This window comes from Pseudomonas sp. GV071 (assembly GCF_003050835.1).
Taxonomy (GTDB): Bacteria; Pseudomonadota; Gammaproteobacteria; order Pseudomonadales; family Pseudomonadaceae; genus Aquipseudomonas.
The window spans coordinates 337,599-388,879 of sequence record NZ_QAOJ01000005.1 but is presented as its reverse complement, the minus strand read 5'-3'; the positions used below and the strand labels follow the sequence as shown (position 1 = coordinate 388,879).

Below are 51,281 nucleotides of genomic sequence, written 5' to 3'. Positions count from 1 at the left end.
CGAATTGCTTGACGACCATAGAGCGTTGGAACCACCTGATCCCATCCCGAACTCAGTAGTGAAACGACGCATCGCCGATGGTAGTGTGGGGTTTCCCCATGTGAGAGTAGGTCATCGTCAAGCTTAAATTCCAAACCCCTCATTCGCGAAAGCGAGTGGGGGGTTTGTTTTTGTGCCGAGAAAAGTTTCTAGACAGGTACGCCTTCCGGATGCGGATCGACATCCCTGATAACGGCTAATAGCCCTGTTTCTTGTCGGAGATGCTTTCTATGAAATGGTCCAGTGCGCCGCTATGATGCGTGCCTCTTGATTTGGCGATCTCAAATGCTGAAGTTACTGGCGCTTTTACAAGATGGACGATTTCATTCGGGCGAGGCGCTAGGTGCGTCCCTTGGGGTTAGTCGTGCGGCTGTTTGGAAGCAGTTGCAGGAGTTGGAGCTGGCTTCTGGTTTGTCGGTTCATAAGGTGCGTGGGCGAGGTTACTGCCTAGAGACCCCGCTTGTTCTACTTGATGCTGAAAAGCTGCTGAGTAATCCGGGTGGCTGGCGACCACAGGTGCTCGAGAGTGTTGACTCTACTAATGCTGCGGCCTTCCGTTATCTGGAGTCCGGCGAAAAGCCGCCTTTTTTTGTTGTAGCTGAAAGGCAAACGGCGGGCCGCGGCCGCCGCGGGAGGCAGTGGATAAGTCCTTTCGCCGAAAATATCTATTACAGCCTGCTGCTACGTGTCGAAGGTGGAGCGGGCCAGTTGGACGGTCTTAGTTTGGTTGTTGGGCTCGCAGTATTAGCGGCTATACGTGAGGCGGGCGTTGCGGGTGTTGGGCTGAAGTGGCCGAACGACCTCCTGGTTGCTGGACGGAAGGTAGCAGGAATATTGTTGGAAATATCCGGCGATCCTGCAGATGTTTGTCATGTAGTGGTAGGCGTCGGTATCAACGTTAATATGCGTCGCGAGGATTCAATCGATCAGCCGTGGACGTCCCTACGCAACGAGGTTGGCGAAGTGATTGATCGAAATGCGCTTATTAATAGCTTGAGTGCCCATCTGGATCATTATCTCGCGCTGCACCGACAGCAGGGTTTTCAGGCGCTTTGTGCGGACTGGGAGGCTGCTCATCTCTGGCAGGGAAAAGAGGTTCGCCTTTCTGCGGGCGCCCAATTCATTGATGGGCGTGTGCTAGGGGTCGATTTCCGGGGAGCGCTAAGGCTCCTGGTGGATGGCGAGGAGCGTCAGTACAGTGGTGGAGAGCTTAGTTTGAGGTTGCGTGATGATTCTTGAGCTCGACTGCGGAAATAGCTTTATCAAGTGGCGGGTGTTGGATGCACAATCGATCGTCGTGGGTGGCGGTGTAGTCGGCTCGTCTGAGGAGTTGCTTACAGATCTTTTCGCGTTGCCCGGGCTCGCCTTGCGCGCGGCCCGCTTGGTAAGTGTGCGTAGCGATGAAGAAACCTCGGCGCTTACAGAGCTTTTGCTTGAGCGCTTTGGTATCGCTTCTCTGTGCGCTCGCTCAGCTGAGGTTTTGGCTGGCGTCCGTAATGGTTACAGCGATTACCAGCGTCTTGGGCTGGATCGTTGGCTGGCTATACTGGCGGCGTACAAGCTGGCCGGCAAAGCGTGTTTGGTCCTTGATCTGGGTACGGCTGTGACGTCGGATTTTGTCGGTGCAGATGGTGGTCATCTTGGAGGTTTTATCTGTCCAGGTGTGCCGCTGATGCGTAACCAGTTGCGTACCCATACTCGGCGGATTCGATACGATGATGATGCGGCAGAGAGAGCGCTGCAAAAGCTTTCCCCGGGACGCTCTACCGTTGAAGCTGTTGAGCGCGGGTGTTCGTTAATGCTTCGTGGCTTTGTGCAGACTCAGCTTGAACTTGCTCGAGAGTATTGGGGCGACTCCTTCGAAGTGTTTCTCACGGGAGGGGATGCCGGCTCCGTGGAAGAAATCCTGCCCGTCGCGCGTGTGATGCCGGACCTGATTTTTATTGGTTTGGCGATCGCATGTCCCCTGCCTTGAGGTCTTTATGCGTTGGTTGTTTCTCCTTTTTCTTGTCCTGAACCTCTTCTATTACGTCTGGCATCAGCAGCAGGCACCCTTGCGGGCTAAAGAAGTGGCGCCGTTATCCTTACATCAGGAGGTTCGGCAAGATATTCGTTTACTGAGTGAGTCCGGTGGTGCGCAAAGTCGCCGCGAGCATCCTGTTGAGGCTGCCGCGGGCTCCTCTGAAGTGTGTATGTTTTTGGGTGGTTTCGATCAAGAAGACGCCGCCAAATTAGTAGAGCAGCGTTTGATTACCCTCGATATCCAGTCCCAGGTCAGGGTTGTGGATGCGCCGGCCGGTCTGGATTACTGGGTTTATCTACCGCCTCTTGCTTCTCGCCAGGCTTCGTTGCGGCAACTTAAGGAGCTGCAAGCGCGAAAAATCGACAGTTACATCATTACGACAGGAGATCTTTCCAACGGAATCTCCCTGGGGATGTTTCCGCGCAGTGAGTCGGCCGACAGTGTTATGCAGCGTCTGCGCGAGGTGGGCTACGAGCCGCAGATGCGCGAATTGCCGAGGGCTCATCGCAATTTCTGGGTGCGGATTTCTCCTGAAAGTCGCCGCCTAGCTGATGATTCGCTTCTGCAGTCACTCGCTCGAGACTTCAATGGCTTACAACATCAATTAATGCCATGCGAAAGCGTTGCATCGTCGAATTAGTTTGAATAGAATGGCGCCCGCTTTGCAGGGTTGCTCTCTGGGTGAATCTGAAAAGTTGTTGTCGATTGCGCTAACCTCAAGTTTTTTATGAGGAATTGCTTGACAGCAGGGTGGCATACGAAGAGAATGCCGCCTCACTTTGGAGGGGTTCCCGAGTGGCCAAAGGGATCAGACTGTAAATCTGACACGCGAGTTTCGAAGGTTCGAATCCTTCCCCCTCCACCATATTTAGCGTGAGCCGCAAGCTCCGCGGGTATAGTTCAACGGTAGAACCTCAGCCTTCCAAGCTGATGGTGCGGGTTCGATTCCCGCTACCCGCTCCACGTTTGCGGTTTATGTAAAAAGAGTTCGCTCTTGTAGCTCAGTTGGTAGAGCACACCCTTGGTAAGGGTGAGGTCAGCGGTTCGAATCCGCTCAAGAGCTCCATTATTAAGAAGGCAGATATGCAGATATCTGCCTTTGTTTTAATGGTCGCGTGGTTCGCGCACTTAATCGATGGGAGACGCTCTGATGGCTAAAGAAAAGTTTGAACGGAACAAACCGCACGTCAACGTTGGCACCATCGGTCACGTTGACCACGGTAAAACCACTCTGACCGCTGCTCTGACCCGTGTTTGCTCCGAGGTTTTCGGTTCGGCTCGTGTTGACTTCGACAAGATCGACAGCGCTCCAGAAGAAAAAGCTCGTGGTATCACCATCAACACCGCTCACGTTGAATACGATTCGGCCGTGCGTCACTACGCACACGTTGACTGCCCAGGTCACGCCGACTACGTAAAAAACATGATCACCGGTGCTGCTCAGATGGACGGCGCTATCCTGGTTTGCTCGGCCGCTGATGGTCCGATGCCGCAAACCCGTGAGCACATCCTGCTGTCCCGTCAGGTTGGCGTTCCTTACATCGTTGTCTTCCTGAACAAGGCTGACATGGTGGATGACGCTGAGCTGCTGGAACTGGTTGAGATGGAAGTTCGCGACCTGCTGAGCACTTACGAGTTCCCGGGCGACGACACCCCGATCATCATCGGTTCGGCTCTGATGGCTCTGAACGGCCAAGACGACAACGAAATGGGCACTACCGCTGTTAAGAAGCTGGTAGAGACTCTGGATAGCTACATTCCTGAGCCGGTCCGCGTTATCGACAAGCCATTCCTGATGCCAATCGAGGACGTATTCTCGATCTCCGGTCGCGGTACCGTAGTTACCGGTCGTATCGAGCGCGGTATCGTCAAGGTTCAAGAAGCTCTGGAAATCGTTGGTCTGCGTGACACCACTCAGACTACCTGCACCGGCGTTGAAATGTTCCGCAAACTGCTCGACGAAGGTCGTGCTGGCGAGAACTGCGGCGTTCTGCTGCGTGGTACCAAGCGTGAAGACGTTGAGCGTGGTCAAGTACTGGCCAAGCCGGGTTCGGTTAAGCCGCACACCAAGTTCGAAGCTGAGGTTTACATCCTGAGCAAAGACGAAGGTGGTCGTCACACCCCGTTCTTCAAAGGATACCGTCCTCAGTTCTACTTCCGTACTACCGACGTAACTGGTAGCTGCGAACTGCCGGAAGGCGTTGAGATGGTAATGCCAGGCGACAACATCAAGATGGTTGTTACCTTGATCAAGTCGATCGCCATGGAAGATGGTCTGCGTTTCGCGATTCGCGAAGGCGGCCGTACCGTTGGCGCTGGCGTTGTTGCCAAAATCATCGAGTAATCGTTGATAAGTCCCCATCAGGCCGGCATAATGGTCGGCCTGATTTTGTTTTAGGTCAGTAGCTCAATTGGCAGAGCGACGGTCTCCAAAACCGTAGGTTGGGGGTTCGATTCCCTCCTGACCTGCCAGTTTTACCAAGAAGTTAAAACTGGCACGTCTTTCACAGGATCCTCGTAAATGACTGTTAAGGCTGAAGCCAAAGATTCGCGCTTTGATCTGCTTAAGTGGCTTGTTGTTGCTGCTTTGGTGGTTGTTGGCGTGGTTGGCAATCAGTTCTTCTCTGGTGAGCCGATTCTGTACCGTGTCCTCGGTCTGCTGGCGCTTGCGGCTGTTGCTGCATTTGTTGGCCTGCAAACCGCTAAAGGGCAGGCATTTTTCGGGCTCGCTAAAGAAGCTCGGGTTGAAATTCGTAAGGTCGTTTGGCCAACCCGCCAGGAAACCACGCAAACCACGCTTATCGTTGTGGCTGTTGTGTTGGTGATGGCGCTGTTGTTGTGGGGGCTTGACTCCCTGCTAGGCTGGCTTGTTTCCATGATTGTTGGTTGAAGGTGTCCCGTGGCTAAGCGTTGGTACGTTGTGCATGCTTACTCGGGTTACGAGAAGCATGTAATGCGCTCTTTGATTGAGCGCGTCAAGCTGGCCGGCATGGAAGATGGGTTCGGCGAGATTCTGGTTCCCACTGAAGAAGTGGTTGAGATGCGTAATGGCCAGAAGCGCAAAAGTGAACGCAAGTTCTTCCCCGGTTATGTTCTGGTGCAGATGGACATGAACGAAGGCACTTGGCACTTGGTCAAGGACACGCCTCGGGTCATGGGTTTCATTGGCGGTACCGCTGATAAGCCTGCGCCAATCACTGATAAAGAGGCTGATGCAATTCTGCGTCGTGTTGCTGATGGTAGCGACAAGCCGAAGCCGAAAACCCTGTTTGAACCAGGTGAGATGGTCCGCGTAATTGACGGTCCTTTCGCTGACTTCAGCGGTGTTGTCGAAGAAGTGAACTATGAGAAAAGCCGGATTCAGGTGGCTGTGACCATTTTTGGTCGCTCCACGCCGGTTGAGCTGGAGTTTAGTCAGGTCGAAAAGGCATAACTGACAAAGCATCCCGTACCCCGCAGCCTCAGGCTGCGGGGTTTTGTCGTCACTGGGATAAACACGTAAGTAACCCGGGGAGCCGCAAGGCGTTAGAACCCGAATTGGAGTAGCTAATGGCTAAGAAAATCACGGCTTATATCAAGCTGCAAGTAAAGGCTGCACAAGCTAACCCGAGCCCGCCCGTTGGTCCGGCTCTTGGTCAGCATGGCGTGAACATCATGGAATTCTGCAAGGCGTTCAACGCCAAGACTCAGGGCATGGAACCTGGTCTGCCGACTCCAGTGATCATCACTGTTTATAGCGACCGTAGCTTCACCTTTGAAACCAAAAGCACCCCTGCTTCGGTTCTGCTGAAGAAAGCTGCTGGTCTGACTAGCGGTTCGGCTCGTCCGAACAGCGTCAAGGTTGGCACCGTTACCCGTGCTCAGCTCGAAGAGATCGCCAAAACCAAACAGGCTGATCTGACCGCTGCTGATATGGATGCAGCCGTGCGTACTATCGCCGGTTCTGCTCGCAGCATGGGCCTCAACGTGGAGGGTGTGTAATGGCTAAGTTGACCAAACGCCAAAAGGCTATCGCCGAGAAAATCGTCGCTGGTAAGTCTTACGGTTTTGAAGAAGCGGCCACCCTGCTGGGCGAGCTGTCGAAAGTTAAGTTCACCGAGTCGTTCGACATCGCTGTGAACCTGGGCGTTGACCCACGTAAATCCGACCAGGTTGTACGTAGCGCTACCGTTCTGCCGCACGGCACCGGTAAAACCGTACGCGTTGCTGTGTTCACCCAGGGCCCGGCTGCTGAAGCTGCTCTGGCTGCCGGTGCTGATCGCGTTGGTATGGACGAACTGGCTGCTGAAATGAAAGCGGGCGAGCTGAACTACGACGTAGTGATCGCTTCCCCGGACGCCATGCGCGTTGTCGGCCAGCTGGGTCAGATCCTCGGTCCACGTGGTCTGATGCCTAACCCGAAAGTTGGTACCGTAACTCCAGACGTAGCCACTGCCGTGAAAAACGCCAAGGCTGGTCAGGTTCGTTATCGCACCGACAAAAACGGCATCATCCACACTTCCGTCGGCAAAGTTGGCTTTGACGCCATCAAGCTGAAGGAAAACGTTGAAGCTCTGATCGCTGATCTCAAGCGCATCAAGCCAGCTTCTTCGAAAGGTATCTATGTTAAGCGCGTAACCCTGAGCACCACTATGGGCCCAGGTCTGATTATCGATCAGGGCTCGCTGAACGCGTAAGACATATCAGTCGGAGCGAGCGATCGCTCCGGTTGTTGAAAGATTGGGGTCCCTGCCTGGCGGGGGCTATCCAAGACCGTAGGCGACGTAAGTCTTAAACCTCAAGCCTACGCAGATGGTGCTCCCGGTTCCTTACGGAATCTGACACCAAACGACATCCGGCCTCGGTTGGATGAAACGTAACAAGCAGGAGTTAACCCGTGGCAATTAAACTCGAAGACAAGAAGGCCATCGTCGCTGAAGTCAACGAGGCTGCCAAAGTCGCTCTGTCCGCTGTCGTGGCTGATGCCCGTGGTGTGACAGTAGGCGCAATGACCGGACTCCGTAAAGAGGCTCGTGAAGCTGGCGTTTACGTACGTGTTGTACGTAACACCTTGCTCAAGCGCGCTGTTGCCGGCACTCAATATGACGTGCTCAACGACGTGTTCACTGGCCCGACCCTGGTTGCATTCTCGAACGAACATCCTGGCGCTGCTGCCCGTTTGTTCAAAGAGTTCGCCAAAGGTCAGGATAAGTTCGAGATCAAGGCAGCTGCGTTCGAGGGCAAGTTCCTCGCAGCTAATCAGATCGACGTACTGGCAAGCCTGCCGACCCGTGACGAAGCAATTTCTCAGCTGATGAGCGTGATTCAAGGCGCTACCAGCAAATTGGCTCGTACTCTGGCGGCCCTTCGCGACCAGAAAGAAGCTGCCGCAGCCTAAGGCTGAGCAACTCCTTTCGCGTTTATTGTTTATTTCGATGGCCGCGTAGGCTGTCACCCCAATACAGGAATTAGAGTCATGGCTCTGTCTAATCAAGAAATCATCGACGCAATCGGCGAGAAATCCGTTCTGGAAATCGTTGAGCTGATCAAAGCAATGGAAGAGAAGTTCGGCGTTAGCGCTGCAGCTGCTTCCGCTGGCCCAGCTGCTGGCCCGGCTGCTGTTGTTGAAGAACAAACCGAATTCAACGTAATGCTGCTTGAATCCGGCGAGAAGAAAGTAAACGTGATCAAGGTCGTTCGTGAACTGACCGGTCTGGGTCTGAAAGAAGCTAAAGCCGTTGTTGACAGCGCTCCTGGCATTGTCAAAGAAGGCGTGTCGAAAGACGAAGCTGAAGCTGCTAAGAAAGCCCTGGAAGAAGCAGGCGCCAAAGTCGAGCTCAAGTAAGCGACGACCTTGCGTCTACAGCCCAAGCGTTAAGCGAAAGGCTGATGGCTGGTGGCTTTTGCCACCGGCCTTTTTCCGTTATAGGCCGACCTTCGAGGGTTGGCCTGTAGCTGAAGCAGTAACCGCCCTGAGGGGTGGCGCAAACTGAGAGTTTGCAAGATTTTCTGGCTGCTCCCGTCGGGAGGAGCCAAATAAGCAGGTGACCAAGCTGGGGAACGCTGATGGCTTACTCATATACTGAGAAAAAACGTATCCGCAAGGACTTTAGCAAGTTGCCGGATGTCATGGATGTGCCTTATCTCCTGGCCATCCAGCTGGATTCGTATCGCGAATTCCTGCAGGCGGGAGCTACAAAGGATCAGTTCCGCGACATCGGCCTGCATGCGGCCTTCAAGTCCGTTTTCCCGATTATCAGCTATTCCGGCAATGCTGCTCTGGAATATGTCGGTTATCGCCTGGGCGAACCGGCATTTGACGTGAAAGAGTGCGTGCTGCGTGGCGTGACATTCGCCGTGCCGCTGCGGGTAAAAGTCCGTCTGATCATTTTCGATAAGGAATCGTCGAACAAAGCGATCAAGGACATCAAAGAGCAAGAAGTTTACATGGGGGAAATCCCCCTGATGACCGAGAACGGTACCTTCGTTATCAACGGTACCGAGCGCGTCATCGTGTCCCAGCTGCACCGTTCCCCAGGTGTGTTCTTCGACCACGACCGTGGCAAGACTCACAGCTCGGGCAAGCTGCTGTACTCCGCGCGCATCATTCCTTACCGCGGTTCGTGGTTGGACTTCGAGTTCGATCCGAAAGACGCTGTATTCGTACGTATTGACCGTCGTCGCAAACTGCCGGCGTCCGTACTGCTGCGCGCGCTGGGTTACACCACTGAGCAAGTGCTCGATGCGTTCTACGCGACCAACGTGTTCCACGTACAGGGTGAGAATCTCAGCCTGGAACTGGTACCGCAGCGTCTGCGTGGCGAAATTGCTGTTCTCGACATCAAGGACGAGAAGGGCAAGGTTATCGTTGAGCAAGGTCGCCGTATTACTGCGCGCCACATCAACCAGTTGGACAAATCCGGGATCAAGACCCTGGAAGTGCCGCTGGACTACGTGATCGGTCGCACCACTGCGAAAGCTATCGTGCACCCGGCCACCGGCGAAATCATCGCCGAATGCAACACCGAGCTGAACACCGAGATCCTGGCCAAGATTGCCAAGGCTCAGGTCGTACGTATCGAAACGTTGTACACCAACGACATCGACTGCGGTCCGTTCATCTCCGACACCCTGAAAATCGACGGCACTACCAATCAACTGGAAGCGCTGGTCGAGATCTATCGCATGATGCGTCCAGGCGAGCCACCTACCAAGGATGCCGCCGAGACCCTGTTCAACAACCTGTTCTTCAGCGCCGAGCGCTACGACCTGTCTGCTGTAGGTCGCATGAAGTTCAACCGTCGTATCGGTCGTACCGAAATCGAAGGTTCGGGCGTGTTGAGCAAGGAAGACATCGTCGAAGTTCTCAAGACCCTGGTCGACATCCGTAACGGCAAAGGCATCGTCGATGACATCGACCACCTGGGCAACCGTCGCGTGCGTTGTGTTGGCGAGATGGCCGAGAACCAGTTCCGCGTTGGCCTGGTGCGTGTAGAGCGTGCGGTCAAAGAGCGTCTGTCGATGGCTGAAAGCGAAGGCCTGATGCCGCAAGACCTGATCAACGCCAAGCCAGTTGCTGCGGCGGTGAAAGAGTTCTTCGGTTCCAGCCAGCTCTCGCAGTTCATGGACCAGAACAACCCGCTGTCCGAGATCACCCACAAGCGCCGCGTCTCTGCTCTCGGCCCAGGTGGTTTGACTCGTGAGCGTGCTGGCTTCGAAGTTCGTGACGTACACCCGACGCACTACGGTCGCGTATGCCCGATCGAAACGCCGGAAGGTCCGAACATCGGTCTGATCAACTCCTTGGCAGCCTATGCCCGCACCAACCAGTACGGCTTCCTGGAAAGCCCGTACCGTGTGGTGAAGGACACCCTGGTTACTGACGAAATCGTGTTCCTCTCGGCTATCGAAGAGGCAGATCACGTGATCGCTCAGGCGTCGGCAACGATGAACCAGAAAGGTCAGTTGGTTGATGAGCTGGTAGCTGTTCGTCACTTGAACGAGTTCACCGTCAAAGTGCCGGAAGACGTCACGCTGATGGACGTTTCGCCGAAGCAGGTTGTGTCTGTCGCCGCTTCGCTGATCCCGTTCCTCGAGCACGACGACGCCAACCGTGCGTTGATGGGTTCGAACATGCAGCGTCAGGCTGTTCCGACTCTGCGTTCGGACAAGCCGCTGGTTGGTACCGGCATGGAGCGCAACGTTGCGCGCGACTCCGGCGTTTGCGTCGTGGCTCGTCGTGGTGGTGTGATCGACTCCGTCGACGCCAGCCGTATCGTGGTTCGTGTTGCTGATGACGAAGTTGAAACTGGCGAAGCCGGTGTCGACATCTACAACCTGACCAAATACACCCGTTCGAACCAGAACACCTGCATCAACCAGCGTCCGCTGGTGAGCAAAGGTGACAAGGTTGAGCGCAGCGACATCCTGGCTGACGGTCCGTCCACCGATATGGGTGAGCTGGCACTGGGTCAGAACATGCGCATCGCGTTCATGGCCTGGAACGGTTACAACTTCGAAGACTCCATCCTCCTCTCGGAGCGTGTGGTGCAAGAAGACCGTTTCACCACGATCCACATCCAGGAACTGACCTGTGTGGCACGTGATACCAAGCTTGGGCCAGAAGAGATCACTTCGGACATTCCGAACGTGGGCGAAGCTGCGCTGAACAAGCTGGACGAGGCCGGTATCGTTTACGTGGGTGCTGAAGTTGGCGCTGGCGACATTCTGGTGGGCAAGGTCACTCCGAAAGGCGAGACCCAACTGACCCCGGAAGAGAAGCTGCTGCGCGCGATCTTCGGTGAGAAGGCTTCCGACGTTAAAGACACGTCCCTGCGCGTACCGACTGGTACCAAAGGCACTGTCATTGACGTACAGGTCTTCACCCGTGATGGCGTAGAGCGTGATGCTCGTGCGCTGTCGATCGAGAAGATGCAGCTCGACGAGATCCGTAAGGACCTCAACGAGGAGTTCCGCATTGTTGAAGGTGCAACCTTCGAGCGTCTGCGTTCCGCCCTGGTTGGCAAGAAAGCCGAAGGCGGTGCCGGTCTGAAGAAAGGCGCCGAGATCACCGACGAGTTCCTCGACGGCCTCGAGCGTGGTCAGTGGTTCAAGCTGCGTATGGCTGAAGATGCTCTGAACGAGCAGCTTGAGAAAGCGCAGGCTTACATCGTTGATCGCCGTCAGCTGCTGGACGACAAGTTCGAAGACAAGAAGCGCAAACTGCAGCAAGGCGATGACCTGGCTCCGGGCGTGCTGAAGATCGTCAAGGTTTACCTGGCAATCCGTCGTCGCATCCAACCGGGCGACAAGATGGCCGGTCGTCACGGTAACAAGGGTGTGGTCTCCGTGATCATGCCGGTTGAAGACATGCCGCACGATGCCTATGGCACCCCGGTCGACATCGTTCTCAACCCGCTGGGCGTACCTTCGCGTATGAACGTTGGTCAGATTCTTGAAACCCACCTGGGCCTCGCGGCCAAAGGTCTGGGCGAGAAGATCAACCGCATGCTCGAAGAGCAGCGCAAGGTTGCTGAGCTGCGTAAGTTCCTGCACCAGATCTACAACGAGATCGGTGGCCGTCAAGAAACTCTGGCAGACCTGTCTGACCAAGAGATTCTGGACCTGGCGAAGAACCTGCGTGGCGGCGTGCCGATGGCAACTCCGGTGTTCGACGGTGCCAAGGAAAGCGAAATCAAGGCCATGCTGAAACTGGCAGACCTGCCAGAAAGCGGCCAGATGCAGCTGTTCGACGGCCGTACCGGCAACCAGTTCGAGCGTCGTGTGACCGTTGGCTACATGTACATGCTGAAACTGAACCACCTGGTGGACGACAAGATGCACGCTCGTTCTACCGGTTCCTACAGCCTGGTTACCCAGCAGCCGCTGGGTGGTAAGGCGCAGTTCGGTGGTCAGCGCTTCGGGGAAATGGAAGTTTGGGCGTTGGAAGCATACGGCGCTGCGTACACCCTGCAGGAAATGCTGACCGTTAAGTCGGATGACGTGAACGGCCGTACCAAGATGTACAAAAACATCGTGGACGGTGATCACCGTATGGAGCCGGGCATGCCCGAGTCCTTCAACGTGTTGATCAAAGAAATCCGTTCGCTCGGTATCGATATCGATCTGGAAACCGAATAACACGAAGCGCAATGGGAGCGGGGCTGTAGAGCCCGCTCCTTGCTCCGCCAGGAGGAAAGGCCTTGAAAGACCTACTGAATTTGCTGAAAAACCAGGGTCAAGTCGAAGAGTTCGATGCCATCCGTATTGGGTTGGCCTCGCCAGAGATGATCCGTTCGTGGTCCTTCGGTGAAGTTAAAAAGCCGGAAACCATCAACTACCGTACGTTCAAACCTGAGCGTGACGGCCTGTTCTGCGCCAAGATCTTTGGCCCAGTAAAGGACTACGAGTGCCTGTGCGGTAAGTACAAGCGCCTGAAGCACCGCGGTGTGATCTGCGAGAAGTGCGGCGTTGAAGTCGCCCTGGCCAAGGTTCGTCGTGAGCGCATGGCGCACATCGAACTGGCTTCGCCGGTTGCCCACATCTGGTTCCTGAAATCGCTGCCGTCCCGTATCGGCCTGCTGCTGGACATGACCCTGCGTGATATCGAGCGCGTTCTCTACTTCGAGAGCTACGTCGTTATCGATCCGGGCATGACCACCCTGGAAAAGGGTCAGCTGCTGAACGACGAGCAGTACTTCGAAGCCATCGAAGAGTTCGGTGACGACTTCGACGCCCGCATGGGTGCCGAGGCTGTCCGCGAGCTGCTGACTGCTATCGACCTGGAGCACGAGATCGGCCGCCTGCGCGAAGAGATTCCGCAGACCAACTCGGAAACCAAGATCAAGAAACTGTCCAAGCGTCTGAAGTTGATGGAAGCCTTCCAGGGCTCCGGCAACCACCCAGAATGGATGGTGCTGACCGTTCTGCCGGTTCTGCCGCCAGATCTGCGTCCGTTGGTACCGTTGGATGGCGGTCGTTTCGCGACTTCCGACCTCAACGATTTGTATCGTCGAGTGATCAACCGCAACAACCGTCTGAAGCGCCTGCTCGATCTGTCCGCGCCGGACATCATCGTGCGCAACGAAAAGCGCATGCTGCAGGAAGCGGTTGACGCCTTGCTCGACAACGGCCGTCGCGGTCGCGCCATCACTGGCTCGAACAAGCGTCCGCTGAAATCCTTGGCCGACATGATCAAGGGTAAGCAAGGTCGTTTCCGTCAGAACTTGCTCGGTAAGCGCGTGGACTACTCCGGTCGTTCGGTTATTACCGTAGGCCCGACTCTGCGTCTGCATCAGTGCGGTCTGCCGAAGAAGATGGCCCTCGAGCTGTTCAAACCGTTCATTTTCGGCAAGTTGGAAATGCGTGGCCTGGCCACCACCATCAAAGCCGCTAAGAAAATGGTTGAGCGCGAGCTGCCGGAAGTTTGGGACGTTCTCGCTGAAGTGATTCGCGAACACCCCGTACTCCTCAACCGTGCACCGACCCTTCACCGTCTGGGTATCCAGGCGTTTGAACCGGTTCTGATCGAAGGTAAAGCTATTCAGCTGCACCCGCTGGTCTGCGCCGCGTACAACGCCGACTTCGACGGCGACCAAATGGCCGTGCACGTACCGCTGACACTGGAAGCCCAGTTGGAAGCGCGCGCGTTGATGATGTCGACCAACAACATTCTGTCGCCAGCCAACGGTGAGCCAATCATCGTTCCGTCGCAGGACGTTGTACTGGGTCTGTATTACATGACCCGTGAAGCGATCAACGCCAAAGGCGAAGGTCGTGTGTTTGCTGACCTGCAGGAAGTCGACCGCGTGTTCCGCGCCGGCGAAGCAGCGCTGCACGCCAAAGTCAAGGTGCGTATCAACGAGGTCATCAAAGACCGCGATGGCAGCATCACCAAGAACACCCGCATCGTCGACACCACTGTCGGCCGCGCGCTGCTGTTCCAAGTTGTTCCGGCCGGCCTGGCGTATGACGTGGTCAACCAGCCGATGAAGAAGAAGGCGATCTCCAAGCTGATCAACCAGTGCTACCGCACCGTTGGCTTGAAAGACACCGTGATCTTCGCTGACCAACTGATGTACACCGGTTTCGCCTACTCGACTATCTCCGGCGTTTCCATCGGCGTGAATGACTTCGTCATCCCTGATGAAAAAGCTCGCATCATTGATGCCGCTACCGAAGAAGTTAAGGAAATCGAAAGCCAGTACGCCTCCGGCCTGGTAACCCAGGGCGAGAAGTACAACAAGGTGATCGACCTCTGGTCCAAGGCCAACGACGAAGTGTCGAAGGCGATGATGGCGAACCTCTCGAAAGAGAAAGTGATCGACCGTCACGGCAAGGAAGTGGATCAGGAGTCCTTCAACTCCATGTACATGATGGCTGACTCCGGTGCCCGGGGTTCGGCAGCTCAGATTCGTCAGTTGGCCGGTATGCGTGGTCTGATGGCCAAGCCGGACGGCTCGATCATCGAGACGCCGATCACCGCGAACTTCCGTGAAGGCCTGAGCGTACTGCAGTACTTCATCTCCACTCACGGTGCTCGTAAAGGTCTCGCGGATACCGCGTTGAAAACTGCGAACTCCGGTTACCTGACTCGCCGTCTGGTAGACGTGGCGCAAGACTTGGTGGTTACCGAGATCGATTGCGGCACCGAACACGGCCTGCTGATGACTCCGCACATTGAAGGCGGTGACGTGGTTGAGCCGCTGGGTGAGCGCGTGCTGGGTCGAGTAATCGCCCGTGACGTATTCAAGCCAGGCACCGAAGACATCATCGTGCCGGCTGGCACCCTGGTCGACGAGCAGTGGGTTGAATTCATCGAGCTGAACAGCATCGACGAAGTGATCGTGCGCTCGCCAATCAGCTGCGAAACTCGCTACGGCATCTGCGCCAAGTGCTACGGCCGCGATCTGGCCCGTGGTCACCAGGTGAACATCGGTGAAGCTGTCGGCGTAATCGCTGCTCAGTCGATCGGTGAGCCGGGTACCCAGCTGACGATGCGTACGTTCCACATCGGTGGTGCGGCAAGTCGGACCTCGGCTGCTGACAGCGTTCAGGTTAAGAACGGCGGCACTATCCGCCTGCACAACCTGAAACACGTTGAGCGTGCTGACGGCAATCTGGTTGCAGTATCGCGTTCCGGTGAGTTGGCTGTAGCCGACGAGTTCGGTCGTGAGCGTGAGCGTTACAAGCTGCCTTACGGTGCTGTTATTTCCGTCAAGGAAGGCGACAAAGTGGATGCCGGCGCTATCGTCGCCAAGTGGGATCCGCACACCCACCCGATCGTTACCGAAATGAAAGGTACCGTGACGTACGTGGGCATGGAAGAAGGCATCACCATCAAGCGTCAGACTGACGAATTGACGGGTTTGACCAACATCGAAGTACTGGATCCGAAAGATCGTCCAGCTGCCGGCAAAGACATCCGTCCTGCTGTGAAGATGGTTGGCGTAGATGGCAAAGACTTGCTGCTGCCAGGTACCGACGTACCGGCTCAGTACTTCCTGCCAGCGAACGCTCTGGTCGGTGTGGCGGATGGTGCGCAAGTGGGCGTGGGTGATGTTATCGCTCGTATCCCGCAAGAAACTTCGAAAACTCGCGACATCACCGGTGGTCTGCCGCGTGTTGCCGACCTGTTCGAAGCGCGTCGTCCGAAAGAAGCGTCGATCCTGGCTGAAGTCAGCGGCACCATTGCGTTCGGTAAAGAAACCAAAGGCAAGCGCCGTCTGGTCATCACCCCGAACGACGGTAGCGATCCGTACGAGGAGCTGATTCCGAAGTGGCGTCACCTGAACGTCTTCGAAGGCGAACAAGTGAACCGCGGCGAAGTTATCTCCGATGGTCCAAGCGATCCGCACGACATCTTGCGTCTGTTGGGTGTGAGCGCGCTGGCCAAGTACATCGTCAACGAGATCCAGGACGTTTACCGCCTGCAGGGCGTGAAGATCAACGACAAGCACATCGAGACCATCCTGCGTCAGATGCTGCGTAAAGTTGAGATCACCGAATCCGGCGACTCCAGCTTCATCAAGGGCGACCAGATGGAACTGACCCACGTCCTGGGCGAGAACGAGCGTCTGAGCACGGAAGATAAGTTCATCTCCAAGTTCGATCGCGTTCTGCTGGGTATCACCAAGGCATCGCTGTCCACCGAATCGTTCATCTCCGCGGCTTCCTTCCAGGAAACCACCCGCGTCCTCACTGAGGCGGCGGTTACCGGCAAGCGTGACTTCCTGCGCGGCCTGAAAGAGAACGTGGTGGTCGGTCGTCTGATTCCGGCCGGTACTGGTCTGGCTTATCACAGCGAGCGTAAGCGTCGTCGTGATGCCGGCAAGCCGGTTCAAGTGAGCGCCAGCGAAGCTGAAGCTCAACTGTCGGAAGCATTGAACAACCTGTAATTACTACGGGTTGCCAATCGAGTCGGGGCCCGGTGAAGCGTAAAGCGTCACCGGGCCTTGTCTTGACGGGGTGTCAGAAGCTCTTTAGACTCTTGTACCCCTAAATTTGGCGGGACTGTTGTCCTGCCATTTTGTTTTTCCTGTAAGACAATAGCGTCGAAAGACAACAGTGGAGCTAGTAGATGGCAACTATCAACCAGCTGGTACGTCAGCCGCGTAAGCGTATCGTCGAGAAATCCGACGTTCCTGCGCTGCAGAACTGCCCGCAACGTCGTGGCGTATGCACCCGTGTGTATACCACCACGCCGAAAAAACCTAACTCGGCACTGCGTAAAGTATGCCGTGTGCGTCTGACCAACGGTTTCGAGGTTTCCTCGTACATCGGCGGTGAAGGCCACAACCTGCAAGAGCACAGCGTGGTACTGATCCGCGGCGGTCGTGTAAAAGACTTGCCAGGTGTTCGTTACCACACCGTTCGCGGTTCCCTGGATACTTCCGGTGTTAAAGGTCGTAACCAAGGCCGTTCGAAGTACGGTACCAAGCGTCCGAAGTAAGTGTGGCGTCCGAGTGATCGGTCGTTTCACCCAAAATAGATTTTCATTTTTCTGAGTCGATAAGAGTAAGGTCGGGCGTTCAACCCAGGATTGTCATCCAGAGGTTTTATTGTTCCCGGGCTAACCTGAAGACCGTTTGAGGGCTTATCCATGCCAAGAAGACGTGTAGCAGCCAAGCGCGAAGTGCTTGACGATCCAAAATACGGTAGCCAGATCCTGGCCAAGTTCATGAACCACGTAATGGAAAGCGGCAAGAAAGCCGTTGCCGAGCGTATCGTTTATGGCGCCCTGGAAAAGGTTAAAGAGCGTAAGAACAGCGATCCCCTGGAAATCTTCGAGAAAGCTCTCGACGCCATCGCTCCGCTGGTCGAAGTGAAGTCGCGCCGTGTAGGCGGTGCTACTTACCAGGTTCCGGTCGAAGTTCGTCCGTCCCGTCGTAACGCCCTGGCCATGCGCTGGCTGGTGGATTTCGCCCGTAAGCGTGGCGAGAAATCCATGGCCCTGCGTTTGGCTGGCGAGCTGTTGGATGCTGCTGAAGGCAAAGGTGCTGCAGTTAAGAAGCGTGAAGACGTGCACCGTATGGCTGAAGCCAACAAAGCGTTTTCGCACTACCGCTTCTAAATTCAGCGCTTCTAATATTGCGAGGGCTTTATGGCTCGTCTTACACCGATTTCCCGCTACCGTAACATCGGTATCGTCGCGCACGTGGATGCTGGCAAAACCACTACCACTGAGCGCGTGCTTTTTTACACTGGCGTGAACCACAAAATGGGCGAGGTGCATGATGGCGCCGCGACCATGGACTGGATGGTTCAGGAGCAGGAGCGCGGTATTACCATTACCTCCGCTGCTACTACTGCGTTCTGGTCTGGCTCCGTCAAGCAGCACAAAGACAGCTACCGCTTCAACATCATCGATACCCCCGGGCACGTTGACTTCACCATCGAAGTAGAGCGCTCGCTGCGCGTACTCGACGGCGCGGTCGTGGTGTTCTGTGGTACTTCGGGTGTTGAGCCGCAGTCGGAAACCGTATGGCGTCAAGCCAACAAATACGGCGTTCCGCGTCTTGTGTACGTGAACAAGATGGACCGTGCTGGCGCAAACTTCCTGCGCGTAGTTGGTCAGATCAAGCAGCGTCTGGGTCACACTCCGGTGCCAATCCAATTGGCTATCGGTGCTGAAGACAACTTCCAGGGTCAGATCGATCTGATGACCATGGAAGCTGTTTACTGGGATGACGCCGACAAGGGCATGGCCCCTCGTCGCGAAGCAATCCCGGCCGAGCTGCAAGAGTTGGCTAACGAGTGGCGCAGCAACATGATTGAAGCTGCCGCTGAAGCCAACGAAGAGCTGATGAACAAGTACCTCGAAGGTGAAGAGCTCACCAACGAGGAAATCAAGGCCGCTCTGCGTCAGCGTACCATCGCTGGCGAAATCGTCCTGGCTGTTTGCGGTTCTTCGTTCAAGAACAAGGGTGTTCCCCTGGTTCTCGACGCCGTTGTTGATTACCTGCCGGCCCCGGTCGACATTCCTGCCATCAAGGGTTCCGACCCGGATGACGAGACTGTTGAGATGGAGCGTCACGCAGACGACAGCGAGCCGTTCTCGGCTCTGGCGTTCAAGATCGCTACCGACCCATTCGTGGGTACTTTGACCTTTGCTCGCGTTTACTCGGGTGTGTTGAGCTCCGGCGACGGTGTGATCAACTCGGTTAAAGGCAAGAAAGAGCGCGTGGGCCGTATGGTGCAAATGCACGCAAACACCCGCGAAGAGATCAAAGAAGTACGCGCTGGCGACATCGCTGCTCTGATCGGTATGAAGGACGTCACCACTGGTGACACCCTCTGCTCTGCTGACAAGCCGATCATCCTGGTTCGCATGGACTTCCCGGAGCCGGTTATTTCGGTTGCCGTTGAGCCTAAGACTAAGGATGACCAGGAAAAAATGGGTATCGCTCTGGGCAAGCTTGCTCAGGAAGACCCATCGTTCCGCGTCAAGACCGACGAAGAGACTGGCCAGACCATCATCTCCGGTATGGGCGAGTTGCACCTGGATATTCTCGTCGACCGCATGAAGCGCGAGTTCGGTGTAGAAGCCAACATCGGTAAGCCGCAGGTTTCCTACCGCGAGAAGATCTCCAAGAGCTGTGAGATCGAAGGCAAGTTCGTTCGCCAGTCCGGCGGTCGTGGCCAGTTTGGTCACTGCTGGATTCGCTTCGCACCGGCTGACGAAGGTCAGGAAGGTCTGGAGTTCGTCAACGAAGTTGTGGGTGGTGTGGTTCCGAAGGAGTACATCCCGGCGATCCAGAAGGGTATCGAAGAGCAGATGAAGAACGGCGTTGTTGCCGGCTATCCGCTGATCGGCCTGAAGGCTACCGTGTTTGATGGTTCCTACCACGACGTCGACTCCAACGAGATGGCGTTCAAAATCGCAGCTTCCATGGCGACCAAGCAGCTGGCCCAGAAGGGCGGCGGTGTTGTGCTTGAGCCGATCATGAAAGTTGAAGTGGTAACCCCGGAAGATTACATGGGTGACGTGATGGGTGACCTGAACCGTCGTCGTGGTCTGATCCAGGGTATGGAAGATACGGTTTCGGGCAAGGTTATCCGCGCCGAAGTGCCGTTGGGTGAGATGTTCGGTTATGCGACCGACGTCCGTTCCATGTCTCAGGGTCGCGCAAGCTACTCCATGGAATTCTCCAAATACTCCGAAGCTCCGTCGAACATCGTCGAAGCTCTGATCAAAAAACAAGGCTGATATCAGCCCCTTTAGGCAAGGAGTTTATTGTCGTGGCTAAAGAAAAATTTGAACGTAACAAACCGCACGTCAACGTTGGCACCATCGGTCACGTTGACCACGGTAAAACCACTCTGACCGCTGCTCTGACCCGTGTTTGCTCCGAGGTTTTCGGTTCGGCTCGTGTTGACTTCGACAAGATCGACAGCGCTCCAGAAGAAAAAGCTCGTGGTATCACCATCAACACCGCTCACGTTGAATACGATTCGGCCGTGCGTCACTACGCACACGTTGACTGCCCAGGTCACGCCGACTACGTAAAAAACATGATCACCGGTGCTGCTCAGATGGACGGCGCTATCCTGGTTTGCTCGGCCGCTGATGGTCCGATGCCGCAAACCCGTGAGCACATCCTGCTGTCCCGTCAGGTTGGCGTTCCTTACATCGTTGTCTTCCTGAACAAGGCTGACATGGTGGATGACGCTGAGCTGCTGGAACTGGTTGAGATGGAAGTTCGCGACCTGCTGAGCACTTACGAGTTCCCGGGCGACGACACCCCGATCATCATCGGTTCGGCTCTGATGGCTCTGAACGGCCAAGACGACAACGAAATGGGCACTACCGCTGTTAAGAAGCTGGTAGAGACTCTGGATAGCTACATTCCTGAGCCGGTCCGCGTTATCGACAAGCCATTCCTGATGCCAATCGAGGACGTATTCTCGATCTCCGGTCGCGGTACCGTAGTTACCGGTCGTATCGAGCGCGGTATCGTCAAGGTTCAAGAAGCTCTGGAAATCGTTGGTCTGCGTGACACCACTCAGACTACCTGCACCGGCGTTGAAATGTTCCGTAAACTGCTCGACGAAGGTCGTGCTGGCGAGAACTGCGGCGTTCTGCTGCGTGGTACCAAGCGTGAAGACGTTGAGCGTGGTCAAGTACTGGCCAAGCCGGGTTCGGTTAAGCCGCACACCAAGTTCGAAGCTGAGGTTTACATCCTGAGCAAAGACGAAGGTGGTCGTCACACCCCGTTCTTCAAAGGCTACCGTCCTCAGTTCTACTTCCGTACTACCGACGTAACTGGTAGCTGCGAACTGCCGGAAGGCGTTGAGATGGTAATGCCAGGCGACAACATCAAGATGGTTGTTACCTTGATCAAGTCGATCGCCATGGAAGATGGTCTGCGTTTCGCGATTCGCGAAGGCGGCCGTACCGTTGGTGCTGGCGTTGTTGCCAAAATCATCGAGTAATCGTTGATTTGTGAAAAAACCCCCGCTTGCGGGGGTTTTTTTATTGGGTTGACACCTGTAGGGGGCGTCTATAGAATTGCGCCTCCTTTTAACGGGCGTATTGCGTCCGTTGGGAATAGCAACTGGGAGTCTGTGGACAATGCAAAATCAACAAATCCGGATTCGGTTGAAGGCTTTTGATCATCGCCTGATTGACCAGTCCACCCAGGAAATCGTGGAAACCGCGAAACGTACTGGTGCTCAAGTGCGTGGTCCGATTCCTCTGCCCACTCGCAAAGAGCGTTTCACTGTTCTGGTTTCTCCGCACGTCAACAAAGACGCGCGTGACCAGTACGAGATTCGCACTCACAAGCGCGTTCTGGACATCGTCCAGCCAACGGATAAAACCGTTGACGCTCTTATGAAGCTCGATCTTGCAGCTGGCGTAGAAGTTCAGATCAGCCTCGGCTAAAACCGTCTGGTTTTAGTCGTGTAACGCTCTGAAATGGGCGGCCATAGCGGGTGAAAGCCCCGTACACTCATGAGGTTTACAACATGACTATTGGTGTAGTCGGTCGTAAATGCGGTATGACCCGTATTTTCACCGAAGAAGGTGTCTCCATTCCGGTTACGGTCATTGAGATCGAGCCGAATCGCGTCACCCAGTTTAAAACTGAAGAAAGCGATGGCTATCGTGCAGTGCAAGTCACTGTCGGTGAGCGTCGTGCTTCGCGCGTGACTGCTGCTCAAGCAGGCCACTTCGCTAAAGCTAACGTAGCTGCCGGTCGCGGCGTCTGGGAATTCCGTCTTGAAGAAGGCGACTACCAGGCTGGCGATCTGATCAATGCAGAAATTTTCCAAGCAGGTCAGCTGGTGGATGTCACCGGTCAGTCCAAGGGTAAAGGCTTCGCCGGTACCATCAAGCGCTGGAACTTCCGCGGTCAAGATAACACCCACGGTAACTCCGTCTCCCACCGCGTCCCTGGCTCTATCGGCCAGTGCCAGACTCCTGGTCGTGTATTCAAGGGCAAAAAAATGTCCGGTCATATGGGCGCTGAGCGCGTGACCGTGCAGTCCCTCGAAGTTGTGCGCGTCGACGCTGAACGCAATCTGCTGCTGGTTAAGGGCGCTGTTCCTGGCGCTACCGGTGGCAACCTGGTTGTGCGTCCGGCAGCCAAGGCTCGCGGTTAAGGGGAAGCTGACATGCAATTAAATGTAAATGGCGCTCAGGCGATCGAAGTTTCCGAACTGACCTTCGGCGGCGAATTCAACGAGACTCTGGTTCACCAGGCAGTCGTGGCCTACATGGCTGGCGGTCGTCAGGGTACCAAGCAGCAAAAGACCCGTTCTGACGTGTCCGGTGGCGGTAAGCGCCCATGGCGTCAAAAGGGTACTGGTCGCGCTCGTGCCGGTACTATCCGTAGCCCAATCTGGCGTGGCGGCGGTACCACTTTCGCAGCTCGTCCTCAGGATCACAGCCAAAAGCTGAACAAGAAGATGTACCGCGCAGCTCTGCGCTCCATCCTTGCTGAGCTGGTACGTAGTGATCGTCTGGTTGTGGTTGAAGACTTCGCAGTCGACGCACCAAAAACCAAAACTCTGCTGAACAAGCTGAATGGCATGGGTCTGACTGATGTTCTGATCGTGTCTGATGCTGTTGATCAGAATCTGTACCTGGCTGCTCGCAACCTGCCGCACGTTGATGTTCGTGACGTACAGGGTTCCGATCCGGTCAGTCTGATCGCATACGACAAAGTGTTGATCACTGTGTCGGCCGTGAAGAAATTCGAGGAGCTGCTGGGATGAACCAGGAACGCGTATTTAAAGTGCTACTTGGCCCGCACGTCTCTGAGAAAGCCACGGTTTTGGCTGACAAAAAAGGCCAGTTCGTTTTCAAGGTTGCTACCGATGCAACCAAGCTGGAAATCAAAAAGGCCGTCGAAAGCCTGTTCAGCGTGAAAGTTGAGCGTGTTACTACCCTGAACGTTCTGGGTAAGAGCAAGCGCACCGCTCGCGGTCTGGGCAAGCGTAACGACTGGAAGAAGGCAGTTATCTCCCTTCAGCCGGGTCAAGATCTCGACTTCAGCAGCAGTGCTGAGTAAGGAAGGGGAGCATCATGGCAATCGTTAAATGCAAACCGACCTCCGCTGGCCGCCGTTTTGTGGTCAAGGTGGTCAACCAGGAGCTGCATAAAGGCGCTCCTTACGCACCGCTGCTCGAGAAGAAGTCGAAGACTGGTGGTCGTAACAACAATGGCCGTATTACCACTCGTCACATCGGTGGTGGTCATAAGCAGCATTACCGTCTGGTCGATTTCCGTCGCAATGACAAAGATGGCATCGCTGCCACTGTCGAGCGTATTGAATACGATCCAAACCGTACCGCTCACATCGCACTGTTGCTTTACGCAGACGGCGAACGCCGTTACATCATCGCCCCTAAAGGCGTGAGTGCTGGCGACCAGCTGATCTCGGGCGCTCTCGCTCCGATCAAGCCGGGCAACTCGCTGCAACTGCGTAACATCCCCGTCGGTAGCACCATTCATGGTGTTGAGTTGAAGCCGGGTAAAGGTGCTCAGATCGCTCGTTCCGCTGGTGCTTCGGCTCAGCTGATCGCTCGTGAAGGCGCTTACGTGACCCTGCGTCTGCGTTCCGGTGAAATGCGTAAAGTACTGGCCGAATGCCGTGCGACCCTGGGCGAAGTCTCGAACTCCGAGCACAGCCTGCGTTCGCTGGGTAAAGCTGGTGCCAAACGCTGGCGTGGCGTTCGCCCAACCGTTCGTGGTGTTGCCATGAACCCGGTTGACCACCCACATGGTGGTGGTGAAGGTCGTACCTCTGGTGGTCGTCATCCGGTGTCTCCATGGGGCTTCCCGACTAAGGGCGCGAAGACTCGTGGTAACAAACGCACCGATAACATGATCGTCCGTCGTCGCAAGTAAATAGAGGGATACGACAGTGCCACGTTCTCTGAAAAAAGGTCCTTTTATTGATCTTCACCTACTGAAGAAGGTCGAAGTGGCGGTGGAAAAGAACGATCGCAAGCCGGTGAAAACCTGGTCGCGTCGTTCGATGATCCTGCCACAAATGGTCGGTCTGACCATCGCTGTGCATAACGGTCGTCAACATGTTCCAGTTCTCGTGAACGAAGACATGGTCGGTCACAAACTGGGCGAGTTCGCCGGTACCCGTACATATCGCGGGCACGTGGCTGACAAGAAAGCCAAGCGTTAAGGGGTAAGGAAATGGAAGTAGCCGCTAAGTTGTCGGGCGCTCGAATCTCCGCCCAGAAAGCCCGCTTGGTCGCCGACCAAATCCGCGGGAAGAAGGTGGGCGAAGCGCTCAACCTGCTGGCTTTTAGCAGTAAGAAAGCCGCGGAAATCATGAAAAAAGTGCTGGAGTCGGCTGTAGCCAACGCCGAGCACAACGAAGGCGCTGACGTAGATGACCTCAAAGTCTCTACTGTTTTCGTCAACGAAGGGCGTTCGCTGAAGCGCATCATGCCACGTGCCAAAGGCCGTGCTGATCGCATCGTCAAGCGGTCTTGCCATATCACTGTCAAGGTTGCTGACAAGTAACGGAGTCGAAGAGATGGGTCAGAAAGTACATCCCATTGGCATTCGCCTGGGAATCGTCAAGGAGCACACCTCCGTCTGGTACGCCGACGGTCGGACTTATGCGGACTATTTGTTCGCAGATCTGAAGGTGCGTGAATACCTCCAAGACAAACTAAAAAGCGCGTCCGTAAGCCGTATCGACATCCATCGTCCGGCTCAGACTGCACGCATCACCATTCACACCGCTCGTCCAGGTATCGTTATCGGGAAGAAAGGTGAAGATGTTGAGAAGCTGCGTCAGGACCTGACCAAGCAAATGGGTGTGCCTGTGCACATCAATATCGAAGAGATCCGTAAGCCGGAGCTCGACGGTATGCTGGTTGCGCAGAGCGTAGCTCAGCAGCTGGAGCGTCGTGTGATGTTCCGTCGCGCTATGAAGCGCGCTGTACAGAACGCCATGCGTATTGGTGCCAAGGGCATCAAAATCCAAGTGAGCGGTCGTTTGGGCGGTGCAGAAATTGCCCGTACCGAGTGGTATCGCGAAGGTCGTGTGCCGTTGCACACCCTGCGTGCCGATATCGACTATGCCACGTACGAAGCGCACACCACTTACGGTGTGATCGGTGTGAAGGTTTGGATCTTCAAAGGCGAAGTAATTGGTGGTCGCCAAGAAGAACTGAAACCACAAGCACCAGCGCCTCGTAAAAAAGCTGCTAAGTAAGGGGTACGCCAAATGTTGCAACCAAAGCGTACGAAGTTCCGCAAGATGATGACAGGCCACAACCGTGGTCTGGCCCAGCGCGGTAGCAAAGTCAGCTTCGGCGAGTTCGCGCTGAAGTCTGTTGCCCGCGGTCGTCTCACCGCCCGTCAGATTGAGTCCGCTCGTCGTGCTCTGACTCGTCACGTAAAACGTGGCGGGAAAATCTGGATTCGCGTGTTCCCGGACAAGCCTGTAACCAAGAAGCCTCTCGAAGTGCGGATGGGTAAAGGGAAGGGTAGCGTTGAATATTGGGTAGCCCAGATCCAGCCAGGCAAAGTCCTGTATGAGATCGAAGGCGTTTCCGAAGAGCTGGCGCGTGAGGCTTTCGCCCTGGCTGCTGCAAAGCTGCCGCTCGCCACCTCCTTTGTTAAGCGGACGGTGATGTGATGAAAGCGAATGAACTTCGTGAAAAATCAGCACAGCAGCTGAACGAGCAACTGCTCGGCCTGCTGCGCGACCAGTTCAATCTGCGTATGCAGAAAGCAACTGGCCAGTTGGGGCAGTCTCACCTGCTCTCGCAAGTTAAGCGCGACATCGCTCGCGTGAAGACTGTGCTTAACCAGCAGGCAGGTAAGTAATCATGGCTGAAGCTGAAAAAACTGTCCGTACGCTGACTGGCCGTGTCGTCAGCGACAAGATGGACAAGACCATCACCGTACTGATCGAGCGTCGCGTTAAGCACCCGATCTACGGTAAATACGTGAAGCGTTCGACCAAATTGCACGCCCACGACGAAACCAACCAGTGCCACATCGGCGACAAAGTCACTATTCGTGAAACTCGTCCGATGGCCAAGACCAAAAATTGGGCACTGGTTGAAGTCGTTGAACGCGCAGTGGAAGTCTAAGGACTAGGGGTCGGAGAAATTATATGATTCAGACTCAATCCATGCTCGATGTAGCTGATAACAGCGGCGCTCGTCGTGTTATGTGCATCAAGGTGTTGGGCGGTTCGCATCGTCGTTATGCCGGCATCGGCGACATCATCAAAGTTACCGTCAAGGAAGCAATTCCGCGCGGTAAGGTGAAAAAAGGCCAAGTGATGACTGCAGTAGTAGTCCGCACTCGTCACGGCGTTCGTCGCCCTGATGGCTCGATTATCCGCTTTGATGGCAACGCTGCTGTTCTGCTGAACAACAAGCAAGAGCCGATCGGCACCCGTATCTTTGGGCCCGTGACCCGTGAACTTCGCTCTGAGAAGTTCATGAAGATCGTCTCGCTCGCCCCTGAAGTGCTGTAAGGAGATCCGACATGCAAAAGATTCGTCGTGACGACGAGATCATCGTGATCGCCGGCAAAGACAAAGGTAAGCGTGGCAAGGTGCTCAAGGTTCTCGCTGACGACCGTTTGGTCGTTGGTGGGATCAACCTGGTGAAGCGCCATACCAAGCCGAACCCGATGTCGGGCGTTCAAGGCGGTATCGTCGAGAAAGAAGCGCCTCTGCACGCTTCCAACGTCGCCATTTTCAACTCTGAAACCAGCAAGGCTGATCGCGTTGGTTTCAAAGTAGAAGACGGCAAAAAAATTCGTGTCTTCAAGTCGACCCAAAAAGCGGTTGATGCTTGAACACTGCTAGGTAGAAGACCATGGCACGACTAAAAGAGATTTATCGGAAAGAAATCGCTCCGAAGCTTAAGGAAGAACTTAAGCTGTCGAACGTGATGGAAGTTCCGCGCGTTACCAAAATCACCCTGAACATGGGTCTCGGCGAAGCGATCGGTGATAAGAAAATCATCGAGCACGCGGTAGCGGATTTGGAAAAAATCACCGGTCAGAAAGTCGTTGTGACTTACGCTCGGAAATCCATCGCAGGCTTTAAAGTCCGTGAAGGTTGGCCGATCGGCGTTAAAGTTACTCTGCGTCGCGATCGTATGTACGAATTCCTGGATCGTCTGCTTTCGATCTCCCTGCCGCGCGTGCGTGACTTCCGCGGCCTGAATGCCAAGTCCTTCGATGGTCGTGGCAACTACAGCATGGGCGTCAAAGAGCAGATCATTTTCCCGGAAATCGATTACGACAAGATCGATGCTCTGCGCGGTCTGGACATCACCCTGACCACCACTGCTCGTACGGATGACGAAGGTCGCGCACTGCTGCGCGCTTTCAAATTCCCGTTCCGCAACTGATCGGAGTAGGAACATGGCCAAGACAAGCATGAAAAACCGCGAGCTGAAGCGTCAGCAAACGGTTGCCAAGTACGCCAAAAAGCGTGCTGAGCTGAAAGCTACCATCGCTAATCCGAACACCAGTCCGGAAGCCCGTTGGGAAGCGCAGATCGCCCTGCAAAAGCAACCACGTGACGCCAGCGCTTCGCGCCTGCGTAACCGTTGCCGCATCACCGGTCGTCCGCACGGCGTGTACCGCAAGTTCGGCCTCGGCCGTAACAAGCTGCGCGAAGCTGCAATGCGCGGTGATGTACCAGGTCTGGTGAAAGCCAGCTGGTAAGTCAAAGTCTCGACATGCCAAGGCTGAGCCTTTAACCGTTCAGCCCTGGCAGTGAGCAAAAATGAATCAAGCCCCTTTTGGGGCTTGATTCATTTTTAATCAGTCTCTAGAATGCTCGGCTCGCCTGAGCCTGGCTTTTATATGCCCGGCATATTTCTAGCGATATGCAGTAGCCGTATGGCTAATTCTTTTGTTTCAGGAGCACCTAGCCCATGAGTATGCAGGACCCGTTAGCGGACATGCTAACTCGTATCCGTAATGCCCAGATGGCTGAAAAGTCCGTCGTAAGCATGCCGTCTTCCACGTTGAAGGTGGCTGTAGCCAAAGTCCTGAAGGACGAAGGTTACATCGCGGGTTTTCAGATCAGCAGCGATGTTAAGCCGCAGCTGTCCATCGAGCTGAAATACTTCGAAGGCCGTCCAGTCATCGAAGAAGTGAAGCGCGTCAGCCGTCCAGGCCTGCGCCAGTACAAGTCCGTTGATGATCTGCCGAAAGTTCGTGGCGGTCTCGGCGTTTCCATCGTCTCCACCAACAAAGGTGTGATGACGGATCGTGCTGCGCGCGCTGCCGGTGTCGGTGGCGAAGTGCTCTGCACCGTGTTCTAAGGGGGGATAAGCATGTCTCGCGTTGCTAAGAACCCCGTTAAGCTGCCAGCTGGTGTAGAGATCAAACTCGCCGGTCAACAGCTCTCGGTGAAGGGTGCCAAAGGCGCTCTCGAACTAAACGTTCATTCGTCCGTTGAAATTGTTGAGGAAGCTGGTGAGCTGCGTTTCGCTGCTCGCAATGGCGACCAACAAACTCGTGCAATGGCCGGTACCACCCGTGCGTTGGTGAACAACATGGTGATCGGCGTCAGCCAAGGCTTCGAGCGCAAGCTGCAGCTGGTTGGTGTTGGTTACAAGGCTCAGGCCAAAGGCGAAATCCTTTCCCTGGCGCTTGGCTTCTCGCACCCGGTGGACTACGAACTGCCACAAGGCGTTACCGCAGAAACTCCTAGCCAAACCGATATCCTGATCAAGGGCATCGACAAGCAGCTGGTAGGTCAAGTGGCCGCTGAGATCCGTGACTTCCGTCCGCCAGAGCCTTACAAAGGTAAAGGTGTGCGTTACGCAGACGAAGTCGTCCGCCGTAAAGAAGCGAAGAAGAAGTAGGGCATAGCAAATGACCGACAAAAAAGTTACTCGACTGCGTCGCGCTCGCAAAGCACGCCTGAAAATGCACGAGCTAGAAGCCGTGCGTCTCTGCGTGTACCGCTCTTCGCAGCACATTTACGCCCAGGTCATCTCGGCCGACGGCAGCAAAGTCCTGGCAAGCGCTTCGACTTTGGACAAGGATCTGCGTGCTGGTGCCACTGGCAACATCGACGCGGCCACGAAAGTTGGCCAACTGGTTGCTGAGCGTGCGAAAGCCGCTGGCGTCACTCAGGTGGCATTCGACCGTTCTGGCTTCAAGTACCACGGCCGCGTTAAGGCGCTGGCTGATGCTGCTCGTGAAGGCGGGCTGGAGTTCTAAGTTATGGCAAATAACGATCAAAGACGCGACAGCCGCGACAACGGCAACGACGAAGGCTACATCGAGAAACTGGTACAAGTTAATCGCGTAGCCAAGACCGTAAAAGGCGGCCGTATCTTCACTTTCACCGCGTTGACCGTGGTAGGTGATGGCAAGGGCCGTGTTGGTTTCGGTCGCGGTAAGTCCCGCGAAGTGCCAGCCGCTATCCAGAAAGCTATGGAAGCTGCTCGTCGCAATATGATTCAAGTGGACCTGAACGGCACCACTCTGCAGTACGCAATGAAGTCTGCTCATGGCGCCTCCAAGGTGTACATGCAGCCTGCTTCTGAAGGTACCGGTATCATCGCTGGCGGCGCTATGCGTGCTGTCCTCGAAGTTGCTGGCGTGCAGAACGTGTTGGCCAAGTGCTACGGCTCTACTAACCCGGTAAACGTGGTTCACGCCACTTTCAAGGGTTTGAAGGCTATGCAATCCCCAGGTTCTATTGCTGCCAAGCGCGGCAAGAGCGTTGAGGAGATCCGCTGATCATGGCTACCGTAAAAGTAACGCTGATCAAGAGCACTGCCGGCCGCATCCCTAACCACATTCTGTGCGTTAAGGGTCTGGGTCTGCGTCGCATCGGTCACACTGTAGAAGTCCTGGATACTCCGGCTAACCGCGGGATGATCAACAAGGCTTACTACATGCTGCGAGTTGAGGGTTAACACATGTACCTGAACGATCTGAGTCCTGCGCCGGGTTCCCGTCGCGAGAAGCACCGTCCGGGCCGTGGTATCGGTAGCGGTTTGGGTAAGACTGGTGGCCGCGGCCACAAAGGTCAGACCTCCCGCTCCGGTGGCACCATCGCTCCGGGCTTTGAAGGCGGTCAACAGCCGCTGCATCGTCGTCTGCCGAAGTTCGGCTTCGTCTCCCTGAAGGCTATGGATCGTGCTGAAGTTCGCACCTCCGAGCTGAATAAAGTGGAAGGCGATGTTGTAACTCTGCAGTCCCTGAAGGATGCCAACCTGATTAATCAAAACGTACAGCGCGTGAAGGTAATGCTGTCCGGTGAGATTACTCGTGCGGTGACCCTCAAAGGTATCGCGGCCACCAAAGGTGCGCGCGCGGCTATCGAAGCAGCTGGCGGCAAATTCGAGGAATAAATGGCTAAGCAAGGTGCTCTCTCAGCGCTCAGCAATGGCGGGTTATCCGAGCTCTGGGCTCGTCTGCGCTTTCTCCTTATGGCGATCATCGTCTATCGAGTAGGTGCGCACATCCCAGTTCCTGGTATCAACCCGGACCGGTTGGCGGATCTGTTTCGGCAGAACGAGGGGACCATTCTTAGCTTGTTCAACATGTTTTCCGGCGGCGCGCTGGAGCGTATGAGTATTTTTGCACTGGGGATCATGCCGTACATCTCGGCGTCGATCATCATGCAGCTCATGACCGCTGTTAGCCCGCAGCTGGAGCAGTTGAAGAAGGAAGGTGAATCTGGCCGTCGCAAGATCAGCCAGTACACCCGCTACGGCACCTTGATTCTGGCGTTTGTGCAGGCAACCGGCATGTCCGTTGGCCTGGCAGGTCAAGGTGTAGCGTTCTCGGGCGATTTCGGCTTTCACTTCGTGGCAGTCAGCACGTTTGTTGCTGGTGCCATGTTCATGATGTGGCTGGGTGAGCAGATCACTGAGCGCGGTGTCGGTAACGGCATCTCGATGTTGATCTTCTCAGGTATTGTCGCTGGTTTGCCGCGTGCAATTGGGCAGTCTTTCGAGTCTGCGCGTCAGGGTGATATCAATATCTTCGCCCTGGTTGCAATCGGCTTGCTCGCGGTAGCGATCATCGGTTTTGTGGTGTTCATTGAGCGTGGTCAGCGTCGTATCGCTGTTCACTACGCCAAGCGTCAGCAGGGCCGCAAGGTCTTCGCTGCGCAGACTAGCCACCTGCCGTTGAAGGTGAACATGGCCGGCGTTATCCCGGCTATTTTCGCCAGTAGCCTTCTGTTGTTCCCGGCTTCGCTGGGCGCCTGGTTTGGCCAGTCTGCAGGTTTGGGCTGGCTTCAGGATGTTTCACAGGCTATCGCTCCTGGTCAGCCGTTGAATATCTTGCTGTTTAGTGCAGGGATCGTTTTCTTCTGCTTCTTCTACACAGCGTTGATGTTCAACCCGAAAGACGTAGCGGAAAACCTGAAGAAGTCTGGTGCCTTTATTCCTGGCATCCGTCCAGGTGAGCAATCGGCTCGCTATATCGATGGCGTGTTGACTCGCTTAACCATGTTCGGTGCTTTGTACATGATGGCTGTTTGCTTGCTGCCCCAGTTCCTGGTGGTTGCCGCAAACGTGCCGTTCTACCTTGGCGGGACCTCGTTGCTGATCGTGGTAGTGGTTGTGATGGACTTTATGTCCCAAGTACAATCGCACCTCGTTTCACACCAGTACGAATCCCTGATGAAGAAAGCCAACCTGAAGGGCTACGGCAGCGGCATGCTCCGTTAATGTGTCCATAAGGTTCGAGGAGTTGGTGATGAAAGTTCGTGCATCGGTGAAAAAGCTGTGCCGCAACTGCAAGATTATTCGCCGTGAAGGTGTCGTGCGAGTCATCTGCAGTGCAGAACCGCGTCACAAGCAGCGCCAAGGCTGAGTGTGATCAAAAGCTATAAGCCCGGCAGCTAGTGCGCTGTCGGGTTGCTTATTTGTTATTACAGCGTTAATATCTCGCGCCCTTTTCTTGGCTTCCGGGGCGTAGGTAGCTGTCAATTGGAGTTTCATTGAATGGCCCGTATTGCAGGCGTCAACATTCCAGATAACAAGCATACTGTTATCTCGCTGACCTACATCTTCGGTGTTGGTCGCACAACTGCGCAGAAAATTTGCGCAACCACCGGGGTTAACCCGGCGGCAAAGATCAAAGATCTGAGCGATGAGCAGATTGAGCTTCTGCGTGGCGAAGTGGCAAAGGTAAACACCGAAGGTGACCTGCGCCGTGAAGTCAACATGAAAATCAAGCGCTTGATGGACCTGGGTTGCTACCGCGGCCTGCGTCACCGTCGCGGCCTTCCGGTCCGTGGCCAGCGTACCAAGACCAACGCACGTACCCGTAAGGGTCCGCGTAAGCCGATCCGCAAGTAATCGCGCCCGCGAATCGACAGGAATCTAGTCATGGCAAAACCTGCTGCTCGTCCTCGTAAAAAAGTCAAAAAGACAGTGGTTGATGGCATCGCCCACATCCACGCGTCTTTCAATAACACCATTGTGACCATTACCGATCGTCAAGGTAACGCCCTGTCCTGGGCTACCTCTGGTGGTTCGGGTTTCCGCGGTTCACGCAAGTCCACCCCGTTCGCTGCTCAAGTAGCTGCTGAACGTGCTGGTCAAGCTGCGCTGGAATATGGCCTGAAAAACCTCGACGTTAACGTCAAGGGCCCAGGTCCAGGTCGTGAGTCCGCTGTCCGTGCTTTGAACGGCTGCGGTTACAAGATCGCCAGCATCACCGACGTGACGCCAATCCCGCATAACGGGTGCCGTCCGCCGAAGAAGCGCCGCGTGTAATCAGGAGACGATAGATAATGGCTCGTTACATTGGTCCGAAATGCAAACTGGCGCGTCGTGAAGGCACTGATCTGTTTCTGAAAAGCGGCGTTCGCGCCCTGGAATCGAAGTGCAACATTGAAGCAGCCCCTGGTATCCACGGTCAGCGCCGCGGTCGCCAATCCGACTACGGTACCCAACTGCGTGAAAAGCAGAAGGTCCGTCGTATCTATGGCGTGCTTGAGCGTCAATTCAGCGGTTACTACAAAGAAGCTGCCGGCAAGAAAGGCGCTACTGGTGAGAACCTGCTGCAACTGCTCGAATGCCGTCTGGATAACGTTGTATACCGTATGGGCTTCGGCGCTACCCGCGCAGAATCCCGTCAGCTGGTTTCGCACAAAGCGATCAGCATCAACGGTAAAACTGTAAACATCCCGTCCTACCAGGTTCGTGCTGGTGACGTGGTTGCAGTTCGCGAGAAATCGAAGAATCAGCTGCGCATTGTTCAAGCTCTTGAGCTGTGTGCCCAGCGTGGCCGCGTTGAGTGGGTCGAAGTTGACACTGAGAAGAAATCGGGCGTTTTCAAAAGCGTTCCAGCTCGCAGTGACCTCTCCGCCGACATCAACGAAAGCCTGATTGTCGAGCTCTACTCCAAGTAAGGGCTAGAAAATAGGTGCATCCATGCAGATTTCGGTAAATGAGTTCCTGACCCCCCGCCACATTGATGTGCAGGTGGTCAGTCCGACCCGCGCTAAGATCACTCTCGAGCCTCTCGAGCGTGGTTTTGGCCACACGTTGGGCAACGCGCTGCGTCGCATTTTGTTGTCCTCAATGCCTGGCTGTGCAGTAGTCGAGGCCGAGATTGACGGTGTACTCCACGAGTACAGCGCCATCGAAGGTGTACAGGAAGACGTAATTGAAATCCTGCTCAACCTGAAAGGTCTGGCTATTAAGTTGCACGGTCGTGACGAAGTGACTCTGACACTGGCGAAGAAGGGCTCGGGCGTTGTTACCGCTGCCGATATTCAGCTGGATCATGATGTCGAGATCGTCAATGGTGATCACGTTATTGCCAACCTGGCTTCTAACGGCGCACTGAACATGAAGCTCACTGTGGCTCGTGGTCGCGGCTATGAGCCTGCTGATTCGCGTCAGAGTGATGAAGACGAAAGCCGCAGCATCGGTCGCTTGCAGCTGGACTCTTCTTTCAGCCCTGTGCGCCGTGTTGCGTACGTAGTTGAAAACGCCCGTGTTGAGCAGCGTACTAACCTTGACAAGCTGGTTATTGACCTGGAAACCAACGGTACCCTGGATCCTGAAGAGGCTATCCGCCGTGCTGCAACCATTCTGCAACAGCAGTTGGCTGCGTTCGTCGACCTCAAAGGTGACAGTGAGCCAGTGGTAATCGAGCAGGAAGACGAGATCGATCCGATCCTGCTGCGTCCGGTTGATGATCTGGAACTGACCGTTCGTTCGGCCAACTGCCTGAAGGCGGAAAACATTTACTACATCGGCGACCTGATTCAGCGCACCGAAGTAGAACTGTTGAAAACTCCGAACTTGGGCAAGAAGTCCCTGACTGAGATCAAGGACGTGCTGGCCTCTCGTGGTCTTTCTCTCGGTATGCGCCTGGACAACTGGCCACCGGCAAGTCTTAAGAAGGACGACAAGGCGACTGCCTGATCGTCGTAATCACCGAACGTAAGTTTGGTAAGGAATTGAACCATGCGTCATCGTAAGAGTGGTCGTCACCTGAGCCGCACTAGCGCTCACCGCAAGGCCATGTTTCAAAACATGGCGGTGTCGCTGTTTGAGCACGAGCTGATCAAAACGACCCTGCCTAAGGCCAAGGAACTGCGTCGCGTAGCCGAGCCGCTGATCACCCTGGCTAAAGAAGATAGTTTGGCAAACCGCCGTCTGGCCTTCGACCGTACTCGTTCGAAAGCCATCGTTGGTAAGCTGTTCAACGACCTGGGCAAGCGCTACGCCACCCGTCAGGGCGGTTACCTGCGTATCCTCAAGTGCGGTTTCCGCGCTGGCGACAATGCTCCAATGGCTTATGTTGAGCTGGTTGACCGTCCGGTCGGCGGCGCAGCTGTAGACGCTGAGTAAGTCGTAGGTTGTAAGAAAAAACCGGGCCTTGGCCCGGTTTTTTTGTGCCCGAAGAAAAGACGGCTATAGATAACGCCAGGCTAAAAGTATTTGACTATCGATAGTCTGTATTTAATGAATTGTCTATAAGCGATAGTGAACCTTAATCTCTCCACCAACGCCGGGCCACACCGGTTGAATATGACCAGGAGAGTGAAATGAGCCAGTCCCCAATCCTCACGACCGCAAGCGGTGCGCCGGTTGCAGACAATCAGAATTCCCGTTCGGCTGGGCCGCGTGGCCCGCTGCTGTTAGACGACTTCCACCTGGTAGAGAAGTTGGCCCACTTCAACCGCGAAGTGATCCCGGAACGCCGCGTGCACGCCAAGGGTTCAGGCGCCTACGGCACCTTCACCGTTACTCGCGATATCACGGCGTACAGTCACGCCAAGCTGTTTGAGGCGGTCGGTAAGCAAACCCCGATGTTCCTGCGCTTCTCTACCGTAGGCGGCGAGCGCGGCTCAGCTGACACCGAGCGCGACCCGCGTGGGTTTGCGGTGAAGTTCTATACCGAAGAAGGCAACTGGGACATCGTCGGCAACAACACCCCCGTGTTCTTTATTCGCGACCCGCTGAAATTCCCCGATTTCATTCATACGCAAAAGCGCCTGCCGCAAAGCAATCTGAAAAGCCCGCAGATGATGTGGGACTTCTGGTCGCTGTCGCCGGAGTCGCTGCACCAGGTCACCATTCTCTTTTCTGATCGCGGCATTCCGGATGGCTACCGGTTTATGCACGGCTTCGGTAGCCACACCTTCAGCCTGATCAACGCTGACGGCGAGCGGCATTGGGTGAAGTGGCACTACAAGAGCGAGCAAGGCATTAAAAACCTCTCGCCGACTGTGGCTGCACACCTTGCCGGTACCGACCCGGATTACGCCCAGCGCGATCTCTTTGGTGCCATCGAGCGTGGCGACTTCCCGAAATGGAAGGTGTGCATTCAAGTGATGTCGGAGGCTCAGGCGGCGGCTCATCGGGAAAATCCCTTCGACGTGACCAAGACCTGGTCGCAGAAGGAGTTCCCGTTGATCGAGGTCGGTGTAATCGAGCTCAATCGTAACCCGTTGAACTACTTCGCCGAGGTGGAGCAAGCAGCCTTTGCCCCGAGCAACGTGGTGCCAGGTGTAGGTCTGTCGCCGGACCGAATGCTGCAGGGACGGGTTTTTGCCTATGCCGACGCCCAGCGCCACCGCATCGGTACTAACCACCAGCAGTTGCCGGTCAATGCACCGAGATCACCGGTGCAGAACTATCAGCGAGACGGTGCCATGCGCTTTGACGGCAACGGCGGCGCTGCGCCGCACTATGAGCCGAACAGCTACGCCAACGCGCCGAAACAAGCGCCGCAGTACCGCGAGCCCGCCCTGGCGCTTGAGGGGGCAGCAGATCGTTACGATCACCGCACCGACAGCGATTACTACAGCCAGGCCGGTGCGTTGTTTCGCTTGATGAGTGCTGAGCAACAAGTGTTGCTGATCAGCAATATCGCCGGTGCCATGCAGGGCGTCAGTGAAGACGTTCAGCGCCGCCAATTGGCTCATTTCAGTCAGGCCGATGCGGCCTATGGTCGTGGCGTTGCCAAGGCCCTGGGTTTCAATCTGGAGTAACGGCTAAGCAACAAAAAGGCGCCCTTCGGGGCGCCTTTTTTATTGGGGCCAGAACTACTCCAAAGCGAAGCCAAGCTGACGCCAGCCTTCATACACAGCAACGGCTACCGTATTGGACAGGTTCAAGCTGCGACAGCCTGGGCGCATCGGCAGGCGCAGCCGTTGTTCGGCGGGCAGGGCGTCCAGCACATCGGCAGGCAAACCGCGGCTTTCCGGGCCAAACAGTAACGCGTCGCCCTTGGCGAAGGTCGCTTCATGGAAGGGCCGTGACGCCTTGGTGGTGAACGCAAACAGGCGTGGTTGGCCAAGGCTCACCAGGCAGCTGGCGAGATCAGTGTGGCGGGTCAGGGTGGCGTATTCGTGGTAATCAAGGCCGGCACGGCGCAAGCGTTTGTCGTCGAGCTCGAAGCCGATCGGTTCGATCAGGTGCAGACTGCATCCGCTATTGGCGCAGAGCCTGATAATGTTGCCGGTATTGGGGGGGATTTCCGGTTGAAACAGAATCACGTGAAACATGCACGACTCCGACTTGAGGGCGTCGAGGAGTTTACCCTCGAAGCGCCGGATCCGCGGCCAAAATTATTGCTCCGCGTGGTGGCGTCTTTGGCGCTGTTCGGCTTTCTGGTGGGGATGATGATCGGTCGCCTGCAGGACCCCGAGCCGGTGATGTTGGACGATATGCAGATAACTGCCGATGGTATGCAACTCTGGTTCGATGCTGAGCCAAAAGTGCACGCTGAGCACGTCCATGGTGCGGTGGTGATGCGATTCGATGCGGAAGGTAGTTCGCGCCAGGGCCAGCTGCAATTGGACGGTAGAAACGTCAATTGGCGGCTTTTGCGCAGCAAGGGTGGGTTGTTGCTGAATCTGGTCGCGGCCCGCCCGCTGCGTGCCGAGTGGCAAGGCGCAGCGGAAGGTGGACGGTGGCGGCTGGTGATCAGCCTGGCTCCTGAATAGGAGCGCGGAATAAAAAAGGGGAATCCCCGGCCTGCCTGTACCAAGGTCCCCGAAAACTGGGGGTGTTTCTTTTCTACACTTAACACTATGCAGGTGGTGTGCCAGTTTTATTGCAGGGCACAAAAAAGCGAGCTCTAGGCTCGCTTTTTTGTTGGGGGAAGAGGCGCTGGCTTAGCCTTCGTCTTCCTCGTCGTCGCCGCCGTCGATCTTCATGCCAAGCTCTTTTATCTTACGAGTCAAGGTGTTACGGCCCCAGCCTAGCAGCACGGCGGCGTCGCGACGGCGGCCGGCGGTGTGCTTGAGGGCGGTTTCAATCATGATCCGTTCGAAGGTCGGAACCGCGCTATCCAGCAAACTGGACTGGCCACGAGCGAGTGCCTGATCCGCCCATTGGCGCAAAGCCTGCTCCCAATTGGTCGCGGGAGCACTGTCTTGGGGCTGAGTGAGCAATTCTGGGGGCAGGTCGTCGATATGCACTTCGCGACCGGAGGCCATCACCGTGATCCAGCGGCAGGTGTTTTCCAGCTGGCGCACGTTGCCTGGCCACGGCAGGTTCTTCAGGTAGTCCTCAGTCTCGGTTTTCAGCAGCTTTGGCTCGACGGCCAACTCTTGAGCGGCGCGAGCGAGGAAGTGGCGGGCGAGGGTGGGGATATCTTCGCGGCGATCGGACATGCGCGGAATGTGAATGCGTATAACGTTCAGGCGGTGGAACAAGTCCTCACGGAACTTGCCGGCCTGTACCAGGTTTTCCAGGTTCTGGTGTGTGGCGGCGATGATGCGCACGTCGACCTTTACCGGAGTGTGGCCTCCGACACGGTAGAACTCGCCATCGGCCAGCACGCGCAGCAGGCGGGTTTGAGTGTCCGCCGGCATATCGCCGATTTCGTCGAGAAACAGGGTGCCGCCGTCGGCTTGTTCGAAGCGGCCGCGGCGCTGGTTGGCAGCGCCGGTGAACGCGCCTTTTTCGTGGCCGAACAGCTCGGACTCCATCAAGTCTTTCGGAATCGCCGCCATGTTCAGCGCGATAAATGGGGATGCCGCGCGCGGGCTGTGCCGATGAAGGGCATGGGCAACCAACTCTTTACCGGTGCCCGACTCACCATTGATAAGCACGGTGATGTTGGAGTGGCTCAAACGGCCGATGGCGCGAAACACTTCCTGCATCGCCGGCGCTTCGCCGATGATTTCCGGAGTGCGGGTCTGCTCCACAGGTACATGCAGGCCTTGTTGTTCCTGAGCATGCTGGAAGGCGCGTTTGACCAGCGACACCGCTTCGTCGACGTCAAACGGCTTGGGCAGGTATTCAAAGGCGCCGCCCTGGTAGGAGGCCACCGCGCTTTCCAGGTCGGAATGGGCGGTCATGATGATCACCGGCAGGCGCGGGTACAGCTCGCGGATGCGCGCCAGCAAGTCCAGGCCACTGGCGCCGGGCATGCGGATGTCGGAAATGATCACGTCCGGCTGCTGACGGCTGAGGCGGCTGAGCACGCCATCGGCACTGTCGAAGCTGGTGGTGGTCATGCCTTCTTGCTGCAGGGCTTTTTCCAAAACCCAGCGGATGGAACGATCGTCGTCGACAATCCAGACGGTTTCGCTGCGGCTCATGACGAAGTAGCTCCTTGTTCCAACGGCAGGAAGATCGAAAACACGGTGTGGCCAGGGTGGCTTTCGCATTCGATCAGTCCCTGATGCTGACTGATGATGTTCTGGGTGATAGCCAAGCCCAGTCCGGTACCGTCCGGACGACCACTGACCATGGGATAGAAGATGGTTTCTTGAAGTTCAGCCGGAATGCCCGGGCCGTTGTCGATGATTTCCACCTTGGTCACCAGGCGATGCCGGGTGTGGGCGATGGTGAACTGCCGCAAAGTGCGCGTGCGCAGCATGATGCGGCCCTGGCGGAATTCGTTCTGGCCGCCAATGGCCTGCATGGCATTGCGCACAATGTTTAGCACCGCCTGAATCATCTGTTCGCGGTCGATCATCACGTCCGGAATGCTGGGGTCGTAGTCGCGTACCAGGGTGATGCCGCCTTGGCTCTCTGCTTCTACCAGACTGCTGACCCGCTCCAGCACTTCGTGCACGTTGGTCATCGCCAGCGACGGGAGTTTGTTCGAGCCGAGCATGCGGTCGACCAGGTTACGCAGGCGGTCGGCCTCTTCGATGATGACGTTGGTGTAGTCCTTGAGGTTCTCGTCCGGCAGTTCGCGCGCCAGTAGTTGCGCTGCGCCGCGAATGCCGCCTAGCGGGTTCTTTATTTCATGGGCCAGGCCACGCACCAGCATCTTGGTGGTTTCCTGCTTGGACAGCTGGGCTTCTTCCTTGGTGATGCGCAGCAGGCGATCACGCGGATGAACCTCCAGCAGCAGCAGGGTGGCGCCGCGGTTGAGAATGGGGGTGACGGCATAGTCCACCGTCAGCGTTTGCCCGGTCAGGGCAATCAGCACCGCTTCGCGCTTATTGAACGGGTGGGCTTCTTCGACAGCCTGACGCAACGAAGCCAGCGCTTCGGGTGACTCGGTAAACAATTCGCTGATGAATTGGCCGTGGCTGCGCTGGCCACTGACGGCCAGAAGCATCTCCGCGGCGGGGTTCATGTACTCAAGGCGCAGTTCGGCATTGAGCAGCAGAGTCGCAGTGGTCAAGTTGTCCAACAGCAGGCGGTGCAGTGCGTCGTTGATGGTCATCTATGGGATCCCGAGAATGGGACTGAAAATGCAAAAAGCAAACCAAAGCCCCGAAAAGACGCGCGATCCGGGTCCGAACGGTGAAATTGGGTCGTTTTTCTGCACCGCTGTCCGATGGCGACGAACCAAAACAGGGAGAGCATAGAATTTGGTGCGCTACAAAGCACCATATTGGTGCCTTGTCTGTGAGGTCTAGAAGAAAGGCAGAATTGAAATGTCGTCGTCTTCTTCGGGTTTATCACCAATCGGGCATTCCGGGCGCACGCCGTAGTCGTCTTTCTTGCACGGATTCGCCCGACGCTTGCTCTCCAGCGAGGTGCGCACGATATGCACCGGTTGGCTCGGGGTGCGCTCGATAATGCGGCCAGTGGCATCGACGATTTCCGCGGCCAATTGGTGAGTGCCACGGTCCAGGTTGGTCAGCGGGAATACCGGGCTGCGGCTGAGTGCGGCGGCTTCTTTGCCATCCAGCAGCAGGCGATAGCTGTGGCCGGGCATCAAGACCGGGTCGCTGGTCAGGGTGACGATCAGATCGCCGGAAGAGCCTTCGCGGATGGTCGCATCCGGTTCGGGCACCAGAATGCGCAGCAAGTCGTAGGCCGGTAACTCGGCCGCCGGCGCCACTGGGGCGGGGGCGCGCACGGCGGCCGGATTTTTCTGGTTCATGCCATTGGTGGGGGCAATCTCCACCTTTTTGGCATTGCCCCTGGGTTGGTCGGTAAAGACCCGGTTACCTTCACTGTCGATGTAGGTGTACACATCGGCCATGGCTGGCAGACCCAGCAACAGCAGGCAGAACAGAGCGAATCGCATGTTTTAGTTGGCTGGCCTTGGGGTCGGTTTGGGCGGGGTGACGCGCGCCGGGCTGTTGGTGCTGACGCGTTGAATGGCGAAGGTGACAGTTGGGCTCTGCTGGATCAAGCGATCACCGCTGAAGGCCTGCACCGATACGCTGTGTTCGCCGCGTTCGATGTTGCTCAGGGGGAATTGCTGGCTATTGGTCAAGCCGCCATAGGGCTGGCCATCGAGCAGCAATTGGAGGCTGTCGCCAATACGCAGTTGCGGTTCGATGCGTACGTCGATCGTGAGGTTGCCGTCGTTGCTGCGTAGCGCTTCGGCGTCTGGCAGGTTGGCGATTTCCAGTACTTCATACACCTGAGTGGCGGCGGCATTGCCTTGGCCGTTACCGGGCATAGTGGGTGGCGGAGGAGATTTCACCGTATTCACTGGCGGCAAGCTTACCGCTTCGGCATTGGTACCTAGGGGCGGCTGGTTGGTAAAGACGGTGTTGCCGTTTGCATCGGTGTATTTGTAGATCTCGGCGCTGGCTGGCAGGGTCAGGGCCGCTAATAGGCAGGTAACGATCAGGCGCATGGCAAGAGGTCCCGTGGGGTGTGTGCTTAGCCTTGCACCGCAACGCTGCGCTGGCAAGTTTGTACGGCATTGTGTGCGTTCTTAGTCACATCAAAAAAAACCGCGAGGATCGTCGTTTGCAGGAATCGCGGCTAAAGCCCCTCCCACAAGAAACTGCGATTCTTGTGGGAGGGGCTTTAGCGGCGATGCTTTTGATCTTTTTCACGCTAATAAAAAAGGCCTCCCTAGGGAGGCCTTCTCAATCACGCCGCTAAGAAAGCGAGCGTGTCTGGCTTAACGCCGCTGTACTTAAACGCTGTAGTACAGGTCGTATTCCAGAGGGTGCACGAAGGTGCGCACTTTGATTTCTTCTTCGCTCTTCAGCTCGATGTAGGCATCGATGAAGTCGTCGCTGAACACGCCGCCTTTGGTCAAGAACGCGCGGCCCTTGTCCAGTTCTTCCAGGGCTTCTTTCAGGCTGCCGCACACTTGTGGGATCAGCTTGCCTTCTTCTGGAGGCAGGTCGTACAGGTTCTTGTCCGCTGCGTCGCCAGGGTGGATCTTGTTCTGGATACCGTCCAGACCAGCCATCAGCAGTGCTGCGAAGGCCAGGTACGGGTTGGCAGCCGGATCCGGGAAGCGCGCTTCGATGCGGCGAGCTTTCGGGCTGGAAACGTACGGGATACGGATGGACGCGGAACGGTTACGAGCCGAGTAGGCCAGCATTACCGGAGCTTCGAAACCTGGGACCAGACGCTTGTAGGAGTTGGTCGACGGGTTGGTGAAGCCGTTCAGAGCCTTACCGTGCTTGATGATGCCGCCGATGAAGTACAGAGCGGTATCGGACAGGCCGGCATAGCCTTCGCCAGCGAAGGTGTTCTTGCCATCTTTGCCGATCGACAGGTGAACGTGCATACCCGAACCGTTGTCGCCGTACAGTGGCTTCGGCATGAAGGTAGCGGTTTTGCCGTAGGCATCAGCCACGTTGTGTACGCAGTATTTCAGGGTCTGAACTTCGTCAGCCTTGGCAACCAAGGTGTTGAACTTCACGCCGATTTCGTTCTGGCCGGCAGTCGCCACTTCGTGGTGGTGAACTTCGATGACCAGACCCATCTCTTCCATGGCATTACACATGGCAGTACGGATTTCGTGGTCGTGGTCGCACGGCGGAACTGGGAAGTAACCACCTTTAACGCCCGGACGGTGGCCTTTGTTGCCAGTTTCGATGTCAGCGTCGGACATCCAGGAGCCTTGTTCGGAGTAGATCTTGAACATGGAGCCGGAGATGTCGGATTTGAATTTCACTTCGTCGAAGATGAAGAATTCTGGTTCCGGACCTACGAATACGGTGTCACCGATACCGGTGGTCTTCAGGTATTCCTCGGCACGCGAAGCGATGGAGCGCGGGTCGCGGTCGTAGCCTTGCATGGTCGACGGTTCGATGATGTTGCAGACCAGAATCAGGGTCGGCTCTTCGGTGAACGGGTCGAGAACGGCAGTGCTGTCTACTGGCAGCAGGATCATGTCGGAGGCTTCGATGCCTTTCCAGCCATGGATGGACGAGCCATCGAACATCTTGCCGACTTCGAAGAATTCGTCGTCAAGGGCGTCACGGGCCGGCATGGTCACGTGGTGCTGCTTGCCTTTGGTATCGGTGAAGCGCAGGTCAACCCACTTCACGTCGTGTTCTTTGATTAGTTGAAGCGCCTTCGACATGGTGTCCTCCAGATGGTGGGGCGTTGTGATTTTTTAGCCCCAAATAAAACGGTGAAGCCGGGCGGCATAGTCCGCCAGGGCAACCTGCCTCACAAGGGAGCAAATTGCATGCCAGTGCCCCGAAGTGGGTTTGATGCACGAAAGGCAGGCGCTGCGGGGGCTGCGCTCAAGATTTGCGCGCCTCGGTGCACCAAAATGACACTCAGGCTAAATGGCGTGATGCATTTTGGTGCGCTCGCGATCTTTGTATGCATTGCCTGGTTAAACCTTGAGCAATTTCCGCTATAATCCGCGCCCCTTAATTTTGGCCGGGCTCGCACGCACTGTTTTCATGAAACTTATCGTTAAAGTCTTCCCCGAGATCACCATTAAAAGCCGGCCGGTGCGCACGCGTTTCATCCGCCAGCTTGCGAAGAATATTCGCGCGGTGATGCGTGACCTGGATCCAGAGCTCGTGGTGGACGGCGTGTGGGACAACATCGACGTTGAAACCCAGCTGACCGAGCCGAAAGTTCTCACGGAAATAAAAGAGCGCCTGACCCGCATCCCGGGCATCGGCCAGTTCCTCGAAGTGAACGAATACCCGCTGGGCGACTTCGACGACATGGTCGAGAAGTGCAAAGCGCACTTCGGCGAGCAGCTTGCCGGCAAAGTATTCGCTGTGCGCTGCAAGCGTGCCGGCAAACATAGCTTCAGCTCCATGGATGTCGAGCGTTACGTCGGCAGCCAATTGCGTCGCCAATGCGGCGCCGCCGGCATCTCGCTGAAAGAGCCAGAGCTGCTGGTGCGCATGGAAATCCGCAATCAGCTTCTCTATGTCATCCACAGTCAGCACGAAGGCCTGGGCGGCTACCCGCTCGGTGCTATCGAGCAGACGCTGGTGCTGATGTCCGGTGGTTTCGACTCCACCGTGGCGGCGTACCAGATGATCCGTCGCGGGCTGATCAGTCACTTCTGTTTCTTCAACCTCGGCGGCCGCGCCCACGAGCTGGGGGTGATGGAAGTCGCTCACTATCTGTGGAGCCAGTACGGCAGCTCGCACCGCGTGCTGTTCGTCAGTGTGCCGTTCGAAGAAGTGCTCGGCGAAATTCTCGGCAAGGTCGACAACGCGCACATGGGCGTGGTGCTTAAACGCATGATGCTGCGCGCCGCTACCCGTGTGGCCGATGGCCTGGACATCGATGCGCTGGTCACCGGCGAGGCGATCTCCCAGGTGTCCAGCCAGACCCTGCCGAATCTATCGGTGATCGACCGCGCTACCGACAAGCTGGTGATGCGCCCGCTGATCGCCAGCCACAAACAAGACATCATCAACATGGCTGAGCACATCGGTACCGCCGAATTTGCCAAGCACATGCCCGAATATTGCGGTGTGATTTCGGTAAACCCGACCACCCGCGCCAAGCCTGACCGCGTCGTGTATGAAGAAGCCCAGATCGATATGAGCGTGTTCGAGCGAGCGCTGGAGCGCGCCCGTTCCGTGCCGATCGACCGGGTCATCGACGAGTTAAGCCAAGACATCCAGGTTGAGGAATTGAGTGAAGCCTTGCCTGGGCAGATCGTGCTGGACATCCGTCACCCGGATGCTCAGGAAGATCTGCCGCTGGAGTTGGACGGCATTGAAGTAAGAGCCTTGCCGTTCTTCGCGCTCAACAGTCGCTACAAGGAACTGGACCCCACCCGTCAGTACCTTTTGTATTGCGACAAAGGCGTGATGAGCCGCCTGCATGCCCACCACTTGCTCAGCGAGGGGCATGCCAATGTGCGCGTTTATCGTCCGGCATAAAACGCCGGGGCTGAATGGCGGCAGTATCCGCCACCGCCCCCCCGACCGACGGGGCAGTTGAGCCACTCATTCTTCATACTGGCCGCCTAGACTTAGCGGCGAACCGAATCCTCTGATCGAGATTTAAAAGTGATCGAAAATCTACGCAACATCGCCATCATCGCCCACGTTGACCATGGTAAGACCACCCTGGTTGATAAACTCCTGCGTCAATCCGGCACCCTGGAGCGCAACGAGCTCAACGACGAGCGCGTGATGGACTCCAACGACCAGGAAAAAGAGCGCGGCATTACCATTCTCGCGAAGAACACCGCGATCAACTGGAACGGCTACCACATCAACATCGTGGACACCCCCGGTCACGCCGACTTCGGCGGCGAAGTTGAGCGCGTAATGTCGATGGTGGACTCGGTTCTGCTGCTGGTCGACGCCCAAGACGGCCCGATGCCGCAAACCCGCTTCGTAACCAAGAAAGCCTTCGAAGCCGGCCTGCGCCCAATCGTGGTCATCAACAAGGTTGACCGTCCAGGCGCGCGTCCGGACTGGGTTCTGGACCAGATCTTCGACCTGTTCGACAACCTCGGTGCTACCGAAGAACAGCTGGACTTCAAAGTCGTGTACGCCTCCGCCCTGAACGGTATTGCTGGTCTCGACCACACCGACATGGCTGAAGACATGACCCCGCTGTACCAGTCCATCGTCGACAACGTTCCGGCTCCGGCCGTAGACCGCGACGGTCCGTTCCAGATGCAAATCTCGGCACTGGACTACAACAGCTTCCTCGGCATTATCGGCGTTGGCCGTATCGCCCGTGGTCGCGTCAAGCCGAACACCCCGGTGGTTGCCATCGACGCCGACGGCAAGCGCCGCACTGGCCGTATCCTGAAGCTGATGGGTCACCACGGTCTGCACCGCGTAGACGTGGAAGAAGCTGCTGCCGGCGACATCGTCTGCATCAGCGGTATGGACCAGCTGTTCATCTCCGACACCCTGTGCGACATCAACAACGTCGAAGCCATGAAGCCGCTGACCGTTGACGAGCCGACCGTATCGATGACCTTCCAGGTTAACGATTCGCCGTTCTGCGGTAAGGAAGGCAAGTTCGTCACCAGCCGCAACATCAAAGAGCGTCTGGACAAAGAGCTGCTGTACAACGTGGCACTGCGCGTTGAAGAAGGCGACTCGGCTGACCGTTTCAAAGTATCCGGCCGTGGTGAGCTGCACTTGTCCGTACTGATCGAAACCATGCGTCGCGAAGGCTTCGAAATGGGTGTAGGTCGTCCTGAAGTAATCATCCGTGTAGTTGATGGCGTGAAGAACGAGCCGTTCGAAAACGTCACCATCGACATCCCGGAAGAGTCGCAGGGCAAGGTCATGGAAGAGATGGGTCTGCGTAAAGGCGACCTGACCAACATGTCCCCGGATGGCAAGGGCCGTGTACGTCTGGAATACAACATTCCAGCCCGTGGTCTGATCGGTTTCCGTAACCAGTTCCTGACCCTCACCAACGGCGCCGGCATCCTGACCTCGATCTTCGACCGTTACGACGTGATGAAGTCGGGCCACATGTCTGGCCGTCAGAACGGCGTACTGGTTTCGGTTGAAACCGGTAAGGCACTGACCTACTCCCTGGAAACCCTGCAAGCGCGCGGCAAGCTGTTCGTTGAGCACGGTCAGGACATCTACAACGGTCAGATCGTTGGTCTGAACAGCCGTGATAACGACCTGGGCGTGAACCCAACCAAAGGCAAGAAGCTCGACAACATGCGTGCTTCGGGCAAGGACGAAACCATCGCCCTGGTTCCGCCGGTTCGTTTCACCCTGGAACAGGCTCTGGAATTCATCCAGGACGATGAATTGTGCGAAGTGACGCCGAAATCCATCCGTCTTCGTAAGAAGATTCTGGACGAAGGCGAGCGCACCCGCGCTGCCAAGAAAGCGGCCAAGTAATTGGTTTAGCTTCGGCTAAATAAAAACGCCCCCGGTCGCGAGACCGGGGGCGTTTTTGTTTGTGCGCCAGAAAGATTAAAAGCCCCTCTCCCCAGCCCTCTCCCGCAGGCGGGAGAGGGGGCCGAGCGGTGATCGGCGGGGAGAAGTCACCCCTCGCCCGCTAGGTCGGCCGGACAGGCGAGAGGGGCTGGGGGAGAGGGCTGGCTGTTACGCGATTAAACCTTGGCAGCCGCCTTCGGCTTATACGCGCAATACCCCGGCCGTGGCCCGATCTTGGGGTGGTTGCGGCAGGTATCCGGGCGCTGTTCGTAGATGGTGCACAGGCGGGTTTTGCGGTCGAGGTACAGGCAGTCGTTGTTGCCCATGCGGGTCAGCGTATAGATGCCGTACTTCTGGTTGAAGCGCTCGACCACGCCATCTTTCATCAGGCGCTTGGCGATCTGCTTGGGCGGTTCGCTGCGTTCGAATTCCTGCACCAGGCCGATGCGCAGCAGGTCGGCGAATTTCACTTCCACCGGCATCGTGCAGCAACTGGAAACGCAGCTGCTGCACATGCTGCGTTCGTATTTGATCCAGGTGTCGGTGCGATCAAGTTCCGCACCCACCACCAATAGCTTTGTCATGACACTCACACCTGTAAAAACGCTGGCCTGCCACAGTCTGGCAGGGCTCAAGGCAAGCGCTACGCGGTGTGGGGGCGGCATGATAGCGAGATTGGTGAAATTGTGAACAACCATCCGCCGATTCATTGCAAAGCGTGCGCTGGTAGTGGCGGTGTTGCGGGGCCGGGCGGATATACTCTGCGCCATTGCAGGCCCCGGCCTGCGCGCGCTGGACAGGGATGCCCGGGTGCCCGATGTGACGTCGGCACAACGGTGGCAGTCATTGGCCTGGCACCTCGGATGACTAGGAAGCACTGCATGCAATGGATTTTCATGCTGGTCGGTCTGCTTATCGGCGTTTCGCTGGATGAGTCGATCGCGGATGGTTTGCTCGGCGCCCTGCTGGGCTTTGCGCTCGGCCAATGGCTACAACTGCGCAACCTGCAGCACCGCAACGAGGAGCTGAGCACCAAGCTCACCGGCTTTGCCGAACGCTTCGAGCGCGGCAACAACGCCGTCACCGCGCGCCTCGCGCAACTGGAACAACGCCTGGCCAGCGGCGCCACGCCTGGCCCAGTCGCCGAGCCGGCAGCGACCACTGCCGCAGAAGTTCCTGCCGCCAGCATTGCGGTCGATGAGCTGGACTTCACCCTGGAACTCGAACCCGAAGCCCTCACCGTGCCAACGGATGATCCGGGCCTGGTGTTCGAGTTGCCGCCGGAGCTGCTTTCCTCGCCGCCAACGCCTGTAGCAGCGGCCCCTTTCCAGGTCGTCGATGACTGGAGCCGCGAACCCGTCGCACCGCCACCTCCACGCCAGCCACCTAGCCCGCCGACACCGCGCGAGCCAAACCTGTTCGAGCGTGGTTTCAGCGCGGCGAAGAACTGGTTGTTTGGTGGCAACACGGTGCTGCGCATCGGTGTAGTGCTGCTGTTCCTCGGTCTGGCTTTCCTGCTGCGCTACGCCACCGAAGGCATGGTGGTACCGGTGCAGGTGCGGTATGCCGGGGTGGCGGCGAGCGCCGTGGCCCTGCTGGCGCTGGGCTGGTGGTTACGTCTGCGCAACCCCAACTACGCCTTGATGCTGCAGGGCACCGGTATCGCGGTGCTGTACCTGACGACGTTTGCCGCGTTCCGATTGCACCCGCTGCTCGATCCGAAAATGGCCCTGAGCCTGTTGGTGGTGGTGACCATTTGCTCGGCCATTCTTGCCGTCACCCAGAACGCCATGGCCCTGGCGGCGGTGGCCGCCCTGGGCGGTTTTGCCGCGCCGATTCTGACCTCCACCGGCAGCGGCAACCATGTCGCGCTGTTCTCTTATTTCGTCCTGCTCAACGCCGGCATCTTTGCCATCGCCTGGTTCAAGGCCTGGCGCCTGCTCAACCTGATCGGCTTTGTCGGCACCTTCGGCATTGGCTTCGCCTGGGGCGCCCGCTCCTATGTGCCGGAGTTGCTGTGGAGCACGGAGCCGTTCCTGGTGCTGTTCTTCCTGATGTACGTGGCCATCGGCTTGTTGTTTGCCCGGCGCAAATTGCGCGAGCACAGCGACGGCCCCGATGACGACAGCCGCGACGCGCTGCTGCGCTGGTCGCGCCGCCAGGGCGACTACGTCGACGGCACCATGCTGTTCGGCCCGCCTCTGGTGGGCTTTGGTTTGCAGTTCGCGCTGGTGCAGCACATCGAATTCGCTGCCGCCTTCAGTGCGTTGGCCATGGGCCTGCTGTACATGTTGATCGCCCGGGTACTGGTCGGCCGTGCGCCGGGCCGGGCCTTGCTGCTGGTGGAAACCTGCATGGCGCTGGGCGTTATCTTCGGTTCGCTGGCCATCCCGCTGGGCCTGGACGCGCGTTGGACCTCCGCCGCCTGGGCCGTGGAGGGCGCCGGGATCTTCTGGCTGGGCCTGCGTCAGCAGCGGCCATTGGCGCGCGCCTTTGCCATGCTCCTGCAGTTCGGCGCGGCGATGGCGTTCCTGGTCGACCTGCACAGCGGCGAACACTCCCTGCTCGACGGTTCCTGGCTCGGCGCGTTGATGCTGGGCCTGGCCCTGCTGTTCAGTCACTACCACTTGCGCAAGGCCGCGCCAGAACAGGCCAAAGAGTGGGAGCGTCGCGGTCTGCCGGTATTGGCTGTGCTGGGCCTGAGTTTCCTGTACCTGCTGGCGCCGCTCAACCTGCAGGCCGAAGCCACTGCGATCAGCTGGGCGTTGGCCGGGCTGGCGACCTTGTTTGTTGGCCTGCGCATCCATTCTCGTAGCTTCCTGTTCACCGCGTTCGGCGTGCAGCTGGTGGGCGGTGCGCTGTTCCTGCTGCAACTGCGTGGCGCGGGTGCTGACGACAGCGGCGTGTTCAGCGCCGGCTGGCGCGGCCTGGTGGTGGCCTCGCTGATTGGCTTGGCGCTGATCGGCGGCATGCTGGTGGCGGCGCGCGACAGCCAGGTACGCAGCGATGCGCGGCTGATGCGTGGGTTGTCGCTGGTGCTGCTGGTGGGCTTGGTATTTATCAACCTGGCGGTGCTGTTTGTGCTGCCGTGGCAGACCGCCAGTGCGGTGTGGGCGGGCAGTGGCCTGCTGATCGTGTGGCTGAGCCTGCACCTGCAGCAGCGCGCCAGTTTTGTCTTCGGTCTGTTGCTGCAGGCCTTGGGTGGCATTGCCTTCCTTGCCGCTAGTCCGTTGTTGCTTGGCCCGCTGAGCAGCGAAGGACTGCGGCCATTGGCCCATGCCGGTTTCTGGACGCCGGCGACCTTGGCGATTGCCGCCATGATTGGCGCCTGGCGCCTGATGCGCGCCGCGCGCAACGACGCCGATGTCATGGGTTCGTTGAGCCTGGAGCGGCTGTCGCAATTGCTGTTGGTGTGGGGCGCCGGTTGGTGGGTGCTGGCGGCGGTCAGCGAAGTGCTGCGTTTTGCCGACCCGCTGCTGCAAGTGCCGTTGTTGTTGATCGTCGCGGCCGCCAGTGTGGCGTTGTGGGCCTGGCTGGCGGCGCGGGAAAACTGGCAGGCGCTGGCCTTGCTGAGTCCGCTACTGGTGCCGGCGGCGGGCGTCGCCCTGCTGTACGCCTGGCAAGAGGCGTATCACCCGGCCGCGCATTACGGTTGGCTGGGTTGGGCGCTGGTGTTCGCCGTGCACCTGTGGTCGCTGCGTCGTCTGGCGGTCTTGCTGCCGGCCAATGCCCTGAGCGCGGCCCATGTGTTGGGCTGCTGGCTGATCATCGGCGTGCTGGCGCTGGAGTTGCGCTATTTGCTGTACGTGCTGTCGGACCACTACAACGCCTGGCGTTGGCTGGGTTGGGCGGTGCTGCCCAGCGTGTACCTGCTGGCCATGGCCTCGCCACGCAACTGGCCGTGGCCGGTGCGCACCTATTCCCGCGAATACCGCGTGTACGCCGCCTTGCCACTGGCGGTGCTGATGCTCGGTTGGTTCTGGCTCGCCAACATCGCCAGCGACGGCAATGCCGAGCCGCTGCCCTATGTGCCGCTGATCAACCCGCTGGAGCTGGGCATGCTGTTCGCACTGTTCGGCGTGTGCCGCTGGCTGCATAACGCCTTGCCGCACCTGCCTGAGGGCGAGCGCCTCGGCTGGTTGCCGCAGGTGGTGGCCGGGGCCTCGTTGTTTGCCCTGTTCACCGCGCTGGTATTCCGCGCCGCGCACCATTGGGGCGGCGTGCCGTACCAGGTGGACCTGCTGCTTGAGTCGATGCTGGTGCAGGCCGGGTTGTCGATTGTCTGGACCCTGATCGCCCTGGCGCTG

General features: G+C 57.0%; 56 protein-coding genes, 4 tRNA genes and 1 rRNA gene (1 of these 61 only partly in view). 54 read left to right on the top strand and 7 right to left on the bottom strand.

Features of this window, described 5'->3' with window-relative positions:
* The first annotated feature begins 7 nt into the window (after positions 1 to 7).
* From rrf to C8K61_RS12125, 50 genes are all read left to right on the top strand, one after another.
* A 5S ribosomal RNA gene (gene rrf, locus C8K61_RS12370) occupies positions 8 to 123 on the top strand.
* Between the two features lie 201 nt (positions 124 to 324).
* Complete coding sequence (birA, locus tag C8K61_RS12365) at positions 325 to 1,278, top strand: bifunctional biotin--[acetyl-CoA-carboxylase] ligase/biotin operon repressor BirA (protein ID WP_108096547.1); 954 nt, start codon at positions 325 to 327, stop codon at positions 1,276 to 1,278.
* Positions 1,268 to 2,014: a pantothenate kinase gene (locus tag C8K61_RS12360; protein WP_108096546.1), complete on the top strand. Its 747-nt coding sequence runs from the start codon at positions 1,268 to 1,270 to the stop codon at positions 2,012 to 2,014. The genes birA and C8K61_RS12360 overlap by 11 nt, the downstream gene beginning before the upstream one ends.
* 7 nt (positions 2,015 to 2,021) lie before the next feature.
* On the top strand, positions 2,022 to 2,702 hold the full coding sequence (locus tag C8K61_RS12355) for an SPOR domain-containing protein (protein WP_108096545.1): 681 nt from the start codon (positions 2,022 to 2,024) through the stop codon (positions 2,700 to 2,702).
* A 141-nt stretch (positions 2,703 to 2,843) separates the two neighbouring features.
* Positions 2,844 to 2,927: transfer RNA gene (locus C8K61_RS12350), tRNA-Tyr, on the top strand.
* Between the two features lie 24 nt (positions 2,928 to 2,951).
* Positions 2,952 to 3,025, top strand: a tRNA-Gly gene (locus tag C8K61_RS12345).
* 27 nt (positions 3,026 to 3,052) lie between these two features.
* Positions 3,053 to 3,128: transfer RNA gene (locus C8K61_RS12340), tRNA-Thr, on the top strand.
* A gap of 84 nt (positions 3,129 to 3,212) precedes the next feature.
* A complete protein-coding gene (tuf, locus tag C8K61_RS12335) occupies positions 3,213 to 4,406 on the top strand; it encodes an elongation factor Tu (RefSeq protein WP_108096535.1) in 1,194 nt (397 codons plus the stop codon).
* A gap of 52 nt (positions 4,407 to 4,458) precedes the next feature.
* Positions 4,459 to 4,534: transfer RNA gene (locus C8K61_RS12330), tRNA-Trp, on the top strand.
* A gap of 49 nt (positions 4,535 to 4,583) precedes the next feature.
* Positions 4,584 to 4,952, top strand: coding sequence for a preprotein translocase subunit SecE (gene secE, locus C8K61_RS12325; protein ID WP_108096544.1), 369 nt, complete (start codon positions 4,584 to 4,586; stop codon positions 4,950 to 4,952).
* Positions 4,953 to 4,961: 9 nt separating this feature from the next.
* Entirely contained in the window at positions 4,962 to 5,495 is a 534-nt protein-coding gene (gene nusG / locus C8K61_RS12320; protein ID WP_108096543.1) for a transcription termination/antitermination protein NusG, read from the top strand.
* A gap of 116 nt (positions 5,496 to 5,611) precedes the next feature.
* Positions 5,612 to 6,043, top strand: coding sequence for a 50S ribosomal protein L11 (rplK, locus tag C8K61_RS12315; protein WP_108096542.1), 432 nt, complete (start codon positions 5,612 to 5,614; stop codon positions 6,041 to 6,043).
* Complete coding sequence (gene rplA, locus C8K61_RS12310; protein ID WP_108096541.1) at positions 6,043 to 6,738, top strand: 50S ribosomal protein L1; 696 nt, start codon at positions 6,043 to 6,045, stop codon at positions 6,736 to 6,738. The genes rplK and rplA overlap by 1 nt, the downstream gene beginning before the upstream one ends.
* Before the next feature lie 200 nt (positions 6,739 to 6,938).
* A complete protein-coding gene (rplJ, locus tag C8K61_RS12305) occupies positions 6,939 to 7,439 on the top strand; it encodes a 50S ribosomal protein L10 (RefSeq protein ID WP_108096540.1) in 501 nt (166 codons plus the stop codon).
* 78 nt (positions 7,440 to 7,517) lie between these two features.
* Positions 7,518 to 7,886 carry a 50S ribosomal protein L7/L12 gene (gene rplL / locus C8K61_RS12300; protein WP_108096539.1) on the top strand — a complete coding sequence of 123 codons (369 nt, stop codon included), beginning with the start codon at positions 7,518 to 7,520 and terminating at the stop codon, positions 7,884 to 7,886.
* Between the two features lie 221 nt (positions 7,887 to 8,107).
* Positions 8,108 to 12,181, top strand: coding sequence for a DNA-directed RNA polymerase subunit beta (gene rpoB / locus C8K61_RS12295; RefSeq protein WP_108096538.1), 4,074 nt, complete (start codon positions 8,108 to 8,110; stop codon positions 12,179 to 12,181).
* A 62-nt stretch (positions 12,182 to 12,243) separates the two neighbouring features.
* Positions 12,244 to 16,437: a DNA-directed RNA polymerase subunit beta' gene (gene rpoC / locus C8K61_RS12290; protein ID WP_108096537.1), complete on the top strand. Its 4,194-nt coding sequence runs from the start codon at positions 12,244 to 12,246 to the stop codon at positions 16,435 to 16,437.
* A gap of 182 nt (positions 16,438 to 16,619) precedes the next feature.
* Positions 16,620 to 16,991, top strand: a complete 372-nt coding sequence (gene rpsL, locus C8K61_RS12285) for a 30S ribosomal protein S12 (RefSeq protein WP_003186084.1) — start codon at positions 16,620 to 16,622, stop codon at positions 16,989 to 16,991.
* Positions 16,992 to 17,141: 150 nt separating this feature from the next.
* Complete coding sequence (gene rpsG, locus C8K61_RS12280; protein ID WP_002555493.1) at positions 17,142 to 17,612, top strand: 30S ribosomal protein S7; 471 nt, start codon at positions 17,142 to 17,144, stop codon at positions 17,610 to 17,612.
* A gap of 30 nt (positions 17,613 to 17,642) precedes the next feature.
* Positions 17,643 to 19,748 carry an elongation factor G gene (gene fusA, locus C8K61_RS12275; RefSeq protein WP_108096536.1) on the top strand — a complete coding sequence of 702 codons (2,106 nt, stop codon included), beginning with the start codon at positions 17,643 to 17,645 and terminating at the stop codon, positions 19,746 to 19,748.
* Between the two features lie 32 nt (positions 19,749 to 19,780).
* Complete coding sequence (tuf, locus tag C8K61_RS12270; protein ID WP_108096535.1) at positions 19,781 to 20,974, top strand: elongation factor Tu; 1,194 nt, start codon at positions 19,781 to 19,783, stop codon at positions 20,972 to 20,974.
* A 139-nt stretch (positions 20,975 to 21,113) separates the two neighbouring features.
* Positions 21,114 to 21,425, top strand: a complete 312-nt coding sequence (gene rpsJ / locus C8K61_RS12265) for a 30S ribosomal protein S10 (protein ID WP_003186070.1) — start codon at positions 21,114 to 21,116, stop codon at positions 21,423 to 21,425.
* Between the two features lie 83 nt (positions 21,426 to 21,508).
* Positions 21,509 to 22,144, top strand: coding sequence for a 50S ribosomal protein L3 (rplC, locus tag C8K61_RS12260; RefSeq protein ID WP_108096534.1), 636 nt, complete (start codon positions 21,509 to 21,511; stop codon positions 22,142 to 22,144).
* 12 nt (positions 22,145 to 22,156) lie between these two features.
* Entirely contained in the window at positions 22,157 to 22,759 is a 603-nt protein-coding gene (gene rplD / locus C8K61_RS12255; protein ID WP_108096533.1) for a 50S ribosomal protein L4, read from the top strand.
* Positions 22,756 to 23,055, top strand: a complete 300-nt coding sequence (rplW, locus tag C8K61_RS12250; protein ID WP_002555488.1) for a 50S ribosomal protein L23 — start codon at positions 22,756 to 22,758, stop codon at positions 23,053 to 23,055. Before rplD ends, rplW begins: the two co-directional genes overlap by 4 nt.
* Positions 23,056 to 23,069: 14 nt before the next feature.
* Entirely contained in the window at positions 23,070 to 23,894 is an 825-nt protein-coding gene (gene rplB, locus C8K61_RS12245; RefSeq protein ID WP_108096532.1) for a 50S ribosomal protein L2, read from the top strand.
* A gap of 16 nt (positions 23,895 to 23,910) precedes the next feature.
* Positions 23,911 to 24,186: a 30S ribosomal protein S19 gene (gene rpsS / locus C8K61_RS12240; RefSeq protein WP_003255482.1), complete on the top strand. Its 276-nt coding sequence runs from the start codon at positions 23,911 to 23,913 to the stop codon at positions 24,184 to 24,186.
* An 11-nt stretch (positions 24,187 to 24,197) separates the two neighbouring features.
* Positions 24,198 to 24,530, top strand: a complete 333-nt coding sequence (gene rplV / locus C8K61_RS12235) for a 50S ribosomal protein L22 (protein ID WP_003103908.1) — start codon at positions 24,198 to 24,200, stop codon at positions 24,528 to 24,530.
* 13 nt (positions 24,531 to 24,543) lie between these two features.
* Positions 24,544 to 25,230: a 30S ribosomal protein S3 gene (gene rpsC / locus C8K61_RS12230; RefSeq protein WP_027982006.1), complete on the top strand. Its 687-nt coding sequence runs from the start codon at positions 24,544 to 24,546 to the stop codon at positions 25,228 to 25,230.
* 12 nt (positions 25,231 to 25,242) lie between these two features.
* Complete coding sequence (gene rplP, locus C8K61_RS12225) at positions 25,243 to 25,656, top strand: 50S ribosomal protein L16 (protein WP_108096531.1); 414 nt, start codon at positions 25,243 to 25,245, stop codon at positions 25,654 to 25,656.
* Positions 25,656 to 25,847, top strand: a complete 192-nt coding sequence (gene rpmC / locus C8K61_RS12220; RefSeq protein WP_002555481.1) for a 50S ribosomal protein L29 — start codon at positions 25,656 to 25,658, stop codon at positions 25,845 to 25,847. The genes rplP and rpmC overlap by 1 nt, the downstream gene beginning before the upstream one ends.
* A gap of 2 nt (positions 25,848 to 25,849) precedes the next feature.
* The gene (gene rpsQ / locus C8K61_RS12215) at positions 25,850 to 26,116 is read left to right on the top strand and encodes a 30S ribosomal protein S17 (RefSeq protein WP_108096530.1); all 267 of its coding nucleotides are present in this window, start codon (positions 25,850 to 25,852) and stop codon (positions 26,114 to 26,116) included.
* 23 nt (positions 26,117 to 26,139) lie between these two features.
* Positions 26,140 to 26,508: a 50S ribosomal protein L14 gene (rplN, locus tag C8K61_RS12210; protein WP_003289207.1), complete on the top strand. Its 369-nt coding sequence runs from the start codon at positions 26,140 to 26,142 to the stop codon at positions 26,506 to 26,508.
* A gap of 11 nt (positions 26,509 to 26,519) precedes the next feature.
* Positions 26,520 to 26,834, top strand: coding sequence for a 50S ribosomal protein L24 (gene rplX / locus C8K61_RS12205; protein WP_010486994.1), 315 nt, complete (start codon positions 26,520 to 26,522; stop codon positions 26,832 to 26,834).
* 20 nt (positions 26,835 to 26,854) lie between these two features.
* Positions 26,855 to 27,394, top strand: coding sequence for a 50S ribosomal protein L5 (gene rplE / locus C8K61_RS12200; RefSeq protein WP_108096529.1), 540 nt, complete (start codon positions 26,855 to 26,857; stop codon positions 27,392 to 27,394).
* Positions 27,395 to 27,407: 13 nt separating this feature from the next.
* The gene (rpsN, locus tag C8K61_RS12195; RefSeq protein WP_108096528.1) at positions 27,408 to 27,713 is read left to right on the top strand and encodes a 30S ribosomal protein S14; all 306 of its coding nucleotides are present in this window, start codon (positions 27,408 to 27,410) and stop codon (positions 27,711 to 27,713) included.
* A 212-nt stretch (positions 27,714 to 27,925) separates the two neighbouring features.
* Entirely contained in the window at positions 27,926 to 28,318 is a 393-nt protein-coding gene (gene rpsH / locus C8K61_RS12190; RefSeq protein ID WP_108096527.1) for a 30S ribosomal protein S8, read from the top strand.
* 12 nt (positions 28,319 to 28,330) lie between these two features.
* On the top strand, positions 28,331 to 28,864 hold the full coding sequence (gene rplF, locus C8K61_RS12185) for a 50S ribosomal protein L6 (protein WP_108096526.1): 534 nt from the start codon (positions 28,331 to 28,333) through the stop codon (positions 28,862 to 28,864).
* Positions 28,865 to 28,874: 10 nt separating this feature from the next.
* Entirely contained in the window at positions 28,875 to 29,225 is a 351-nt protein-coding gene (rplR, locus tag C8K61_RS12180) for a 50S ribosomal protein L18 (protein ID WP_108096525.1), read from the top strand.
* 3 nt (positions 29,226 to 29,228) lie between these two features.
* The gene (rpsE, locus tag C8K61_RS12175; protein WP_108096524.1) at positions 29,229 to 29,750 is read left to right on the top strand and encodes a 30S ribosomal protein S5; all 522 of its coding nucleotides are present in this window, start codon (positions 29,229 to 29,231) and stop codon (positions 29,748 to 29,750) included.
* Between the two features lie 2 nt (positions 29,751 to 29,752).
* Complete coding sequence (rpmD, locus tag C8K61_RS12170) at positions 29,753 to 29,929, top strand: 50S ribosomal protein L30 (RefSeq protein ID WP_108096523.1); 177 nt, start codon at positions 29,753 to 29,755, stop codon at positions 29,927 to 29,929.
* Positions 29,930 to 29,932: 3 nt separating this feature from the next.
* Positions 29,933 to 30,367 (top strand): 50S ribosomal protein L15, encoded by a 435-nt coding sequence (gene rplO, locus C8K61_RS12165; protein ID WP_108096522.1) that lies wholly within the window; start codon positions 29,933 to 29,935, stop codon positions 30,365 to 30,367.
* Positions 30,368 to 31,696, top strand: coding sequence for a preprotein translocase subunit SecY (gene secY / locus C8K61_RS12160; RefSeq protein ID WP_108096521.1), 1,329 nt, complete (start codon positions 30,368 to 30,370; stop codon positions 31,694 to 31,696).
* 28 nt (positions 31,697 to 31,724) lie between these two features.
* Positions 31,725 to 31,841, top strand: a complete 117-nt coding sequence (gene rpmJ, locus C8K61_RS12155) for a 50S ribosomal protein L36 (RefSeq protein ID WP_002555468.1) — start codon at positions 31,725 to 31,727, stop codon at positions 31,839 to 31,841.
* Positions 31,842 to 31,972: 131 nt separating this feature from the next.
* Positions 31,973 to 32,329 carry a 30S ribosomal protein S13 gene (gene rpsM / locus C8K61_RS12150; protein ID WP_108096520.1) on the top strand — a complete coding sequence of 119 codons (357 nt, stop codon included), beginning with the start codon at positions 31,973 to 31,975 and terminating at the stop codon, positions 32,327 to 32,329.
* A gap of 30 nt (positions 32,330 to 32,359) precedes the next feature.
* Positions 32,360 to 32,749: a 30S ribosomal protein S11 gene (rpsK, locus tag C8K61_RS12145; protein WP_002555466.1), complete on the top strand. Its 390-nt coding sequence runs from the start codon at positions 32,360 to 32,362 to the stop codon at positions 32,747 to 32,749.
* Positions 32,750 to 32,766: 17 nt separating this feature from the next.
* Positions 32,767 to 33,387 (top strand): 30S ribosomal protein S4, encoded by a 621-nt coding sequence (gene rpsD / locus C8K61_RS12140; protein WP_108096519.1) that lies wholly within the window; start codon positions 32,767 to 32,769, stop codon positions 33,385 to 33,387.
* Positions 33,388 to 33,409: 22 nt separating this feature from the next.
* The gene (gene rpoA, locus C8K61_RS12135; RefSeq protein WP_108096518.1) at positions 33,410 to 34,411 is read left to right on the top strand and encodes a DNA-directed RNA polymerase subunit alpha; all 1,002 of its coding nucleotides are present in this window, start codon (positions 33,410 to 33,412) and stop codon (positions 34,409 to 34,411) included.
* Positions 34,412 to 34,453: 42 nt separating this feature from the next.
* The gene (rplQ, locus tag C8K61_RS12130) at positions 34,454 to 34,840 is read left to right on the top strand and encodes a 50S ribosomal protein L17 (protein ID WP_108096517.1); all 387 of its coding nucleotides are present in this window, start codon (positions 34,454 to 34,456) and stop codon (positions 34,838 to 34,840) included.
* Positions 34,841 to 35,037: 197 nt separating this feature from the next.
* Complete coding sequence (locus C8K61_RS12125) at positions 35,038 to 36,486, top strand: catalase (protein ID WP_108096516.1); 1,449 nt, start codon at positions 35,038 to 35,040, stop codon at positions 36,484 to 36,486.
* Positions 36,487 to 36,540: 54 nt separating this feature from the next.
* Here C8K61_RS12125 and C8K61_RS12120 read toward each other — a convergent pair whose 3' ends face one another.
* Positions 36,541 to 37,002, bottom strand: a complete 462-nt coding sequence (locus C8K61_RS12120; RefSeq protein WP_108096515.1) for a tRNA (cytidine(34)-2'-O)-methyltransferase — start codon at positions 37,000 to 37,002, stop codon at positions 36,541 to 36,543.
* Here C8K61_RS12120 and C8K61_RS12115 point away from each other — a divergent pair.
* Positions 36,994 to 37,443 (top strand): hypothetical protein, encoded by a 450-nt coding sequence (locus tag C8K61_RS12115; protein ID WP_108096561.1) that lies wholly within the window; start codon positions 36,994 to 36,996, stop codon positions 37,441 to 37,443. The two genes, C8K61_RS12120 and C8K61_RS12115, sit on opposite strands and share 9 nt — an antisense overlap.
* A 171-nt stretch (positions 37,444 to 37,614) precedes the next feature.
* Here C8K61_RS12115 and ntrC read toward each other — a convergent pair whose 3' ends face one another.
* The 5 genes from ntrC to glnA all read right to left on the bottom strand — a co-directional run bounded on the left by ntrC (position 37,615) and on the right by glnA (position 43,199).
* A complete protein-coding gene (ntrC, locus tag C8K61_RS12110; protein WP_108096514.1) occupies positions 37,615 to 39,048 on the bottom strand; it encodes a nitrogen regulation protein NR(I) in 1,434 nt (477 codons plus the stop codon).
* On the bottom strand, positions 39,045 to 40,130 hold the full coding sequence (gene glnL, locus C8K61_RS12105) for a nitrogen regulation protein NR(II) (protein ID WP_108096513.1): 1,086 nt from the start codon (positions 40,128 to 40,130) through the stop codon (positions 39,045 to 39,047). Before glnL ends, ntrC begins: the two co-directional genes overlap by 4 nt.
* A gap of 192 nt (positions 40,131 to 40,322) precedes the next feature.
* The gene (locus C8K61_RS12100) at positions 40,323 to 40,943 is read right to left on the bottom strand and encodes a DUF4124 domain-containing protein (RefSeq protein ID WP_108096512.1); all 621 of its coding nucleotides are present in this window, start codon (positions 40,941 to 40,943) and stop codon (positions 40,323 to 40,325) included.
* Between the two features lie 3 nt (positions 40,944 to 40,946).
* Entirely contained in the window at positions 40,947 to 41,504 is a 558-nt protein-coding gene (locus C8K61_RS12095) for a DUF4124 domain-containing protein (protein WP_108096511.1), read from the bottom strand.
* A gap of 288 nt (positions 41,505 to 41,792) precedes the next feature.
* Positions 41,793 to 43,199, bottom strand: a complete 1,407-nt coding sequence (gene glnA / locus C8K61_RS12090; RefSeq protein ID WP_108096510.1) for a type I glutamate--ammonia ligase — start codon at positions 43,197 to 43,199, stop codon at positions 41,793 to 41,795.
* Positions 43,200 to 43,530: 331 nt separating this feature from the next.
* Here glnA and thiI point away from each other — a divergent pair, with 331 nt between their 5' ends.
* Both thiI and typA read left to right on the top strand, forming a co-directional pair.
* Positions 43,531 to 44,985, top strand: coding sequence for a tRNA uracil 4-sulfurtransferase ThiI (thiI, locus tag C8K61_RS12085; protein ID WP_108096509.1), 1,455 nt, complete (start codon positions 43,531 to 43,533; stop codon positions 44,983 to 44,985).
* Between the two features lie 129 nt (positions 44,986 to 45,114).
* On the top strand, positions 45,115 to 46,935 hold the full coding sequence (typA, locus tag C8K61_RS12080; RefSeq protein ID WP_108096508.1) for a translational GTPase TypA: 1,821 nt from the start codon (positions 45,115 to 45,117) through the stop codon (positions 46,933 to 46,935).
* A gap of 215 nt (positions 46,936 to 47,150) precedes the next feature.
* Here typA and C8K61_RS12075 read toward each other — a convergent pair whose 3' ends face one another.
* Positions 47,151 to 47,558 carry a YkgJ family cysteine cluster protein gene (locus C8K61_RS12075; protein WP_108096507.1) on the bottom strand — a complete coding sequence of 136 codons (408 nt, stop codon included), beginning with the start codon at positions 47,556 to 47,558 and terminating at the stop codon, positions 47,151 to 47,153.
* Positions 47,559 to 47,855: 297 nt separating this feature from the next.
* On the opposite strand from C8K61_RS12075, the gene C8K61_RS12070 reads away from it, so the two are divergent.
* A protein-coding gene (locus C8K61_RS12070; protein ID WP_108096506.1) for a DUF2339 domain-containing protein crosses the window boundary here: on the top strand, positions 47,856 to 51,281 show its 5' portion. 228 nt of this gene lie beyond the right edge of the window; only the first 3,426 of its 3,654 coding nucleotides appear in the window; it begins with the start codon at positions 47,856 to 47,858; its stop codon lies beyond the right edge, outside the window.

Excerpts from the sequence above, each read along its gene's own strand:
- rpoB (WP_108096538.1), top strand. The coding sequence starts at position 8,108 with ATGGCTTACTCATATACTGAGAAAAAACGTATCCGCAAGGACTTTAGC.
- rplO (WP_108096522.1), top strand. The coding sequence starts at position 29,933 with ATGTACCTGAACGATCTGAGTCCTGCGCCGGGTTCCCGTCGCGAGAAG.
- glnA (WP_108096510.1), bottom strand. The coding sequence starts at position 43,199 with ATGTCGAAGGCGCTTCAACTAATCAAAGAACACGACGTGAAGTGGGTT.
- rplR (WP_108096525.1), top strand. The coding sequence starts at position 28,875 with ATGACCGACAAAAAAGTTACTCGACTGCGTCGCGCTCGCAAAGCACGC.
- rplW (WP_002555488.1), top strand. The coding sequence starts at position 22,756 with ATGAACCAGGAACGCGTATTTAAAGTGCTACTTGGCCCGCACGTCTCT.
- C8K61_RS12100 (WP_108096512.1), bottom strand. The coding sequence starts at position 40,943 with ATGCGATTCGCTCTGTTCTGCCTGCTGTTGCTGGGTCTGCCAGCCATG.
- rplE (WP_108096529.1), top strand. The coding sequence starts at position 26,855 with ATGGCACGACTAAAAGAGATTTATCGGAAAGAAATCGCTCCGAAGCTT.
- fusA (WP_108096536.1), top strand. The coding sequence starts at position 17,643 with ATGGCTCGTCTTACACCGATTTCCCGCTACCGTAACATCGGTATCGTC.
- C8K61_RS12075 (WP_108096507.1), bottom strand. The coding sequence starts at position 47,558 with ATGACAAAGCTATTGGTGGTGGGTGCGGAACTTGATCGCACCGACACC.
- rpsG (WP_002555493.1), top strand. The coding sequence starts at position 17,142 with ATGCCAAGAAGACGTGTAGCAGCCAAGCGCGAAGTGCTTGACGATCCA.
- rplV (WP_003103908.1), top strand. The coding sequence starts at position 24,198 with ATGGAAGTAGCCGCTAAGTTGTCGGGCGCTCGAATCTCCGCCCAGAAA.
- rpsC (WP_027982006.1), top strand. The coding sequence starts at position 24,544 with ATGGGTCAGAAAGTACATCCCATTGGCATTCGCCTGGGAATCGTCAAG.
- rplL (WP_108096539.1), top strand. The coding sequence starts at position 7,518 with ATGGCTCTGTCTAATCAAGAAATCATCGACGCAATCGGCGAGAAATCC.
- C8K61_RS12095 (WP_108096511.1), bottom strand. The coding sequence starts at position 41,504 with ATGCGCCTGATCGTTACCTGCCTATTAGCGGCCCTGACCCTGCCAGCC.
- thiI (WP_108096509.1), top strand. The coding sequence starts at position 43,531 with ATGAAACTTATCGTTAAAGTCTTCCCCGAGATCACCATTAAAAGCCGG.
- rplD (WP_108096533.1), top strand. The coding sequence starts at position 22,157 with ATGCAATTAAATGTAAATGGCGCTCAGGCGATCGAAGTTTCCGAACTG.
- ntrC (WP_108096514.1), bottom strand. The coding sequence starts at position 39,048 with ATGAGCCGCAGCGAAACCGTCTGGATTGTCGACGACGATCGTTCCATC.
- rpmC (WP_002555481.1), top strand. The coding sequence starts at position 25,656 with ATGAAAGCGAATGAACTTCGTGAAAAATCAGCACAGCAGCTGAACGAG.
- rplN (WP_003289207.1), top strand. The coding sequence starts at position 26,140 with ATGATTCAGACTCAATCCATGCTCGATGTAGCTGATAACAGCGGCGCT.
- C8K61_RS12120 (WP_108096515.1), bottom strand. The coding sequence starts at position 37,002 with ATGTTTCACGTGATTCTGTTTCAACCGGAAATCCCCCCCAATACCGGC.
- rpsH (WP_108096527.1), top strand. The coding sequence starts at position 27,926 with ATGAGTATGCAGGACCCGTTAGCGGACATGCTAACTCGTATCCGTAAT.
- C8K61_RS12360 (WP_108096546.1), top strand. The coding sequence starts at position 1,268 with ATGATTCTTGAGCTCGACTGCGGAAATAGCTTTATCAAGTGGCGGGTG.
- rpsK (WP_002555466.1), top strand. The coding sequence starts at position 32,360 with ATGGCAAAACCTGCTGCTCGTCCTCGTAAAAAAGTCAAAAAGACAGTG.
- glnL (WP_108096513.1), bottom strand. The coding sequence starts at position 40,130 with ATGACCATCAACGACGCACTGCACCGCCTGCTGTTGGACAACTTGACC.
- rplF (WP_108096526.1), top strand. The coding sequence starts at position 28,331 with ATGTCTCGCGTTGCTAAGAACCCCGTTAAGCTGCCAGCTGGTGTAGAG.
- birA (WP_108096547.1), top strand. The coding sequence starts at position 325 with ATGCTGAAGTTACTGGCGCTTTTACAAGATGGACGATTTCATTCGGGC.
- rpsN (WP_108096528.1), top strand. The coding sequence starts at position 27,408 with ATGGCCAAGACAAGCATGAAAAACCGCGAGCTGAAGCGTCAGCAAACG.
- rplP (WP_108096531.1), top strand. The coding sequence starts at position 25,243 with ATGTTGCAACCAAAGCGTACGAAGTTCCGCAAGATGATGACAGGCCAC.
- rpsE (WP_108096524.1), top strand. The coding sequence starts at position 29,229 with ATGGCAAATAACGATCAAAGACGCGACAGCCGCGACAACGGCAACGAC.
- tuf (WP_108096535.1), top strand. The coding sequence starts at position 3,213 with ATGGCTAAAGAAAAGTTTGAACGGAACAAACCGCACGTCAACGTTGGC.
- rpsM (WP_108096520.1), top strand. The coding sequence starts at position 31,973 with ATGGCCCGTATTGCAGGCGTCAACATTCCAGATAACAAGCATACTGTT.
- C8K61_RS12125 (WP_108096516.1), top strand. The coding sequence starts at position 35,038 with ATGAGCCAGTCCCCAATCCTCACGACCGCAAGCGGTGCGCCGGTTGCA.
- rplX (WP_010486994.1), top strand. The coding sequence starts at position 26,520 with ATGCAAAAGATTCGTCGTGACGACGAGATCATCGTGATCGCCGGCAAA.
- secY (WP_108096521.1), top strand. The coding sequence starts at position 30,368 with ATGGCTAAGCAAGGTGCTCTCTCAGCGCTCAGCAATGGCGGGTTATCC.
- rpsJ (WP_003186070.1), top strand. The coding sequence starts at position 21,114 with ATGCAAAATCAACAAATCCGGATTCGGTTGAAGGCTTTTGATCATCGC.
- rplQ (WP_108096517.1), top strand. The coding sequence starts at position 34,454 with ATGCGTCATCGTAAGAGTGGTCGTCACCTGAGCCGCACTAGCGCTCAC.
- rpoA (WP_108096518.1), top strand. The coding sequence starts at position 33,410 with ATGCAGATTTCGGTAAATGAGTTCCTGACCCCCCGCCACATTGATGTG.
- rplK (WP_108096542.1), top strand. The coding sequence starts at position 5,612 with ATGGCTAAGAAAATCACGGCTTATATCAAGCTGCAAGTAAAGGCTGCA.
- rplA (WP_108096541.1), top strand. The coding sequence starts at position 6,043 with ATGGCTAAGTTGACCAAACGCCAAAAGGCTATCGCCGAGAAAATCGTC.
- rpsD (WP_108096519.1), top strand. The coding sequence starts at position 32,767 with ATGGCTCGTTACATTGGTCCGAAATGCAAACTGGCGCGTCGTGAAGGC.
- C8K61_RS12355 (WP_108096545.1), top strand. The coding sequence starts at position 2,022 with ATGCGTTGGTTGTTTCTCCTTTTTCTTGTCCTGAACCTCTTCTATTAC.
- rplC (WP_108096534.1), top strand. The coding sequence starts at position 21,509 with ATGACTATTGGTGTAGTCGGTCGTAAATGCGGTATGACCCGTATTTTC.
- rpmJ (WP_002555468.1), top strand. The coding sequence starts at position 31,725 with ATGAAAGTTCGTGCATCGGTGAAAAAGCTGTGCCGCAACTGCAAGATT.
- rpmD (WP_108096523.1), top strand. The coding sequence starts at position 29,753 with ATGGCTACCGTAAAAGTAACGCTGATCAAGAGCACTGCCGGCCGCATC.
- rpsQ (WP_108096530.1), top strand. The coding sequence starts at position 25,850 with ATGGCTGAAGCTGAAAAAACTGTCCGTACGCTGACTGGCCGTGTCGTC.
- rplB (WP_108096532.1), top strand. The coding sequence starts at position 23,070 with ATGGCAATCGTTAAATGCAAACCGACCTCCGCTGGCCGCCGTTTTGTG.
- rpsL (WP_003186084.1), top strand. The coding sequence starts at position 16,620 with ATGGCAACTATCAACCAGCTGGTACGTCAGCCGCGTAAGCGTATCGTC.
- secE (WP_108096544.1), top strand. The coding sequence starts at position 4,584 with ATGACTGTTAAGGCTGAAGCCAAAGATTCGCGCTTTGATCTGCTTAAG.